The organism is Cedecea sp. (assembly GCF_036500665.1).
Taxonomy (GTDB): Bacteria; Pseudomonadota; Gammaproteobacteria; order Enterobacterales; family Enterobacteriaceae; genus Cedecea.
On sequence record NZ_DASYBS010000032.1, the window covers coordinates 1 to 43,141 of the forward strand.

General features: G+C 54.2%; 37 protein-coding genes and 1 pseudogene. 27 read left to right on the forward strand and 11 right to left on the reverse strand.

The features are described from left to right. Nucleotides 1–502, forward strand: a 502-nt coding sequence (locus VGM55_RS05400; RefSeq protein ID WP_331634828.1) for a tail fiber assembly protein, incomplete at its 5' end; no start/stop codon positions are given. A 219-nt stretch (nt 503–721) separates the two neighbouring features. On the opposite strand, the pseudogene VGM55_RS27475 reads toward VGM55_RS05400, so the two are convergent. Continuing rightward, nucleotides 722–1,877, reverse strand: a pseudogene (locus tag VGM55_RS27475) (ISAs1 family transposase). A gap of 426 nt (nt 1,878–2,303) precedes the next feature. Between VGM55_RS27475 and VGM55_RS05415 the strand changes: the two are divergent. Then, nucleotides 2,304–5,789 carry a hypothetical protein gene (locus tag VGM55_RS05415; RefSeq protein WP_331634831.1) on the forward strand — a complete coding sequence of 1,162 codons (3,486 nt, stop codon included), beginning with the start codon at nt 2,304–2,306 and terminating at the stop codon, nt 5,787–5,789. Between the two features lie 883 nt (nt 5,790–6,672). On the opposite strand, the gene VGM55_RS05420 is transcribed toward VGM55_RS05415, so the two are convergent. The 7 genes from VGM55_RS05420 to VGM55_RS05450 all read right to left on the reverse strand — a co-directional run bounded on the left by VGM55_RS05420 (nt 6,673) and on the right by VGM55_RS05450 (nt 12,514). Further along, complete coding sequence (locus VGM55_RS05420; protein WP_331634832.1) at nt 6,673–7,734, reverse strand: tyrosine-protein phosphatase; 1,062 nt, start codon at nt 7,732–7,734, stop codon at nt 6,673–6,675. A gap of 11 nt (nt 7,735–7,745) precedes the next feature. Further along, nucleotides 7,746–8,597 (reverse strand): PTS system mannose/fructose/sorbose family transporter subunit IID, encoded by an 852-nt coding sequence (locus VGM55_RS05425; protein WP_331634833.1) that lies wholly within the window; start codon nt 8,595–8,597, stop codon nt 7,746–7,748. Then, nucleotides 8,594–9,382: a PTS sugar transporter subunit IIC gene (locus VGM55_RS05430; RefSeq protein ID WP_331634834.1), complete on the reverse strand. Its 789-nt coding sequence runs from the start codon at nt 9,380–9,382 to the stop codon at nt 8,594–8,596. Before VGM55_RS05430 ends, VGM55_RS05425 begins: the two co-directional genes overlap by 4 nt. 97 nt (nt 9,383–9,479) lie before the next feature. After that, on the reverse strand, nt 9,480–9,953 hold the full coding sequence (locus VGM55_RS05435) for a PTS system mannose/fructose/N-acetylgalactosamine-transporter subunit IIB (protein WP_154188750.1): 474 nt from the start codon (nt 9,951–9,953) through the stop codon (nt 9,480–9,482). Nucleotides 9,954–9,964: 11 nt separating this feature from the next. Further along, nucleotides 9,965–10,396, reverse strand: coding sequence for a PTS sugar transporter subunit IIA (locus VGM55_RS05440; RefSeq protein WP_331634835.1), 432 nt, complete (start codon nt 10,394–10,396; stop codon nt 9,965–9,967). Between the two features lie 222 nt (nt 10,397–10,618). Then, a complete protein-coding gene (locus VGM55_RS05445; RefSeq protein ID WP_154188754.1) occupies nt 10,619–11,470 on the reverse strand; it encodes a MurR/RpiR family transcriptional regulator in 852 nt (283 codons plus the stop codon). Nucleotides 11,471–11,581: 111 nt separating this feature from the next. Beyond that, entirely contained in the window at nt 11,582–12,514 is a 933-nt protein-coding gene (locus tag VGM55_RS05450) for a formate/nitrite transporter family protein (protein ID WP_331634850.1), read from the reverse strand. 211 nt (nt 12,515–12,725) lie between these two features. On the opposite strand from VGM55_RS05450, the gene ccmA reads away from it, so the two are divergent. From ccmA to VGM55_RS05515, 13 genes are all read left to right on the forward strand, one after another. Next, the gene (gene ccmA / locus VGM55_RS05455; protein ID WP_154188757.1) at nt 12,726–13,331 is read left to right on the forward strand and encodes a cytochrome c biogenesis heme-transporting ATPase CcmA; all 606 of its coding nucleotides are present in this window, start codon (nt 12,726–12,728) and stop codon (nt 13,329–13,331) included. Then, nucleotides 13,328–13,987 carry a heme exporter protein CcmB gene (gene ccmB / locus VGM55_RS05460; RefSeq protein WP_154188758.1) on the forward strand — a complete coding sequence of 220 codons (660 nt, stop codon included), beginning with the start codon at nt 13,328–13,330 and terminating at the stop codon, nt 13,985–13,987. Before ccmA ends, ccmB begins: the two co-directional genes overlap by 4 nt. A 29-nt stretch (nt 13,988–14,016) precedes the next feature. After that, nucleotides 14,017–14,757, forward strand: a complete 741-nt coding sequence (locus VGM55_RS05465; protein WP_331634837.1) for a heme ABC transporter permease — start codon at nt 14,017–14,019, stop codon at nt 14,755–14,757. Next, entirely contained in the window at nt 14,754–14,966 is a 213-nt protein-coding gene (gene ccmD / locus VGM55_RS05470) for a heme exporter protein CcmD (protein ID WP_154188761.1), read from the forward strand. The genes VGM55_RS05465 and ccmD overlap by 4 nt, the downstream gene beginning before the upstream one ends. Next, nucleotides 14,967–15,446, forward strand: coding sequence for a cytochrome c maturation protein CcmE (gene ccmE, locus VGM55_RS05475; RefSeq protein ID WP_331634838.1), 480 nt, complete (start codon nt 14,967–14,969; stop codon nt 15,444–15,446). After that, a complete protein-coding gene (locus VGM55_RS05480; protein WP_331634839.1) occupies nt 15,443–17,398 on the forward strand; it encodes a heme lyase CcmF/NrfE family subunit in 1,956 nt (651 codons plus the stop codon). Before ccmE ends, VGM55_RS05480 begins: the two co-directional genes overlap by 4 nt. Next, nucleotides 17,395–17,952: a DsbE family thiol:disulfide interchange protein gene (locus VGM55_RS05485; protein ID WP_331634840.1), complete on the forward strand. Its 558-nt coding sequence runs from the start codon at nt 17,395–17,397 to the stop codon at nt 17,950–17,952. Before VGM55_RS05480 ends, VGM55_RS05485 begins: the two co-directional genes overlap by 4 nt. Next, the gene (locus VGM55_RS05490; protein WP_331634851.1) at nt 17,952–19,025 is read left to right on the forward strand and encodes a cytochrome c-type biogenesis protein CcmH; all 1,074 of its coding nucleotides are present in this window, start codon (nt 17,952–17,954) and stop codon (nt 19,023–19,025) included. Before VGM55_RS05485 ends, VGM55_RS05490 begins: the two co-directional genes overlap by 1 nt. 13 nt (nt 19,026–19,038) lie before the next feature. After that, nucleotides 19,039–19,797: a phospholipid-binding lipoprotein MlaA gene (gene mlaA, locus VGM55_RS05495; RefSeq protein WP_154188768.1), complete on the forward strand. Its 759-nt coding sequence runs from the start codon at nt 19,039–19,041 to the stop codon at nt 19,795–19,797. A 166-nt stretch (nt 19,798–19,963) separates the two neighbouring features. Continuing rightward, entirely contained in the window at nt 19,964–21,928 is a 1,965-nt protein-coding gene (locus tag VGM55_RS05500) for a protease modulator HflK (RefSeq protein ID WP_331634841.1), read from the forward strand. Then, nucleotides 21,925–22,938 (forward strand): protease modulator HflC, encoded by a 1,014-nt coding sequence (locus VGM55_RS05505; RefSeq protein WP_331634842.1) that lies wholly within the window; start codon nt 21,925–21,927, stop codon nt 22,936–22,938. Before VGM55_RS05500 ends, VGM55_RS05505 begins: the two co-directional genes overlap by 4 nt. Further along, entirely contained in the window at nt 22,935–23,987 is a 1,053-nt protein-coding gene (locus tag VGM55_RS05510) for a protease modulator HflK (RefSeq protein ID WP_331634843.1), read from the forward strand. Before VGM55_RS05505 ends, VGM55_RS05510 begins: the two co-directional genes overlap by 4 nt. After that, nucleotides 23,984–25,885: a cation-translocating P-type ATPase gene (locus VGM55_RS05515; RefSeq protein ID WP_331634844.1), complete on the forward strand. Its 1,902-nt coding sequence runs from the start codon at nt 23,984–23,986 to the stop codon at nt 25,883–25,885. The genes VGM55_RS05510 and VGM55_RS05515 overlap by 4 nt, the downstream gene beginning before the upstream one ends. Before the next feature lie 46 nt (nt 25,886–25,931). Here VGM55_RS05515 and fadL read toward each other — a convergent pair whose 3' ends face one another. Then, on the reverse strand, nt 25,932–27,260 hold the full coding sequence (fadL, locus tag VGM55_RS05520) for a long-chain fatty acid transporter FadL (protein WP_331634845.1): 1,329 nt from the start codon (nt 27,258–27,260) through the stop codon (nt 25,932–25,934). A 376-nt stretch (nt 27,261–27,636) separates the two neighbouring features. Here fadL and VGM55_RS05525 point away from each other — a divergent pair, with 376 nt between their 5' ends. The 4 genes from VGM55_RS05525 (at nt 27,637) to sixA (ending at nt 32,242) form a co-directional block, all read left to right on the forward strand. Continuing rightward, a complete protein-coding gene (locus tag VGM55_RS05525; RefSeq protein WP_154188773.1) occupies nt 27,637–27,921 on the forward strand; it encodes a YfcZ/YiiS family protein in 285 nt (94 codons plus the stop codon). Between the two features lie 177 nt (nt 27,922–28,098). Then, the gene (fadI, locus tag VGM55_RS05530) at nt 28,099–29,409 is read left to right on the forward strand and encodes an acetyl-CoA C-acyltransferase FadI (protein WP_154188774.1); all 1,311 of its coding nucleotides are present in this window, start codon (nt 28,099–28,101) and stop codon (nt 29,407–29,409) included. Next, nucleotides 29,409–31,574 carry a fatty acid oxidation complex subunit alpha FadJ gene (fadJ, locus tag VGM55_RS05535; protein WP_331634847.1) on the forward strand — a complete coding sequence of 722 codons (2,166 nt, stop codon included), beginning with the start codon at nt 29,409–29,411 and terminating at the stop codon, nt 31,572–31,574. The genes fadI and fadJ overlap by 1 nt, the downstream gene beginning before the upstream one ends. 179 nt (nt 31,575–31,753) lie before the next feature. After that, a complete protein-coding gene (gene sixA, locus VGM55_RS05540) occupies nt 31,754–32,242 on the forward strand; it encodes a phosphohistidine phosphatase SixA (RefSeq protein ID WP_154188776.1) in 489 nt (162 codons plus the stop codon). Nucleotides 32,243–32,403: 161 nt separating this feature from the next. On the opposite strand, the gene smrB is transcribed toward sixA, so the two are convergent. Then, nucleotides 32,404–32,955, reverse strand: a complete 552-nt coding sequence (smrB, locus tag VGM55_RS05545; RefSeq protein ID WP_038480719.1) for an endonuclease SmrB — start codon at nt 32,953–32,955, stop codon at nt 32,404–32,406. A gap of 173 nt (nt 32,956–33,128) precedes the next feature. On the opposite strand from smrB, the gene prmB reads away from it, so the two are divergent. The 6 genes from prmB (at nt 33,129) to VGM55_RS05575 (ending at nt 37,728) form a co-directional block, all read left to right on the forward strand. Next, the gene (prmB, locus tag VGM55_RS05550; protein ID WP_038480721.1) at nt 33,129–34,061 is read left to right on the forward strand and encodes a 50S ribosomal protein L3 N(5)-glutamine methyltransferase; all 933 of its coding nucleotides are present in this window, start codon (nt 33,129–33,131) and stop codon (nt 34,059–34,061) included. A gap of 86 nt (nt 34,062–34,147) precedes the next feature. After that, nucleotides 34,148–35,233: a chorismate synthase gene (aroC, locus tag VGM55_RS05555; RefSeq protein ID WP_331634848.1), complete on the forward strand. Its 1,086-nt coding sequence runs from the start codon at nt 34,148–34,150 to the stop codon at nt 35,231–35,233. A 4-nt stretch (nt 35,234–35,237) separates the two neighbouring features. Further along, entirely contained in the window at nt 35,238–36,062 is an 825-nt protein-coding gene (mepA, locus tag VGM55_RS05560; protein WP_154188779.1) for a penicillin-insensitive murein endopeptidase, read from the forward strand. Further along, on the forward strand, nt 36,063–36,860 hold the full coding sequence (locus VGM55_RS05565) for a sulfite exporter TauE/SafE family protein (RefSeq protein WP_154188780.1): 798 nt from the start codon (nt 36,063–36,065) through the stop codon (nt 36,858–36,860). It begins immediately after the preceding gene. 16 nt (nt 36,861–36,876) lie between these two features. Continuing rightward, nucleotides 36,877–37,425 carry an elongation factor P hydroxylase gene (locus tag VGM55_RS05570; RefSeq protein ID WP_154188819.1) on the forward strand — a complete coding sequence of 183 codons (549 nt, stop codon included), beginning with the start codon at nt 36,877–36,879 and terminating at the stop codon, nt 37,423–37,425. Between the two features lie 27 nt (nt 37,426–37,452). Further along, on the forward strand, nt 37,453–37,728 hold the full coding sequence (locus tag VGM55_RS05575) for a YfcL family protein (protein WP_038480733.1): 276 nt from the start codon (nt 37,453–37,455) through the stop codon (nt 37,726–37,728). 76 nt (nt 37,729–37,804) lie between these two features. On the opposite strand, the gene mnmC is transcribed toward VGM55_RS05575, so the two are convergent. Then, nucleotides 37,805–39,805, reverse strand: a complete 2,001-nt coding sequence (gene mnmC, locus VGM55_RS05580) for a bifunctional tRNA (5-methylaminomethyl-2-thiouridine)(34)-methyltransferase MnmD/FAD-dependent 5-carboxymethylaminomethyl-2-thiouridine(34) oxidoreductase MnmC (protein WP_331634849.1) — start codon at nt 39,803–39,805, stop codon at nt 37,805–37,807. Between the two features lie 158 nt (nt 39,806–39,963). On the opposite strand from mnmC, the gene fabB reads away from it, so the two are divergent. Beyond that, on the forward strand, nt 39,964–41,181 hold the full coding sequence (gene fabB, locus VGM55_RS05585; protein ID WP_154188783.1) for a beta-ketoacyl-ACP synthase I: 1,218 nt from the start codon (nt 39,964–39,966) through the stop codon (nt 41,179–41,181). A gap of 225 nt (nt 41,182–41,406) precedes the next feature. Continuing rightward, complete coding sequence (locus VGM55_RS05590; protein WP_154188784.1) at nt 41,407–42,588, forward strand: MFS transporter; 1,182 nt, start codon at nt 41,407–41,409, stop codon at nt 42,586–42,588. Nucleotides 42,589–43,141: the final 553 nt, after the last annotated feature.

Below are 43,141 nucleotides of genomic sequence, written 5' to 3' on the forward strand. Positions count from 1 at the left end.
CACTGCCGGTATACGTTTTTTCGAATCAGAAGACGGGCAGGACTGGTATGAATGCCAGTCTTTGTTTGCGGATAACACGATAAAAATCATGTACGACAGCGAGAATGTGATTCGCTCCGTCATCGATAAGCCGGTGCCGGAACGTGGCAACATTCATGCGGTTTCCATGTTTAGCCCCGAGGGGATGAGCGTCGCGGAAATCAGGGGTAAATTGCCGGAGGGATTCAGTATCAGACGGGGGGAATGGGTATTCGACGGTAAAAAAGTTGTCCCGCGCAGCTGGTCGAAAGAGGAGTTAATTGCGCAGGCGCAGAAAACAAAATCAGCACTGCTTGATGAAGCTGCAGACGCCATAGCGCCGCTGCAGGATGCGGTGGATATCGAGATGGCAACGGCGGAAGAGTTGCAGGCGCTCAGGGCCTGGAAAACGTACCGTGTCCTCCTGAGTCGTGTGGATGTCAGTACTGCGCCAAATATTAAGTGGCCGATGAAGCTTGAGTAAAAAGAGCGGACCGTAAAGCTATACGGCTTATTCTACCCTCGATGTAGTGAAGTCTTGTTCAACTTATTCGTAATTGATATGTGATAGATCAATAATTTAAGATAAAACAGAAATGCATGGCTATGAGCGACAATAAGTTCACTGGACGTGAAGAAATATATAGCATTCTGGGCCGGATGGGTTTAACGCCCCCAAATCTTCTTGCTGGTTCGTACCCCTTTAGATATGGTCTATCCCTTCCGTGTTCATTACCTGCGCAGGGCTGTTAACTTCTTCCTCCAGCATAGACACTGCACAGTCGAAGTTCAGTGCATTGCGGTACAGTGCCCTGGAGATACTTGATACTTTGTTCAGGCGCATGCAATTCAGCGCGATAGAACGCAACCGCGCCAGGATCCCGGGGTGTTCGCGGATACGGCAGGCATCTTCAAACAGGACAACATCCCGGACATGGTGGTTCTGGTTTTCTATGCACCAGTGACCGCGAATTGCTGCCTGAAACTGCTCAGCATCAAGGCATACCGTACCTACCCACCACGCGGTTTCGCTGCTGAGCTCGGTCGTACCCCGACGCTTGTGCGTCACTTCGCGAGTCACTTTTACAACCGCTTTCACCAGCGGTTCCCAGCCGGGTGGCAACCATCCTGCGGGCGGAACAAACGTCTGAACCGTGCGGAGCTCTACTCGCCCATGCCCTTTGTCACAATCAACATGCTGTTGTGCGGGAACCTGAAACTTCGGCAGCATCTGGCAGGTTGCAAATAACTCTGGTTGGTTGTCTTTCACCTGAACCAGGATATCGGCACCTCGCGTCACTGCCAGCGAAAGCGTTTTTTTGACAGTGCATGGCATCAAGCGTAAAGACGCGCCCCGATAAGGCCAACTCGTCGATAAGCGCTTGCGCAGCCGGAATTTCGTTAGTTTTATCAGCCACTTCAACATGCCCGAGCACAATCAAATCGAAATGTGCAAAAGCAGACACCAGTTGTCGGGCTCGTGTATCAGTCACCCGCGATGCGCTGCCGCGTAACGCTTTGCCATCAATAGCAACGAACTGTCGTTCCTCACCTGATGCCGAACATTTTTCGGCGTGCTGGCGAAGGGCATTTTCAAGCCCCTGAACATCCAGCTTGAGAAGAAAACGGCGAATACCTACCCAACTCGGGGCTTTCTTCCAGGTCATACCAAACAGTGCGTTTAGCGGTTCTATCCGCTCATTGATGAAAAGCTCCATTTTCCGCAATGAGGTTGCTCCGGACAGCACCGCCAGCAATAATCCGCACAGCAGTGGTTCCAGAGCATAGCGCCTGCCTTTCGCTGTGCGTTGATCAACCAGTCCTGAAAACAATCCTCCAAACAGCATGAGCTTCCTCATCGTATGAACATGAATGCTCGAGACATTAATGTAAATGAGATGAAGTTAACAGCCCTGATTACCTGCGGCTGGTGGCTTGCTATTGTGGATAATCTGTGCATACGTTGTACTCGGTGTTTTGCACGCTAAAATTATTCTCAACACACACTCGGGTAGGGAGCTACTGGTGAGACATCAGGTTTCTTCGCACTTCTTACTAATAAATACTTGCTGAAGTAATCACAGGAGCGACCTTGTGCCGTACCATAATCTCGTGCACAGGCCTATAAATAATTAACAATATGGAACCATTTTAACAGCAAAAGACACTAAATTATTACAACAATTTAATAAATGTGACTGACTGGCTTACTTTAATACTGCTTCATCGCTAAAGTATTTGTAAATACGAAATGACGATACTTCCTCAGAAAATAAGGTGTCCTAATGAAAATATCAACTGGTTTACCAATTTACACCTTGCAGTTTGTGGGCAATGAAAAGAAAACAACTCCACAAGAGAATGAAGGAATAGCACGAAGAGTTAAGCGAAGCCCTTCTTTACCAAATACTCCTAAAAACAAACCAGATTCGAAATTAGTATTCGCCAAAGATGAGGTACGTATTGAACCAATTGAAGATTCACGGAAAATAAAAACAAGTTACAGCGTCTTAGATATAGTAAGAATTCTAAAAAATGCATTCAAAACTCCCGTAGAATCTTTTGCAGATGCATCAATCCAACTTATTGAGTATGCATCTAATTCTAATCTAAAACCTGAAACAAAAGAAGTGATACGCTCTCTGGCTAAAAAACTTTCAGTACTTGACGCCTTTAGCTCTCTGCATCCAGTCGGGGCCGGGAGAAGCTCGCTTGGACACCTTCTGGGAATAATTGAGGCAGATATTGAGGGGAAACCTATCTCAGGGCAAGAGCTTAGTGATGCAGTAACTGATATGTTAAACATGAAATTTGAAGGGGAAACAAAAAATACTGTTAAGGAGCCTCAAGGCGGAACCGCTAATATCACTAAATTCACGTTGAAGATGAAGGAGTATCTTCCCGGTAAAAAGGATTTGCAACCTGATAATCACTTTGTTAAAGATCCCTTATGGTTAGATAAAAATAACAATCGATATCTAAAAACAAAAGATACTAATAATACTGAAAGATATGTTAAAGTCCTGTTAGAAGATGAAACTATAACAATTGAAAGTCAGGACTCGTCATATGGCTCTCAACAAAATACCTACTCATACAATCCTCAATTAGGCTGGAAAGAAGAAAAATATTTATTTGAGAGTATGAACAATATACCCGCGTCAGTTCATATTGAAGAGGTGCCACTTTCAAGCATATCTCAAATGCAAGGTTTTCCTGGATTATATTATCAACAAACAACAGGTAATTATTATATTCGTGTTGGCTTGGATAGTGTCAAGTCACAATTTGTTAAGGTGTTACGTGATGGAGATAGTTTCAGGTCGGAACCCTCCCCTTGGGTTGACAAAGCATCTTTAAAAAAAGGAGGGATTAGTCAAACAGTTTTCACCTACGACGTATATAGTAAAATTTGGCGACGTTCAGAAAGCACATCACATATATTTGACGATTTACCTTGGGGGATAAAATCATTCAAAGAACAAAATAAACTCAACATCCAGCCTTTAAACGGCCATCCCGAAATTTATACAACAAATAAAAATACTTTACTTTTAAGAACAGGTAATTTAGATGGTAAGGACATTTACGTCGAGGGCATTCTTCATCTGGACAATTCATTTGAGATAAAATTACCTTCATGGTATGAAATTCCCGAAGGAGCATCACCAGTAGCATATGTTTTTGATGACATGACGAACAGGTGGAGAATTGACGAGCGCATTAAAGGTGGGGCTGGAAATAAAAAAGAAGAGACCCCTGGAACATCCAATGAAAACAATGCTTCCTCCCGTGCAATAGAGCCATTGGGTAAAAAAGTTCGATTGATTGATCCTATTCAACAATGGTTTAATAATCATTTGATTCCTGTAGATTCACCTGTAAAACTTGAAGCTGCTGGTAACCTTTACCTCCAACATCAAAGAGAATTAGGGACCTTAAAGATTACTCTTGATGATATTGCCAAAAATTATTCCATCTCAAATGGAGAATTAAAAAAGTATATACAAAAAAATTTAAGGAAAGGCATTGATGCGCGAAGTATTAAAAATGATTCATATGTTTTGCCTGATGAAATAAAGACATTTCTTGAGCAAAATCGCCAGAATGTATCAGTCAGTGTTCCATCAACTTTATCGAAGCTTTATTTTAAAAATATTTCTTACTTCAATAATGCAGGTGTAATGCCAGAAGATTTGGCAAGGTATTTTAATACGGAAGTAAATAGTTTTATTGTTTCTGCAAGAAATTCAAAGCGTTCAATGTTTTTATCAATAAAAGCGGAAACTTGGTTGAACAATCATATAGTATCAGGTACTGATTCCAGAAAGTTACATGAAGTAGCAGAGTTATATATTGAAAAACAGTTCGAATTATCAGAACTGAATATTTCGGTCGAAGAGTTATCAGATTACTATGCCTTGCCTTCTCAACTTCTGATTAAAGAAATAAAGAGACTAATCCATATTAAGACCAATGCACAAAAATCAGTCCAGGGCTTTTCTTTCAGTAACAGCGAATCAGAAATAAAAATGCTTGTAACTAACTATAACAAGAACGAGACAATTGATAATTCCTTACCAATTTTACGAGATCCAGATAACCCTACTAAAAGCTTGACACTTCAAGCTGAGGGACTCAATAATTATAAAGATTTAGATAAACTAACAGTTACTAACTGGGGGGATCTTAGAAATGTTTTTCAGAATATGAAACAAAGTGATGTTAAAATAGTTAAAAATAACTTGATAAAAAAATTCAAAAATCAAATACGCAATGAAACTCGGTTAGCAGCAAGAATGACGAAGCGTATGGAAACCAAACCGTCTAAACATACTGATGCTAAAGGGGAAATAATTAATCTAGGCGATGGAGTCGTTAACCCTCAGGAGACAATTGTTGAACGTTTTACGATTTTAGGTCCCTATGCCGGAACCTTCAGAACGAGAGAATCATTTGATTCAACCCGTAGCTTGGATCGACAAATCGGCAGCAGACACTCTAATGATTCTTTCCATCAGGCAAACATGAAAAGTGGAACAGCAGGAAGTGCATCTCATAGTTGGTTTGGATCATCTGAAAAACGTGTAGTTGATGGATTAAACAGCGGGAATATACTACGAAATATAAATACAGGGAAATTAGGTGATTCATCGCGCATTGCTGATAATAATGTTGCTGCGGTTCGATTCGGTAAAAATATTATTTTCTATGTGACGACTAAAGATGTCAAACCAGGAGAGGAGTATTTTGTTGACTACGGTGATGGTTATAATCCATATTATGCTATTAATCAAGCCAGAGAAGAAGAATGGGTGGCACAGCTTTATCTTGCCAATAATCAGCATTTAGAAGAACTTAAAATAACACCAGAGAATGTGGCCAGCAACTATGGCATATCTAAGCGAAATTTGGGCAAAGTGATTAAAGGTTTAAGAGAAAACAAGTTAACCTCAGAAGAATTACAAAGAAAATCATTAAACTGGCTTAATGAACATGAACCGCCTAGCACCTCTTCAGATACTGTATCAAAAATAGACACAATTGCTATTTTATATTTGACGCATCAAACTGAAGCTGAAAGTTGGGGAGTTACGCCTGAAATAATGGCCAATCATTATGACATTCCCACAAAAGAATTAATGGAGAGAATAAAAACAATAAAATTGCCCCTTGGCTCTAATTTACTCTCTAACAGAGCTCGGTTGTGGTTTGAACAGAATCCTATCCCTGGAGAGGTCATAATTAAATCTGAACCTATAGATAGCTAACTTTTGGCGATCAATGTCTATTTATTGATTGTTAATATCTATTGCCACTGTGAATTGTTAAGACTTAAGTAAGAATTGTATAACTAGCTGTAATGATTGAAGATGCTTGGTATTTATAGACAATCCCATTCCCCCAACAAGTTCCACGCAAATCAGGCACAAGAAACCAGCCGTAACAGGCTGGTTTTAATGCTTATTTGGTCAGCTAACAAGGATATGAACTTCAGACCTCAGACACCCCATGACGGCTTAAGCCGTCATTCCGCGCCTGTTTTTAGAATTTTTTTCGCGACATATGGCAGCATGATTAAAGAAAATAGCGGCATTTGAAGTTTTACTACCAAACGAATGATGAAAAACACATCGACTGCAAAATTTATCACCTAAGGCATTAATGCCACTGAAAGTGGATTAAGTCTTTCTTAAGTCATGGGCAAGGTATGTAAAAATAAGAAATATAACTTTTAATTGTGGTACGATTTAAGTTTCAGCGCAATGATTTTGCCATTCAAATGCCGGAATTGAGGTTGTTGTCACATTTTAAATTACCAATAACAGGTGCGGAATGTCGACTTAAGGCCAATAAATCTGCATAAAAATATACAGGGTTATTAAACAGTGTATTTGTACAGAGTCAAGGCTATTGAAATTAGGTTTGTGTACCTTTGTGAGTACATAATTGAAAGGTATTTTATGTATTTGTTGTTATAAAACAATTTGTTAATTTTATTTCTCTACGTATCCATTTAACTAAGGGAACGCAGCGGGCGTAGTATACCCGCTTTTCGAGGCAGGTTAAGGGGTTGGCGGGCCGTTTGCCTGGAATCTAAGCGTTTTCAGCTGATTTTATGCTGTGAAAGCGCCTGCATCCGGCCCTGTGGGTTCAGGGGGCGTCGGTTAAAAAATTATTCTGCATCGCTATAAAGTCGGCGTCGGTGAAGCCCAGCACCTCTTTGATGTAGCCAGCCACGCTACCCGACTGTGCTTTCATGGCGTTGATGGCCTCAATAATAAATGCTTCTCGGGTATCAATCAGCGTATGCAGGTAATCCAGCACATTGCCGTCGTCGGTGATCCGGCGGTAGGCCGCCATTTTTATTTCGTTCCGCTCCAGCCGGTTGGCCTGAGTGAGCATATAGTCGGCGATGACATCCTCTTCTGAGACGCCGAGCATGAACAGGATAAGCGTCACGCCGTAACCCGTTCGGTCTTTACCTCCCCGGCAGTGCTGGACATGCGGGCTGTTTTCCGCGTCCAGTAGGGTGCGGATCATTGCTTTGAAGGCATGTCTGGACTTCTCGCTGGTGACGAAGTTTCGGTATTGTTCCAAAACCTGCTGGCCGTGGCCGTTGACCAGCTCGGCGGGGATATCCTGTACCACACTCTCAATCAGCATGTGATCTTCATTGCTGGAGTCCGCCGAAAACTGTGCCGCCAGCTCTGCGGTTTGTGCCGCAGCGTCCAGGTGAACGGTCTGTTTTTCACCGATAAAGGTGTTGGGGCTTTTAGCTATTTCGCTGGCGCTGCGGTAGTCAATAATCGTCTGAATGTTCAGTGACCGTATATAGGCCTGGGCCTGGGCATTAAGCTGATGCAAATGGTTGGAGCGGTACAGCATCCCCCATTTTATGCTTTTCCCCCCGGCACCCGTGTAGCCGCCGAAATCCCGGATGTTATTGAGCCCTGAAACGGGCAGCGTCCTTTCAGCGAACAGTCGGGATTGGCCGTTGCATTCAATAATAAAGTAGATGCGCTGGCTGGCATTTAGCGGGTCATCAAACTGGCAGGGACTAACGGCGTTCCTGGTCATTAACGTTTGGGCTGATGTATTAACATCGTGATCGCGAGTCCAGTACAGCGATACCGGCCCCTCGGTGGCAGAAAAACGAATTTCAATCTGCGTCTGGTTTTTTCTGCTTACGGAAAACTGCATCTTTGTGTTCATTCATCGTCCCTTTAACTTAATATGCCAAACGTTGAGCAAATAACGCCGAAGACCATCATGGCAATGATGAGAGACACCGTGTATTTCCCTTTAAGCTTTTTCACCAGGAAGAACACGCCCAGTGAAAAAAGCAGCGTGAGCAGGTTTGGGGCAACCTTATCGAACATCTCCTGTACAGGGATAGACTGCTCTCCCACCGCGATAACCAGCGGCGTAGAGATCTTCACCGTGGTGGCGATGAGCGAGCCGAGCACCATCACCCCGACGACGTTGGCAACATTCGAAATACGCTGAATAATATTCGAATTCTTTGACTGCTCGATTAAATCAACGCCTTTGTTATAGCCATAGTGGATAAAGAAGTATTTAGAACCGACATTCACGATATTAAAGAGAATAAACATCAGTATCGGCCCGATGATATTTCCCTGAAGTGCAAATGCCGCACCGATGCTGCCGCAAATAGGCAGCCAGGTAAATTTCAACAGGCTGTCGCCTAAACCTGCCAGCGGGCCCATCAGCCCGGCCTTGACGGAAATAACCGCATCCTTTTCTTCTTCCGTGGTTTTTTCTTCCAGCGCGGCCGTTACGCCCAGGATGAGTGCCCCGGTATTGATCTGGGAGTTATAGAACTTTAAATGCCGCTGCATGGCCCGTGCGCGGGTTTCCCGATCTGCATTTTCATAGAGCTTATCGAGCACCGGGATCATACAATGCGCGAAGCCGATGGTTTGCAGCTTTTCATAGTTATATGAAAAGGACATGCTCTGAATATTCCAGAAAATACGGTTAAGATCGGTTTTAGTCAGTTTTTTATCGGAGGTTGTACGCTCAACGTTATTATAAGATGTTATTTCACTCACAGGTCGTACTCCTCTTCGGATTCTATTTTAGCCGGTTTATTATTTTCAACCTGTTTATTGTTGATGCCGTTGGCCCAGGCCATGTCGTAAAGCACGGCGAAGGCCAGGGCGATAAAGGTGATCGGAATAATCGGCAGTTTTAAATAAGTGGTCAGCATGAAGCCGAGCAGGAAAAAGAACCACATTCTTCCTTTTAGCAGCATCAGCAATAAAATACAGACGCCGATAGCAGGGATCATTTTAGAGGCCACGCCCATACCGGTTAAAATACTGGCTGGAATGGCATCTAATACTTTACTGACCAGCTCGCTGCCAAAATAGATGGCGAGGAAGCAGGGAATAGCTCTTATCAAGAACCAAAGTGGGGTCGAGAAATAGTGGATTTTAACCAGCCCCCGGTAATCGCCGGAGAGGATAGACTTTTCGGCCCAGACGTTTAAGAAACTGGCAAAAGAACGCCAGATAATTAAGAGCTGCTGGCACAAAATCGACACCGGCACAGCAAGGGCTATTCCGGCGGCTATCCCGCCTTTGGAGGCAATGCCCAGTGCGACACCAATGATTGAACCGGCAATAATATCCGGCGCAGAGTAGGCTCCCACGTTGCCGATGCCCATCCAGACCAGCTCAAGGGTTGCGCTGATGGCAAGCCCCTGAACCATATCGCCCATAATCATACCGGCTACAGTTCCTGTAAGCAGGGGCCGCCGGAGCATTTGTGGCCCTACGTCGTCTATTGAGCAGATACCTGCCCAGATAGCGACCAGAATGGCTTCAATTAACATAATTATATTTCCCGGTGATGGCGCTATACCCGTCATATTTAAAATTGCACGGCTGTTCACTGCAATTTGAACGATTTCGGGGAGCGGCGTGATGCAATTAATCCAATAATGATTTCAATTCAACAATGGTGTCTTTGGGCACCATTTGTATTTCTACTGCAATATTTCTGGAAATCAGTGATTTAAAGGCCTGCTCTTCTTCTGGCGTAACGGCGACGGCGCGGGACAGGCTTTTGCGCCCCTCATGCATTCTCATGCCGCCGACGTTTAATTTATTAATATCCAGTCCATTTTCGACCAGGGCATTAACGTCGACACTGTTGGTGAACAGCAGCATTGTTCTTCTTTTAATTTCTGTTTTTTTCAGGATATCAATAAATTTTTGTACGCCGAAAACCTGGACTTTTAATTCTGGAGGTGCCGACATGGAGATGACAGACTGCTGCACGGTGTCGTTCGCCACTTTATCGTTGACGATCAGTATTTGTTCAATATCGTGATTTTTAACCCAGGTGGTAATCACCTGGCCATGAATAAGGCGGTCATCGATTCTTGCAAGATTAATAGGCATGGTGTGTCCTTTCAAAGTTCGGTTGATGATTCCCGTTCGGTTTTTAATAAATTACCGACGTTGAAACCGCTATCAGGAAACATGTCTTCAATGAGGGTTGCGATTTCATTTAGCGGTAAATCACGGTTGTTAAACACTTCCAGCAAGGTGGGAATATTGAAACCACAGAATAAAAAAATATCATTCTGGGTTAACAGGAGTTCGCTCGCTAAATTACAAGGCGACCCGCCCATCATATCTACCAGAATAAGTACGCCATTACCCTGATTAAGCGCCTGGTAGGTTTCTCGTAGTGAAGTGCGAGCGTTATCAATCGAGGTATCTTCCTGAATTAATACCACCGCAACGTGGTTTTGCTTACCCACAAGCATTTCGGCGCAGGTTAGCGCCCCCTCGGCAAAGGGGCCATGGCTGACTAAGATGACCGGGAGCTCGGTTGGCATTATCTCTCCCTGTATAGTTTTTGGTTACAATATTACTTTATTTTGTTGTGTTTAAAGTAATGTTATTACTTCTATCGAGAAAAGGGCGTGATGAGAAGAGCCTTGTCTTCGTTTTGGGAAATCGATCACTTTTTTAAACATCGACAGCGGTGGCGATACGCCAGAATACCGTGTTGAAGCGGAATAATGTGAGGGACGGGTGTGAAGCCTTGCGTTGGCGGGCTATGGCTTATTGTTTAGGTTGTAAAAACGTTCGGCTCGCGTTTGGCTCTGTTTTAGTAAGCGTTCGTCGTATTGCTGGATAAACAGGTTAGTCACCAGCATATTGATCACCGAAAGCTGTGACATTTTGGAGCGAATCGGAATGAGTCGAGAAATGCTCTCGGTAGAAATGGTATGCAAGATGAGCCCCGCGAGGGCGGATACGCGGCTTTGCCCCATACGTGTGATCGCGATAGAGGGAACGCCAAGCTGCTGTGCCAGCGTCAACAGCTTCACGGCTTCGTGGTTATCACCGGAGTGCGAAATAATAATCAGCAGATCGTCTTGATCTAAAGTGTTTACAATATTGAATTGAATACTGTAATCGAGGTGGCAGCTGACATCTTTCTTTATTTTTATCAGCTGATATTCTAGCTCTTTACCTACCAGACCACTGCTTCCTGCCCCGTAGATAGCAATTTTATGGCTTTCCCTGATTAACTTGCAGGCGCGTTTGAGCTGCTCCGGATTCATCATCGCATGGGTTTCATCGATGGATGATTTTTCTATCAAATGAATTTTTGCGTTTACGGCTTCCAGCGAATCATCAATATTTATATCTTCTTGTAAAACGGACTCGTGATGTTTTGCTCCGGACGAAGTCATTAAGTCAATTTTAAGATCGCTAAAGCCCTGGTAGCCTAATTTATGACACAGACGCAGAATAGTGGTAGTGCTGACCTCATTGGCTTTCGCCAGCGTCTGGATGCTCATATTTTTTAATGATTGCTTATTCGCAATAATGTAAGCCGCGACGCCGCGCTCTTTAGCGGATAATCCGTCATTTACTTCGCGCAATTTTAGGTCAAACATCTAACACCTTTCATCGGATAAGAATGTTATTTCGTCGCCCATAGTACAATCTCGTACAGGGGTTATCAAATACGTGCCCGTTCAGTTTTTTTTGCCTGGATCATGAACAATTCACCCGTCATGTTTTCCGCTCTTCGCTGAATTTTGGCTCTGTTTTTCCTGCTTCCGCTTGGCCTCGGCCTTCTTCTTGTTGCTCATATCGTTGCGGATCTGCGCGTGGCTGATAAGCGCAAAAATAAACGTTCCGCCGCAGATATTCCCGGCCAGGGTGGGCAGTGCGAACGGCCAGAAAAACTCGCTCCAGTGCAGCGTGCCGTTGAACACGAGATAGAGAATTTCAACCGAACCAACCACGATATGGGTTAAGTCACCCAGCGCGACCAGCCAGGTCATCAGCACGATAACGAAGATTTTTGCCGAGCCCGCGGCGGGGAACATCCACACCATGGTGGCGATGATCCAGCCGGAGATCATGGCGTTGGCAAACATCTCGCCGGGCGGGTTTTCCATCACCTTCATGCCGATGTCGTCGAAGGCGTTTCGGGTGGACTCGTCAAATATCGGCATATATTCGAAGGCCAGCGCCGCCAGCGCGGTGCCGACGATATTCCCGAGCAGCACAATGCCCCACAGCCGCATCAGCAGCCAGAAATTGCTCGTGGTCGGATGCTGCATCACCGGCAGCACGGCGGTAACGGTGTTTTCGGTAAACAGCTGCTGGCGAGCCATGATGACGATGATAAAGCCGAAGGTGTAGCCGAGATTTTCCAGCAGGAAATTGCCGGGCACGCCGACCAGGTTAACGTGAAAAATGCCTTTCGCCAGCAGCGAGGCGCCCATCGACAAACCTGCGGCGACGGCCGACCAGAACAGCGCCATGCCGTCGCGCTCCAGCTCTTTTTGCCCGTCCTGACGGATGTGCTCGTGGATTGCCATCGCGCCGGAGGGCAGGCGGTCTTCATCCACCTCGATTTGCTTGCCGCTCGACTTCTCGTCGCTGTCGACTTCCAGTTCGTCGGTTTTGGCTATTTTGTCGTTCTCGATCTTGTTCATTAGAGCAATTCCTGGTCAGAAAGCGTTCACTTAAGCGTAGCGGTTTTTAGCCCACCGCTTTGCCGAATGGGAATAATCGCTCCTGCTTTGATCTGAGTAAGCGTATTAACTCTAATGGAGTAGTTTAAGGTGCCGGGGCAACCTGAAGAAAACGGGGCGGTATGATATGCTTAGCGTCACCCGAGACAAGGAGCGCCTCCCGATGCTACAAGCCCGACAATTGACCTGCCAGCGTGATGAACGCACGCTGTTCAACGCGCTGTCGTTTAGCGTTGAGCCAGGCGAAATGGTGCAGGTAGCGGGCAAAAACGGCGCGGGTAAAACCACGCTGCTGCGTATCCTGGCCGGGTTGGCGCAGGCCGATGAGGGCGAGGTTTTCTGGCAAAACCAGCCTTTGCGCCGCCAGCGCGATAACTTCCACGGCGACTTGCTGTGGATTGGCCACCAGCCGGGCATCAAAGCCGTTCTCACGCCTTTTGAAAATCTCACCTTTTTTCATGCCGATGCTGTTGAAGAGCAGCTGTGGGCCGCGCTCGAGCAAACCGGGCTGCTCGGTTTTGAAGATTTACCCATCAACCAGCTTTCAGCCGGGCAGCAGCGCCGCGCCGCGCTCGCTCGCCTTTGGCTTTCCTCGGCAAAGCTCTGGCTCCTCGATGAGCCGTTTACCGCGCTGGACGCCGCCGGTATTGAACGCTTAACCCAGCGCCTGCAGCAGCATGCCGAAGCGGGCGGAATGGTTATCCTCACCAGCCATCAGCCGCTTAGCTGTTCTGTACGCCAGATTCATTTGCAGGAAACTCACCCATGATAAGGCGCATTTTTTGGCGTGAGCTGCAGGTGGTGTTTCGTCGTGGGGCTGAAATCGCTAATCCGCTGTGGTTCTTCCTGATTGTGATTACGCTGTTCCCGCTCGGCGTTGGCCCGGAGCCTCAGCTACTCGCGCGTATTGCGCCGGGGATAATCTGGGTTGCGGCCCTGCTGGCCTCGCTGATGGCGATGGACAGGCTATTCCGGGACGACTTTCAGGACGGCTCGCTGGAGCAACTGATGCTGATGCCGGTGCCTTTGCCGCTGGTGGTGCTGGCGAAAGTGACCGCTCACTGGGTGGTCACCGGGCTGCCGCTGCTGCTGCTTTCCCCGCTGGCAGCCTTGCTGCTCGGGCTGGATTTCTACGGCTGGCAGGTGATGGCAGCCACTTTACTGCTGGGGACGCCGACGCTGAGCTTCCTCGGCGCGCCCGGCGTCGGGCTGACGGTTGGGCTGAAGCGGAGCGGGGTATTGCTCAGTCTGCTGGTGCTGCCGTTAACCATCCCGCTATTAATTTTTGCCACCGCCGCGATGGATGCCGCCTCGATGCATCTGCCGGTGGAAGGCTATATAGCAATCCTTGGCGCGCTGCTGGCCGGCAGCGCCACGCTAAGCCCGTTTGCTACCGCTGCGGCGCTGCGGGTAAGCGTTGCATAACTTTATTCTTTGTTTTGTGAGCAAAAACTATGTGGAAAACATTACATCAGCTTGCTAAACCGGAGCGGCTTTATCACTTCTGCGGCCGTCTGCTGCCCTGGCTGGCTATCCTCAGCGCTGTGCTGCTGTTGGTTGGCTGCGTCTGGGGCTTTGGTATTGCACCGGCAGACTACCAGCAGGGGCAAAGCTACCGGATTATGTACCTGCACGTTCCGGCGGCCATGTGGTCGATAGGCATTTACGCCAGCATGGCGATTGCGGCCTTTATTGGTCTGGTGTGGCAGATAAAAACCGCCGATCTTGCGGTGATGGCGATGGCGCCCGTCGGCGCGGCGTTTACCTTTATTGCACTCGTCACCGGTTCAGCCTGGGGCAAGCCGATGTGGGGCACCTGGTGGATTTGGGACGCAAGGCTGACCTCCGAGCTGGTGCTGCTGTTCCTCTACGTGGGCGCGATTGCCCTGTATAGCGCGTTTGACGACCGCCGCCTTGCGGGGCGCGCCGCCGGGATTCTGGTGCTGGTCGGCGTGGTGAACCTGCCGATTATTCATTTCTCTGTCGAGTGGTGGAACACGCTGCACCAGGGATCCACCAATATGCAGCAAAGCATTGACCCGTCGATGCGTACGCCGCTGCGCTGGACTATTTTCGGCTTCCTGGCGCTGTTTATCACGCTCACCCTGATGCGCCTGCGCAACCTGCTGCTGCAGCAGGAAAGCCGCCGTCCTTGGGTGTTAGCGCTTGCTAACGGTAAAGGAGCAAAATCATGACATGGGCGTTCACTGACTGGCGCGAGTTCTTCGCCATGGGCGGCTACGCCTTTTACGTCTGGCTGGCGGTGGCCTTTACGCTGTTGCCGCTGCTTGGGCTGATTTTCCATACCCGCTACCAGCACCGCGCCATTCTGCGGGCGGTGGCTCGCCAGCAAGCCAGAGAGCAGCGTATCCGCGTCGCTCGCCAGCGCCAGGAGGAAGTTTAAGTGAATCCGCGTCGTAAAAACCGGCTTTATCTGGCCGTGGCGGTACTGGCGGGGCTTGGGCTGACCATCACGCTCGTGCTTTATGCCCTGCGCAGCAATATCGACCTGTTTTATACCCCCGGCGAAATTATCTATGGCAAAGGCGAAAGCCGGCTGATGCCGGAAACCGGGCAGCGTCTGAGGATCGGCGGCATGGTGATGCCGGGCAGCGTAAAGCGCGACAGCCAAAGCCTGAAGGTCAGCTTCAAGCTGTATGACGCTCGCGGCGTGGTGGACGTGACCTACGAGGGCATTCTGCCGGATCTGTTCCGCGAGGGGCAGGGCGTGGTGGCCCAGGGCGTGATGGAAGGTGCCACGCTTATCCACGCCAAAGAGGTGCTGGCGAAGCACGATGAGAACTACACTCCGCCGGAAGTAAAAGCGGCGATGGAGCAAAATCACCAGCAGGCCCCGGAAGTGTACAAGGATAACGCCCTATGATGCCGGAAATCGGTGGTTTCTTACTGTGTCTGGCGCTCGGCTGGTCCCTGCTGCTAAGCATTTACCCGCTCTGGGGCGTGGCGCGCGGCGACAAGCGGCTGATGGCCTCCGCGCGGCCGTTCAGCTGGGCGCTGTTTATTACCCTTTGCGCGTCATTCCTGATCCTGGTTAACGCCTTTGTGGTGAACGACTTCAGCGTGCTGTATGTCGCTAATAACGCCAATACCGAACTGCCGGTCTGGTATCGCGTGGCGGCAACCTGGGGCGCGCACGAAGGGTCTTTGATGCTGTGGGTGCTGATGATGAGCGGCTGGACGTTTGCCGTTTCGCTCACCGGGCGCAGCATGCCAAAAGAAGACCATGCCCGCGTGCTGGCGGTAATGGGGATGATTAACTTCGGCTTCCTGCTGTTTATTATTTTCACCTCTAACCCGTTTATCCGCACGCTGCCGGATTATCCGCTGGAAGGGCGCGACTTAAACCCGCTGCTGCAGGACATAGGCCTGATTGTGCATCCGCCGCTGCTGTATATGGGCTATGTTGGCTTTTCCGTGGCGTTTGCTTTCTCGATTGCGGCCCTGCTGGGCGGCAGGCTGGATAGCGCCTGGGCGCGCTGGACTCGTCCGTGGACGCTGGCGGCATGGGCTTTCTTAACCGTTGGGATCGTGCTTGGCTCGGCGTGGGCCTATTACGAACTGGGCTGGGGCGGCTGGTGGTTCTGGGACCCGGTGGAAAACGCCTCGTTTATGCCCTGGCTGGCTGGCACGGCGCTGATCCATTCGCTCTCGGTCACCGAAAAGCGCGGCAGCTTTAAGGCCTGGACCGTGCTGCTGGCGATTAGCGCCTTCTCGCTTTGCCTGCTGGGCACGTTCCTGGTGCGCTCCGGCGTGCTGGTGTCGGTGCACTCTTTTGCCTCCGACCCGGCGCGCGGTATGTTTATTCTCGCTTTCCTGGTTGTTGTTATCGGCGGCTCGCTGCTGCTGTATGCGGTAAAAGGCAGCAAGGTGCGTTCCCGCGTGAGCAACGATCTCTGGTCGCGCGAGTCTTTCCTGCTCGGCAATAACATCTTGCTGATTGCCGCCATGCTGGTGGTTTTGCTGGGCACGCTGCTGCCGCTGGTGCATAAGCAGCTTGGGCTGGGCAGCATTTCTATCGGCGAACCGTTCTTTAATACGATGTTTACCGCGCTGATGGCGCCGTTTGCGCTGATGCTCGGCATCGGGCCGCTGGTTCGCTGGCGGCGCGACGAACCGGGCAAGCTGCGCAAGCATCTGCTGGTGGCCGTGGCCGTGACGCTGGTTCTGTCGCTGCTGCTGCCGTGGCTGATGCAGGATCGCGTTGAAGCGATGACGGTGGTCGGCCTGCTGATGGCTATCTGGGTCTTTGTGCTGGCGCTGATGGAGGTTTATCAGCGCGCCACGCACCGCCACGGTTTCTGGGATGGGTTACGCAAAATTCCTGCCAGCCACTGGGGCATGGTTTCCGCGCATCTTGGCCTGGCGGTGACGATGGTCGGTATCGCCTTTAGCCAGAGCTACAGCGTGGAGCGAGACGTGCGCATGAAGTCCGGCGACAGCATTGATATTCATCAGTATCACTTCGTGTTCCGGGAAGTGCGGGACATCACCGGCCCTAACTATCGCGGCGGCGTGGGCGTTATCGACGTCACCCGTAACGGCAGGCCGGAAGCCACGCTGCACGCTGAAAAACGTTTTTATAACAGCAACCGGGCGATGATGACCGAGGCGGCCATCGACGGCGGTTTCACCCGTGACCTCTATGCCGCGCTGGGCGAAGAGCTGGCCGACGGCAGCTGGGCGGTGCGCCTTTATTACAAACCTTTCGTGCGCTGGATTTGGGCGGGCGGGCTGCTGATGGCGCTCGGCGGGCTCTTCTGCCTGTGCGACCCGCGTTATCGCAACCGTAAAGTTAAGCCGGAGGCCGCCGTATGAAGCGCCGCTATCTGTTTATTCCGCTGGCGCTGTTTATGCTGCTGGCCTCGTTGCTGCTCTGGCAGCTGGCGCGTAACGCGCAGGGCGAAGCGCCCACCGATCTGGAGTCGGCGCTGATTGGCAAACCGGTGCCGGTGTTTCGCCTGGAATCGCTCGACGAGCCCGGCAAAGAGTGGGGCCGCGAAGTCCTTGCGGACGGCAAGCCGCTGCTGCTGAACGTCTGGGCGACCTGGTGCCCAACCTGCCGCGCCGAGCATAAGTTTCTGAACGGGCTGGCCGCGCAGGGCGTGCGTGTGGTGGGTATGAACTATAAAGACGACCGCCACAAAGCGATTAACTGGCTGCGCGATCTCGGGAACCCGTACATGTTAAGCCTGTTTGACGGCAACGGCATGCTGGGGCTGGATCTCGGCGTGTACGGCGCGCCGGAAACCTTCCTGATCGACGGCAAAGGGATCGTTCGCTATCGCCATGCGGGCGATCTGAACGATCGCGTCTGGCAGCAGGAGTTAAAACCGCTGTGGGAGAAATACAGCCAGGAGGCGGGATCGTGATGCGCGCAGTTTCCTTGCTTATCGGCATGCTGTTCAGCCTTCACGCGGCGGCGGCCATCGATACCTTCACTTTTAAGGATGAAGCGCAGGAGCAACAGTTCCGCCAGCTGACCGAAGAGCTGCGCTGTCCTAAGTGCCAGAACAACAGCATTGCGGATTCAAACGCGATGATAGCCTCCGACATGAAGCTCAAGGTTTATGAGCTGATGCAGCAGGGCAAAAGCAAGCCGCAGATCGTCGATTACATGGTGGAGCGCTACGGGCATTTCGTCACCTACGAGCCGCCGTTGACGCCTGCGACGGTTATCCTCTGGGCGCTGCCCGCGCTGTTTGTGGTCGGCGGTATCGGCGTTATCGTGCTGCGCAGCCGCAGGCGGCAAAAGATTTCTCTGGCGGAGGATTATTCGGCGCAGTCTGGGGCGGTAGCCAGGGGAAAAATCTCGCTGTGGGTCTTTTTACCCGGGGCGCTGATCCTCGTGGCGGTCAGCGCTGGCAGTTATCTGAAAACCGCCGGGCTGGGCCAGCTACAGGCCTGGCGGCAGGCGACCGCCGAGACGCCAGCGTTGTTAAAACGTGTTCTCGACCCGCAGGCCGCGCCCCTGACTATGGAAGAGATGGCGCGTCTTGGGTTAGGATTACGCACGCGATTGCAGCAACAGCCTGATAATCTTGAAGGCTGGATGATGCTAGGACGCATTGGCATGGTGCTAAATAACGCCACGACGGCGACACAAGCTTTTGCTCATGCGTATAAACTTGCGCCCGCAAACGGCGAGGCAAAGCTGGGCTATGCTGAAGTATTGACCCGCTCCGCCGACGCGCAGGACAACCAGCTGGGTGGCCTCCTGCTCCGCGAAATGCTAAAAGATGACCACACGAATATTCGCGTGCTCAGCCTGCTGGCGTTCAATGCCTTTGAGCGGCAGAACTACCGTGAGGCGATTGGCGCGTGGGAAATCATGCTGAAAGTTTTACCGGCTAACGACCAGCGCCGCGCCGTCATTGAGCGCAGCATCGATCAGGCGAGGGCCCAAACTGAACCGGGCACCACTGAAAGCGCAGATAAACAATAAGAGGGAAACGCTAATGAATTTCCGCCTGACCGGACTTGCTCTGGCAACAACGGTATTAGTGGGATGTGCCAGTTCCGGCAGCCAGGAGCCTCAGGGACGTTCGGATCCGCTGGAAGGCTTCAACCGTTCAATGTTCAACTTCAACTACAACGTGCTGGACCCGTATGTGCTGCGTCCGGTCGCTGTAGCGTGGCGTGACTATGTGCCGGTACCGGCGCGTAACGGCCTGAGCAACTTCACCAGCAACCTCGAAGAGCCGGCCACCATGGTGAACTACTTCGTGCAGGGCGACCCGTATCAGGGGATGGTGCACTTTACGCGCTTCTTCCTGAACACCCTGCTGGGGATGGGCGGCTTCATCGACGTTGCCGGAATGGCGAACCCTAAACTGCAGCGCGTCGAGCCTCACCGCTTCGGCAGCACGCTGGGCCACTATGGCGCAGGCTATGGCCCTTACGTCATGCTGCCTGGCTACGGCAGCTTCACGCTGCGTGAAGACGGTGGTGACTTTGCCGATACGCTCTATCCGGTGCTTTCCTGGCTGACCTGGCCGATGTCCATCGGGAAATGGACGGTGGAAGGTATCGAAACCCGTGCCCAGCTGCTGGACTCCGACGGCCTGCTGCGCCAGTCTTCTGACCCGTATATCACAGTACGCGAGGCTTACTTCCAGCGGCATGACTTCCTGGCCAACGGCGGCCAGCTGAAGCCAGAAGCGAACCCGAACGCGGCGGCGATTCAGGATGACCTGAAAGATATCGACTCCCAGTAAGCGATACCCGGATGTGAAAAAGCGAACATTTATGTTCGCTTTTTTATTGTCATCATACTGACATAAAATGACACATCTTTACTCGCCAGCATTTTGTGTTGGTATGTTATAAAATAACAATCTAAAAATACTGCGCATTTCCTGCGCATCTCACGTTTAAAACATCATGCCACCTACCCGGTTACCCGAAGCTGAACTGCTGCCTCAGGCGCTGCCCGCTCGTTATTCGCTGGCCGCCGCGCAGGCCCGACTCGCTGCGCGAGCGGTGTTTGCCTTAACCTTCTTGCTGTTTATGATGCTCCTTCTGGCGCTGACGGTCAGTATTCTGGAGCCGACTTCACGCTGGGTTGCTTTGTTATGCAGCAATGCTGCAGCGCTGTTGTTATTGGTCATTTCGCTACATGCCGCCCAGCGTATTTGCCAGTGGCGCAGCGGTAAAGTTACGCCTCAGGCAGAATCTCAGGCTCAGCCGGAAGAAGCCCCAAAGGGCAGTATTGCCCGCTGGTTTGCTGGTCTTTTGCCGCTGAATTTTGCCCGCATTGAAGCCTTTTTTAAGGCTGAGGGAATTTGGTCCGGCGCACTTGCCGCGCTGGCGTTCTATATTGCTCTTTCCGGCTGGAACACCAGCTTTGTTCCGCTGGCGGAGAACAATAACCGCTGGATAGCCGTTGCCTGCCTGATAGTCTCGCTTTTTGTCCTGCTGGTGGCCGAGCGCCATCTTAGCGCTGTGCCTAAAGAGGCTTCGCCCGAGGCCGGGCCGGTAGCTCCGCTGTTACGCCTGGTGATGGCGGTGCAGCTGCTGACTCTGCCTGGGCTTATCTGGCCGCAGCTTAACAGCCCGCTGGTGATAAATCTGCCCGCCGTGCTGGTGCTGCTGGTTTCAGCAGAATTTATGCTGCGCGGCCTGTTCTCTCTGTTTGCCCCGCCCGGCGACGGCACGACAGAACCCGGCCTGATTCCCAAAAGCCAGCTGGCGGCGCAGCTAACCTGGCCGCCGCGCCCGCTCGGTTTTTTGCAGCAACAGCTGCATCAGCGTTTTGGCATAGACCTGCGTCAGGTCTGGGCGTTTACCGTCTTAAAACGCGCCTTTATTCCTATGCTAGCCATTATGCTGCTTTGCGGCTGGCTGCTGACCGGGCTGCAGCAAATTTCGGCCACCGAGCGCGGCGTCTATGAGCGCTTTGGGCGTTCGGTCGCGGTGCTTGAACCAGGCCTGCATCTGGGCATGCCGTGGCCGTTTGGTCGGGTTTGGCTGACGGAAAACGGTCAGGTACATGAGCTGGCCGCCGGGGAAGATCCTGCGAATCAGCCGCCGCTAAAACGTGCTGACGCCGAAGGGCCTGCGCCCGCCAGCGCTGACCGCCTGTGGGATGCCACCCATAACTTCGACAAAGCGCAAATCATCGCCAGCCAAAGCGGGGACCAACAAAGCCTGCAAATCGTGAACAGTGACGTGCGCTTTATGTGGCGCATCGGGCTGAGCGATAAAGCCGCGCTGGCGGCGACCTACCGCGCAGTGAACCTTCAGGAGCTGGTGCGCAGCACCGCGAACCAAGTGCTGGTGCATCAGTTTTCCTCTTTAACGCTGGACGATGTGCTCAGCGAGCGGCGTGACGACCTTGCCCTGCAGATTAATCGCGCCGTTCAGCAGCAGCTGGATAGCCTGAACAGCGGCGTGGAGATTCTTTCTACCGTCGTTGAGGCAATTCATCCCCCTGCCGGAGCAGCCGACGCGTTTCACGGCGTGCAGGCCGCGCAAATTGCGGCCCAGTCGCTGATCCTCCGCGAGCGAGGGAGCGCGGCAGAAAAAGCCGCGCTTGCCGCAACCAATGCGGCGGTGCGCCAGAACACGGCACAAATCAACGCCACCGAAGCGTTAAGCCTGGCTCAGGCTACGGCGACCCGCTTCGCTGCACAGAAAAATGCCTGGCAGCAGGCAGGGCAGGTCTTTATTGACGAGCTTTGGTTTAAGCAGCTTCAGCTGGCGCTCAGCGGCCGTCCTTTGCTGGTTATCGACCGGCGGATCGGGGCCGGTTCTCCGCCGACGCTTGACCTGCGTGATTTTCCCACTTCGACCGATGCAGCGCGCCGCGATGCGCCAGCTAAACCCGCACAGGAGCTTTCCCGGTGAGCCACTCGCACTCTCATGGACATCATCACCATCATCATGGTCACGGCTGTGGCCACGATCGTTATTCTGCCCCGGAAGGCGGTAAAAAAGGGATCTGGAAGCGTATTACCGCCGCCGCTGTGCTGGTGCTTATCCTGCTTGCTGCCGCGAGCCTGGTACAGGTGCGATCCGGCGAATCGCTGGTGATCACTCGCTTTGGTAAACCCGTTCGGGTGCTGCTTGAGCCGGGGCTTGCCTGGCGAATTCCGGCGCCTTTTGAAACCGCAACGGTGGTGGATCTGCGCCTGCGGACGACATCAAGCGGGCTGCAGGATGTAGGCACACGCGATGGCCTGCGGATCATCGTTCAGTCCTATGCGGTGTGGGAAGTCGATAACACGCCTGAGCACGTGCAGCGCTTTATGCGGGCGGTGCAGAATCAGCCGGATGAAGCGGCGCGGCAGATCCGTACTTATTTAGGCTCTGCGCTGGAAACCACCGCCAGCGGCTTCACGCTTTCTCAACTGGTGAATACCGACGGTAAGCAGGTGCAGTTGGCACAGTTTGAGTCCCATCTTCAGCAGCAAATCAGCCAGCCGCTGCTGCAAAGCTACGGCATCCGGCTGGTACAAATGGGCACCGAGCGCCTGACGCTGCCTGCCGTCACGCTTAATGCCACCGTTGACCGTATGCGCGCCGAGCGTGAAACCATCGCCATTGAACGTACGGCGGAAGGTAAACGCGCGGCGGCAGAAATTCGCTCCGCAGCGGATCGCGATGCCCGTATTACCGAGGCGCAGGCTTCGGTGAAAGCGGCGGATATTGAGGCTCAGGCTCAGGTGCAAACGGCCTCTATTTACGGCAAAGCCTATGCCAGCGCGCCACAGCTTTACAGCCTGCTGCGTCAGATTGATGCCCTCAGCGGCATGGTCAATGCGCAAACCCGGCTGGTGCTGCGTACCGATGCCAAACCGTTCAGCCTGCTGGTTGACGGGCCACAGATGGATAAAGCTGCGGATAAAAAACCATGACCGAACGGCAAAAACTTGAGCCCGGCGGGCCGTGGACGCAATCGATCCGGCTGGCGTTTATCGCCATATTTGTGCTGACGCTGTTTGCCGCCGGAGCCTGGCTGCTTTCGAACGTCCGGCAGATCCCGGCGGGAAGCAGGGCGGTAGTGCTGCGTTTTGGCGCAGAGCAACGTGTCGCCGAGCCGGGGCTGTTGCTTGCCTGGCCCGCGCCGGTGAATGAAGTGGTGATGGTGCCGGGGGCGGATCGGGTGATTGAGCACCGGGTGACCGCCCTGCTGCGTTCGCCCGAGGCGCAAAGTCTGGATATTAACGGGGGCCCTGGGAACGACGCTGTTTCAGGTTCCGGCTTCCTGCTGACCGGTGATGCAGGCGTGGTACAGCTGGATATTAGCGTGTTCTATCGGGTCAGAACCCCGACTACCTATGTGTTTCAGGGCAAGCACATTTTGCCGCTGCTCGACAGGCTGGTTGAGCGCGCGGCGGTGGCGGTCTGCGCGTCACGCGATCTGGATACTATTCTGGTTGCCCGCCCCGAAATGCCTGGTAACGACATGAACGTTGCCCAGCAGCGCGAACAGCTGCGCAGTGACGTACAGCGTAACATCGAGCAAAACCTGCTGCGGCTTCAGCAGGCGGGAAGCGACGCGGGTATTACGCTTGAGAGGGTGACCGTTCAGTCCGCCTTGCCGTTAGCAACCGTTACGGCGTTCAACGCGGTATTAACCGCCAGCCAGCAGGCGTCGAAAGCGGTGGCGACCGCGCAAAGTGATGCGTCGTTAACGCGCCAGAAGGCGGTGCAGCAGGCTGACCAGATGCTGCAAACCGCTCAGGCAAACGCGCAGGAAAGCGTGGCTAAAGCGCAGTCGGATACCGCGACTATCGCTCATCTTGCCAGCAACCATGACGATCCAGATTTACTGGGGCGAATTTACCGTCAGCGGATAGCCGAGATTTTGTCCCGGGCCGGATCGGTGATTACCGTGTCGCCGCAGGATGACGATCATCTGATTTTGCAGGGCGTGGCGCAAAAAGAGGCGGCTAAACCATGACTTCTTCAGTCCAGGCCGGCGGGGCGTTGACCCGTCAGGAACAGAAACATATTACTCGCCAGCTGCTGCTGGCGCTGGTTGCCAGCGGGGCGCTGATTCTCGGCCTGCTCTGGCGCTGGCTAGCTCCTCAGCAGGTTGCCGTCGGTGATTTACTGCTGGGCGCGGCATCCCTCGTTGTGGCGGTGCCGGTGCTGCGGCATGCGCTGCACAGCCTGCGTTACCCCAGCCTGCACGGGCTGACAGACCAGCTCATTGCGCTGGCTTTACTGGGCGCGTGGGCGACGGGCGATCTCCTGACCGCCGCGCTGCTGCCGCTGATCATGATTGTCGGGCATATTCTTGAAGAACGCAGCGTGATCGGTTCTCAGGAAGCCATCGAAGCGCTGAGCAAGCTTACGCGCAGCCGCGCCAGACGCGTTGATGCTGAGGGTCAACTAAAGGATATCGACAACCACGATCTCGAACCCGGCGATGTTGTTGAGGTGCGTGCCGGAGACCATATCCCCGCCGACGGCCTGGTGCTGGAGGGCAAAGCAAGTCTGGATACGGCACCGATCACCGGCGAGTCGGTACCGCAGGAAGTTGAGCCCGGCGCCGAAGTTTTTGGTGGGGCGATAAACCTTGATGGCCTGCTGCGCATCCGGGTCACGCGCACCGGAGAAACGTCGACGCTGGGGCGCGTGATCGCCCTGATGCAAAGCGCCGAACAGGCAAGCCCGCCGATAACCCGACTGCTTGAGCGCCACGCCGCCCGCTATTTGCTGCTGGTGCTGATGATTGCCGCCAGTACCTGGTTCCTGACGCAGGATGCTCAGGCAATGCTGGCGGTATTGGTGGCCGCCTGCCCGTGTGCGCTGGTGCTCTCAGCGCCTGCTTCATCTATTGCCGGGCTGACGGTGGCCGCCCGTCACGGCATTTTAATTCGCGGCGCGGCTTTTCTTGAGGAGCTGGCGGAGATCAACGCCGTGGTGGTCGACAAGACCGGTACCCTGACGCACGGTAAGCTGCACCTGCAGGCTCTGGTACCCTTTGGCGATACCGATCCTGCCTCGTTGAAAACACTGGCGGCCAGCCTGGGCGCAACCAGCAATCACCCGGTCAGCCGTGCGCTGAGCGAGATCGTGTCACGCGAGGCCTGGTTCCCGCTTGATAACGTGCGGGAACATCAGGGGTTAGGCGTTTCTGCTTCTACCCCACAGGGCGAAGCCGTACTCGGCAGGCGCGAGCTGTTGGCCACAACGCTTGCTGACTTACCGGAGGCTCCGGAGCATGACGGCCCGATTGTCGGGCTGGCGCTGGAGGGGCATTTTCTTGGCTGGCTGCTGCTGGCCGATAGCCTGCGCGGTGAGGCCGCAACGGCAATGGCCGAGCTGCGTGAGCTTGGGTTGAGTCGTCAGCTTTTACTGACCGGCGATCGCCAGTCAGTTGCCGACCGGATTGCGCATCAGGTGGGTATTGTCGACGTGGTGGCTGGCGCGCTCCCGGCGGATAAGCTTGAGCAGGTGAAGCGGCAAATCGACGGCGGCTACCGGCCTATGGTTATCGGCGACGGCATTAATGATTCTCTGGCCTTGAAGGCTGGCGTGGTCGGCGTGGCGATGGGGGCGGGAGGCTCTGATATTGCGATGTCGTCGGCGGATATTGTATTGATTGGCAGCGATCTTCGTCGACTGGGCACCTGCGTGCGCTTAAGCCGCCGCTGCCGCCGTACTTTGCAGGTCAACGTCTTTATCGGACTGGGCTGGACGCTGGCGATTGTCGCGATGGCGGCTTTCGGCTGGCTGGGCGCGTCTGGCGCCGTCGTCGCCGCGCTGCTGCATAATCTCAGCACGCTGCTGGTGCTCGGCAACGCGGGAAGGTTATTGCGGTTTGAAGAGAAGCTGAGCGAGCAGGCATAAAAAAACCGCCTTCATGATGAAGGCGGTTTGCTTTTGGGGCGGTAACTTAGAACGCGTAGTTGAAGTTCGCGCCGTACAGCCAGGCTTTACCTTCAGATTTGAAGGTATATGGACCTTCTTCGATGGTCACTTTCTGGCCGTGCATGTAGGAAACACCTACGTCCACAGAAGCGTCTTTGTTAAACGCATAAGTGGTCCCGGCGCTCAGCCACAGGCGGTCCTGATCCGGAATGGAGATAGAACGCTTGTCGGCCGGAACCGGGCTGTCATCAAAGGCGATACCGGTACGGAACGTCCAGTTGTCGTCCATGTAGTAGGTGGTACCCAGCGCGATGCGGTAAGCATCTTTGAAGCCTTCATCTTTATAGAACAGCGTCTGGCCGTTGCTGCCGGTCGCTTTCAGCTCCTGGAACTGGCTCCAGCTGGTGTAGGTCAGGCTATAGTGAACGGCCCATTTCGGCGCAACTTTGTTATAACCGGACAGTTCCCACATTTCTGGCAGATGCAGGCTCAGAGAGCCCGGGACAGTCTGACCATTGGTGCCCGAAGGCAGACCAAAGTTAGACAACAGTGGATTATAGGCCGCCGGCAGGCTGCTCTTATAGTCGCCGTCGAAGTCGACTTTCACTTCTGAACGGTAGGTAAAGCCATAGCGGTTGTCTTTATCAATTTCGTAAAGAATACCGGCGTTCCAGCCGAAGCCCCATTTATCACCCTTCAGGTGAGCAATCTGGGTATTAGCAGGAATGCTGCCGATAGCCTGGCGTTGAGCCGGAGTCAGCGGAGCTGCTGGATTACCAGCAATCAGCTGCGGCAGGTCACCCGCATAGCGTTCAATTTTCGCCTTAGCGTAAACAGCATCAAAGCCCAGACCGAAGCTCCAGTTGCTGTTCAGGCGGTAGGCGCCGCTCAGGTTCAGGTTCAGAGTCGTCAGGTCGGTCGTGCCGCCCATTGAGCCTGCGGTATAGCTGTCATTATATTCGGTGGCCAGGCCGTAGTTAGAGGTGACAGAGGCACCCCAGCCAAACTGATCGTTAATCGGCGCAACAAAGTGCAGGTTTGGAACCCATGCGGTTGGCGCGATGTTTTTCGCATCGGTGCTTTTACCGGTTTTTGACGTACCAGAGATATCAACATCCGGGTCAACGAAGATAGCACCCGCGGAGAAAGAGGGGCGGTCAAACATCATGATGGTGGCGGGGTTGCGGCTTGCTGAACCCGCGTTATCCGCTACTGCACCTTCCCCCGAATACGCTCGGCCAAGGCCAGAGGAAGAGAACTCGTTTAATTGAAAGCCGGCGGCATACGCCTGGGAAGAGACTATTGCCACTGCAACCGCGAGGGCTGACTTTGCAAACAGGTTTTTCTGGCTCATGACCAAAACCTCATTGATTTATTTTTATGCAAACAATGTTACATACCGTAACAGGAGCGCGAATAGTAGGGACTGATCGGGTACAGAGAAATCAGACCAGTGGCGAGAGTATAGGTCTGACCAGCAAGGATGTTGCAAGTTTGTTTCTAAAGTTTTTCTTGTTTGATCTTAAAAACGGGATCTGGCTGGCAAAATCCGGGGGAACTTCCTGCCAATTGGGGGATGTTATTTGTTTTAGATCATTTTTAAGTGTGATTTCCGTCACTTGTCGGTTTTGTGAGGATTATCAACTGGAGCAGAAACAACCGTGGGCGTAAAATATCCACAATTATTTGAATCTTTCTCCCTTTTAAGCCGCATTACAGAGGAAAGCGTGATGAATAAAAATACCGCCGATGAAACCCCGGTTTGCTGCTGCATTGATGTCGGTTCCATTATCGACAACACGGACTGCATTGCCTCCTACAGCCGCGTATTTGCTGATAAAGCCCAGGCTGATGACGTTCTGGCAGCCTTAACGGCCAAAGCCCGTGAAGTGGAATCTGAACCTTGCCAGATAACGCCGCGCTACACCGAAGTGGCCGGCGGCGTGCAGCTGGATATCGACTTTGTGTTCAGCTGCCAGGCTGAAACCATGATCTTCCAGCTCGGCCTGCGTTAACGCTCCTGCCTCAACACCCTGCTTTGCGCGGGGTGTTTCATTTCGTTATGTAATAATTCGTGTCGCTTCTCCCATTTTTCTCGCCCGCCGGTTGGCTGGATGTGAATTTTTAGTTAAGACTGTGATCAGGTCAGACCACTTTTTGTCTGTATTCACTTTTTTTAGCAGGGGAGCGTTATGAGTCAGGCACTGCCGTTGATTACCCGCCAGGGCGATCGTATTGCCATTGTCAGTGGTTTACGTACGCCGTTTGCCCGCCAGGCCACGGCTTTCCATGGTATTCCCGCCGTCGATCTCGGCAATATGGTGGTGAGCGAGCTGATGGCGCGCAGCGAAGTGCCGCCCGAAGCTATCGAACAGCTGGTTTTCGGCCAGGTTGTACAGATGCCAGAAGCCCCAAACATTGCCCGTGAAATCGTGCTTGGCACCGGCATGAGCGTGCATACCGACGCGTATAGCGTGAGCCGTGCCTGCGCCACCAGTTTCCAGGCCGTTGCGAACGTGGCCGAAAGCCTGATGGCCGGGACTATCCGAGCCGGTATTGCCGGGGGCGCAGATTCCTCTTCCGTGCTGCCTATTGGCGTAAGCAAAAAGCTGGGCCGCACGCTGGTGGATGTGAATAAAGCGCGCACGCTCGGGCAGCGCCTGAAACTGTTTTCCAAATTACGTCCTCGCGATTTATTACCGGTTCCCCCTGCGGTGGCGGAATACTCAACCGGCCTGCGCATGGGCGATACCGCCGAACAAATGGCAAAAACTCACGGTATTACCCGCGAGCAGCAGGATGCGCTGGCCCACCGTTCCCACGAACGTGCCGCGCAGGCCTGGCAGGAAGGTAAGCTTGCAGATGAGGTAATGACGGCATTTATCCCGCCTTATCGTCAGCCGTTTGCCGAAGATAACAACGTGCGTAAAGGTTCCAGCCTTGCAGATTATGCAAAGCTGCGCCCGGCTTTTGACCGCAAGCACGGCACCGTTACCGCCGCGAACAGTACGCCGCTGACGGACGGCGCGGCGGCCGTTATCCTGATGACGGAATCCCGCGCGAAAGAGCTTGGCCTCAAGCCGCTCGGCTACCTGCGCAGCTACGCGTTTACCGCCATTGATGTCTGGCAGGATATGCTGCTTGGCCCGGCATGGGCTACGCCGCTGGCGCTTGAGCGCGCCGGGATCACCCTGAATGATTTGACGCTGTTTGATATGCACGAAGCTTTTGCCGCGCAGACGTTAGCCAATTTGAAAATGCTTTCCAGCGAAAACTTCGCCCGCAACGTGCTGGGCCGGGCTCACGCCACCGGTGAAGTGGATGACGCTAAATTTAACGTGCTGGGCGGGTCGATTGCCTACGGACACCCGTTTGCGGCCACTGGCGCAAGGATGATTACCCAAACGCTGCACGAGCTGCGTCGCCGTGGCGGCGGTTTTGGCCTTGTTACGGCGTGTGCCGCCGGCGGCCTTGGTGCGGCAATGGTTCTGGAGGTGGAGTAATGGAGCAGAAAGGCGCATTCGATTTACACATTCGGCTGGATAACGTTGCGGTTGTCACCATCGACGTGCCTGGCGAGAAGATGAATACCCTGAAGGCCGAGTTTGGCGCTCAGGTACACGGCATTATTAAAAAGCTGCGCGACAACCCGAGCGTGCAGGGGCTGGTGTTTATCTCCGGCAAACCTGACAACTTTATTGCCGGGGCCGATATCAACATGATTGCTGGCTGTAAAACGGCCGGGGAAGCGCAGGAGCTGGCGCGGCAGGGGCAGCAGATCATGGCGGAAATCGCCGCGCTGCCGATGCCGGTTGTGGCCGCTATCCACGGTGCGTGTCTGGGCGGCGGGCTGGAAATGGCGCTTGCCTGCCATGCCCGAGTTTGTACCGATTCACCTAAAACCCAGCTTGGGCTGCCGGAGGTGCAGCTTGGCCTGCTGCCGGGGTCGGGCGGTACGCAGCGTCTCCCTCGCCTGATTGGCGTCAGCAACGCGCTGGACATGATTTTGACCGGCAAGCAGCTGCGCCCGCGCCAGGCGTTGAAGTTAGGGTTGGTGGATGACGTAGTGCCGGAATCCATTCTGCTGGATGCCGCCGTTGCGCTGGCGCTTAAAGGGCGCAAACCTTCACGTGAACTGCCGGTAAAAGAACGCGTGCTTGCCGGACCGCTGGGACGCTCCCTGTTGTTCCGCCTGGTCAGCAAGAAGACTGAGGCAAAAACCCAGGGTAACTACCCGGCAACTCGCCGCATCATCGACGTTATTCGTACCGGGCTTGAGCAGGGGAGCAAAAGCGGCTATGAGGCGGAAGCTAAAGCGTTTGGCGAACTGGCGATGTCCGCAGAATCTGCCGCGCTGCGCGGCCTGTTCTTTGCCAGCACTGAGTTAAAGAAAGAGTACGGCGGGGATGCAAAGCCCGGCAAACTCAACGCGGTGGGTATCCTCGGCGGCGGGCTGATGGGCGGCGGGATTGCCTATGTGACGGCCACCAAAGGCAAGCTGCCGGTGCGCATTAAAGACATTAATAACGAAGGGATTAACCACGCGCTGAACTACAGCTGGGATCTGCTGGACAAAAAAGTTCGCCGCCGCCATATGAAGCCGGCCGAACGGCAGCGCGAGCTGGCCCGCATCTCAGGGGGAACCGATTATCACGGGTTCAGCCAGCGCGATATCGTGGTGGAAGCCGTGTTTGAAGATTTGGCCCTGAAGCAGAAAATGGTGGCCGAAGTGGAGCAGCACGCCGCGCCGCATACTGTTTTTGCCTCAAACACCTCGTCGCTGCCGATTGCTGACATAGCCGCTCAAGCTGCGCGCCCGCAGCAGGTTATCGGCCTGCACTTTTTCAGTCCGGTCGACAAGATGCCGCTGGTTGAGGTGATCCCTCACGCAGGCACCAGTGCGGAAACCATTTCCACCACCGTACAGCTGGCGAAAAAACAGGGCAAAACGCCGATCGTTGTCGGCGACAGCGCTGGTTTTTACGTCAACCGTATTCTTGCACCTTACATTAACGAAGCGCTGCGCTGCCTGACGGAAGGTGAGCCTATCGAACGTATCGACGAAGCGCTGGTTAAGTTTGGTTTCCCGGTAGGGCCCGTGCAGCTGTTGGACGAAGTTGGGATAGACGTCGGCACTAAAATTATTCCGATTTTGCAGCAGGCCTTCGGCGATCGCTTCGCCGCGCCGGAAAGCGTCGATGCAATCTTGAAGGACGATCGCAAAGGAAGAAAAAATGGTCGCGGTTTCTATCTTTATCCGGCGAAAGGGCGTAAAAGCAAGAAACAGCCGGATACAGCGATTTACAAGCTGTTAGGCGTGACGCCAAACGGGCGTCAGACCCCGGAGCAAATCGCCGAACGCTGCGTGATGATGATGCTCAACGAAGCCGCGCGTTGCCTCGATGAGGGTGTGGTGAGAAGCGCACGGGATGGTGATATTGGCGGCGTGTTCGGCATCGGTTTTCCGCCGTTCCTGGGCGGGCCGTTCAGGTATATGGACAGCCTGAGTGCCGCGGACGTTGTGGCAAAATTACAGCGTTTAGCGGGTCAGTACGGGGAACGTTTCAAGCCCTGCGAAAGGCTGATTATTATGGCTGAACAACAGCTTAGTTTCTGGCCGGCGTTGAAGCCGCGGCCGGTTACTGAGCATGACGAAGCGCTGAGCTAAAACCGGGAAATGTACGCTGCAAGGTCATTTTGTAAACAGATATTGACTATACTTGCAGCATTGAGGTAAAAGACAGCGTTTCATTCGATGTACGGATAAGGCACAATGCCCGGCTGCCGTGAACCCCACTTTTTCAGCGTGCGGGTTCAGGCGTTCCTGGTTAACAAAAGCGGTGCAATATGCAAGTTTTTATCATGCGTCACGGCGACGCAGCACTCGATGCTGCCAGCGACTCGGTTCGTCCCCTGACCCAATGTGGGTGTGATGAGTCCCGTCTGATGGCGACCTGGTTAACAGGTCAGGTGACAAGTATCGAACGTGTTCTGGTGAGCCCTTACCTGCGAGCTGAACAGACCCTGGACGTGGTGCGGGAAGCGCTGAACCTCCCGGAAAAAGAAGACATCCTGCCTGAGCTACGGCCCTGCGGTGATGTGGGCCTGGTGGGAGATTACCTGCTGGCGCTGGCAAACGAAGGCGTTGAATCCGCGCTGGTGGTTTCCCACCTGCCGCTGGTCGGTTACCTGGTTTCCGAGCTTTGCCCGGAAGAGGCCCCGCCGATGTTTACCACGTCGGCAATTGCCAACGTCACGCTGGATCCGGAATCGGGTAAAGGCGTATTTAACTGGCAGATGAGCCCCTGCAATTTCAAGGTGGCTAAGGCTATCTGATTGCTGTGAGCATGAAAAAAAGAGTCGCGAAAGCGGCTCTTTTTGCTTTTAAAGTGTTAAGGATTTCCCCTCTCCCCAAAGGGGCGAGGAGACTGTTCCCGATCGCTTTCCCCCTCTCCTCCGGGAGAGGGCCGGGGTGAGGGGAATCTTTCACGCCGAGTTTACGGCAGCTCCGGCGGCTGCCACTCTTCAATTTCTATTAGCACCAGCAGCGCGGCATCGCCGCCGTACTCTTTCGGTGCCTGGTGAAACGCGACAATATGCGGATGCTGCGCCAGCCACAGCGGCGTTTGCTGCTTAAGAACGTGTTTACCGTGGCCGTGCATGACGCAGGCGCAGAAAACATGCTCGCGACGGCAGGCGGCAATCAGCGCGCCCAGCTCCTGTTTAGCCTGTAGCTGGGTCAGGCCGTGTAAATCAAGAAACAGCTCCGGGGAGTAGTCACCGCGACGCAGTTTCTTCAGCTCAAAATGGCTCACGCCTTCACGCACGTAGCGCATTGGCCCTTCGGTCGCCAGGCGCGGCTGAAACTCATCCGAAAAATAGTGGCTGGCGTCAGCCTGTTCCTGCAGCAGGCGTTTTACCGGGACTTCCGTTATTTTTTTACGTACCGGGCGGTGAACAATCGTATCCTGAGCCAGTTTTTTGGTGCCGCTCATCAGGCCGCGAAAAAGCGCCTCGTCTTCGGAACTGAGCGGTGATTTCTTTTTCATGTATATCTCGTCTCGCATTCGCTTTGTCGCCAGTTTACCCGCTTTCCCCGTCGGCAATAAAGAAAACGCAAATTTCACCGCCTCCCGGCGTCGATGGGTGCTGATTTGTCGCCTCCTTCATGGCAAACTAGCCGATTATTATTGAACTAGCGTGAGTCGCCTGCGGAGGGCACGTGGATAAAATTTTCGTCGATGAGGCAGTAAACGAGCTGCATACCATTCAGGATATGCTGCGCTGGTCGGTCAGCCGCTTTAGCGCCGCCAACATCTGGTATGGGCACGGCACCGACAATCCATGGGATGAAGCCGTTCAGCTGGTTCTGCCAAGCCTTTACCTGCCGCTTGATATTCCTGAAGATATGCGTACCGCGCGCCTGACGCCAAGCGAGCGTCACCGCATCGTTGAGCGTGTGATTCGCCGCGTAAACGAGCGTATTCCGGTTGCTTATCTGACGAACAAAGCCTGGTTCTGCGGCCACGAGTTCTACGTTGACGAACGCGTTCTGGTCCCGCGTTCCCCAATTGGTGAGCTGATCAATAACCGCTTTGCCGGGATGATCGATCACGAGCCGCAGCATATTCTTGATATGTGCACCGGCAGCGGCTGTATCGGCATCGCCTGCGCCTATGAATTCCCGAATGCGGAAGTGGATATCGTTGATATTTCCCCTGACGCTATCGCCGTGGCCGAGCAGAACATTTCCGAGCACGGCATGGACCACAACGTCACGCCGATTCGCTCTGATCTGTTCCGTGACCTGCCTAAAGTGCAGTACGACGTGATTGTGACGAACCCGCCGTACGTTGATGAAGAAGATATGGCCGACCTGCCGGGTGAATATCACTTTGAGCCAGAGCTGGGGCTGGCGGCCGGAAGCGATGGCCTGAAGCTGGCTCGCCGCATCCTGGCCTGTGCGCCAGACTACCTGGCCGACGGCGGGATCCTGATTTGTGAAGTAGGGAACAGCATGGTGCACCTGATGGATCAATATCCGGAGGTGCCGTTCACCTGGCTTGAGTTCGATAACGGCGGCGACGGCGTGTTTATGCTGACCAAAGCGCAGTTGATCGAGGCTCGCGAGCACTTCAGCATCTACAAAGATTAATTGCCGCACGTAAACGAGTCTTCGGGCTCGTTTTACTTCCCGCGCACAACACAACAACGACAACGGTGATTCAGTAAGGAGCCGTGATGGCTGGTAACAGTATTGGACAGGTTTTTCGCGTAACGACATTTGGTGAATCCCACGGCATCGCGCTGGGCTGCATTGTTGACGGCGTTCCGCCGGGCATCCCGCTGACCGAAGCCGACCTGCAGCACGATCTCGATCGCCGCCGCCCGGGCACCTCGCGTTACACCACCCAGCGCCGTGAGCCTGACCAGGTAAAAATTCTTTCCGGCGTGTTTGAAGGTGTGACGACAGGCACGAGCATCGGCCTGCTAATTGAAAACACCGATCAGCGCTCCCAGGATTACAGCGCCATCAAAGACGTGTTCCGTCCGGGGCACGCGGATTACACCTACGAACAAAAATATGGCCTGCGCGACTATCGCGGCGGTGGCCGTTCTTCCGCGCGTGAAACCGCCATGCGTGTGGCGGCGGGCGCGATTGCCAAGAAATATCTTGAGCAGAAATTCGGCATTAAAATTCGCGGCTGCATGACGCAGATGGGCGATATTCCGTTGGAAATCAAAGACTGGGATCAGGTAGAGCAGAATCCGTTCTTCTGCCCTGATCCGGATAAAATTGAAGCGCTGGACGAGCTGATGCGTGGCCTGAAAAAAGAGGGCGACTCTATCGGCGCGAAGATAACGGTTGTTGCCGACAACGTGCCGCCGGGCCTCGGCGAGCCGGTCTTTGACCGCCTGGATGCGGACATTGCCCACGCGCTGATGAGCATCAACGCGGTGAAAGGCGTGGAGATTGGCGAAGGCTTCGGCGTGGTGAACCTGCGTGGCAGCCAGAACCGGGACGAAATTACTCAACAGGGCTTCCAGAGCAACCATGTGGGCGGCATTCTGGGTGGCATCAGTAGCGGTCAGCAGATTGTGGCGAATATGGCCCTGAAGCCAACCTCCAGCATTACCGTGCCGGGAAAAACCATTAATCGTGATGGCGAAGAAGTGGAGATGATCACCCGTGGTCGTCACGATCCGTGCGTGGGGATCCGCGCCGTGCCGATCGCCGAAGCGATGCTGGCTATCGTGCTGATGGATCACCTGCTGCGCCAGCGTGCTCAGAACGCTGACGTTTCTTCCCCGCTTCCTCGCTGGTAAGTCAATGAAAAAATGCCTGATCGGGATGCTGGCGCTGGCCGCCAGCGCTCAGACTTTAGCGGCTACGCCGTGGCAAAAAATCGACCATCCTATTGCCGGTAGCGCGCAGTCCATCGGCGCGTTTTCCAACGGCTGCATCGTCGGCGCTAACGCGCTGCCGCTTGAAGACGCCCGCTATCAGGTGATGCGTCCGGATCAGCGTCGCTATTTCGGCCATCCCGATCTGGTGATGTTTATTCAGCGCCTGAGTAATCAGGTGAATCAGCTCGGCCTGGGCACGGTGCTGATTGGCGATATGGGCATGGCGGCGGGCGGGCGTTTTAGCTCCGGCCACGCCAGTCATCAGACCGGGCTGGATGTTGATATCTTCCTGCAGCTGCCAAAAGCGCGCTGGACGTCGGCGCAGCTGCTGCGCCCGCAAGCGTTGGACTTAGTCGCCGCTGACGGCAAGCGCGTGGTGCCGTCGCTGTGGAAGCCGGAAATCGACAGCCTGATTAAGCTTGCGGCTAAAGATAATGACGTCACGCGCATCTTCGTAAACCCGGCTATCAAGCAGCGGCTTTGCGAAGATGCCGGGGCTGACCGGGACTGGCTGCGTAAGGTACGTCCGTGGTTTGCCCACCGCGCCCATATGCACGTGCGTTTGCGCTGCCCGGCTAACAGCCTTGAGTGCGAAGATCAGCCTCTGCCTCCGCCAGGAGACGGCTGCGGTGCCGAGCTGCAAAGCTGGTTCGCGCCGCCTGCACCGGGCAGCACGCCACCGAAAAAGACAACCCCACCGCCTTTACCCGCCTCCTGTCAGGCATTACTGGATGAGCACGTTCTCTAAATGGAATGGTTTATGGTTTCCCCGCTGCTGCTGGTAGCGCTGTTTTTTGTCGCCATGCTCGCCGGGTTTATTGATGCGCTTGCAGGCGGCGGTGGGTTACTGACGGTTCCGGCCTTGCTGGCTGCGGGTATGTCCCCGGCGCAGGCGCTGGCGACCAACAAACTTCAGGCCTGCGGCGGGTCGGTCTCTGCCTCGCTCTATTTTATTCGCCGTAAGGTGGTCAGCCTTGCCGATCAGAAACTCAATATTCTGATGACTTTTATCGGCTCCACCTGCGGTGCGCTGCTGGTGCAGCACGTGCAGTCCGATATTCTGCGTCAGATCCTGCCGCTGCTGATCATCGGCATCGGGCTTTATTTTCTGCTGATGCCAAAGCTTGGCGAAGAAGATCGCCAGCGTCGCCTGTATGGCCTGCCGTTTGCGCTGATAGCTGGCGGCTGCGTAGGTTTTTATGACGGCTTCTTTGGCCCCGGTGCCGGGTCGTTTTATGCGCTGGCTTTTGTGACGCTTTGTGGTTTCAACCTCGCCAAATCTACCGCCCACGCTAAAGTGCTTAACGCCACGTCAAACCTTGGCGGGCTGCTGCTGTTCATTATCGGCGGCAAGGTGATTTGGGGTACCGGCTTCGTGATGATGGCCGGGCAATTTTTAGGCGCGAGAGTGGGTTCGCGTCTCGTATTGAGTAAAGGGCAGCAGCTGATTCGCCCGATGATCGTCGTGGTTTCGGCGGTGATGAGCGCCAAGCTGCTGTATGACAGCCACGGACCGGAAATCCTCCACTGGTTAGGGATAGCCTGAAATGAATAACGTAACAATGAGCAAACAGCACCATTATCAGGAGCTGATCGACGTGTTCGATAGTTGCTTCCTGGAAGAGTTTAATACCCGCCTGATCAAAGGCGATGACGAGCCTATCTATCTGCCCGCGGATGACGAGTTGCCGTATAACCGCATCGTCTTTGCGCACGGCTACTACGCCAGCGGAATGCATGAAATCTCCCACTGGTGCGTGGCCGGTAAAGAGCGCCGCAAGCTGGTGGACTTCGGTTACTGGTATTGCCCGGACGGGCGCGATGCCGAAACTCAGGGAAAATTTGAAGACGTGGAAGTGAAACCGCAGGCGCTGGAGTGGATGCTCAGTACGGCGGCAGGCTTTCCGTTTAACGTCAGCTGCGACAACCTGAGCGGCGATTTTGAGCCTGACCGCATTGCCTTTCAGCGTCGGGTACATGCTCAGGTTATGACTTATCTGAAAGAGGGGCTCCCTGAGCGTCCGGCACGTCTGATTGGCGCGCTAAGGGCGTATTATGGCACCCCTGCGCTGGACGCCGGGCAGTTTGCCTGGCCAGAAGACCTAAACTAAAAATCACCTGTATGAAGAGGATGTATGATGATCGCGGAATTTGAGTCACGTATTTTGGCGTTGATTGACGAGATGGTGGAGCACGCCAGTGACGACGACCTGTTTGCCAGCGGTTATCTGCGTGGGCACCTTACTCTGGCCGTGGCCGAACTGGAAAACGGTGACGAGCATAAGCCAGAAGCGCTGCACGTCGTCGTGACCGACAGCCTGCAAAAGGCGATTCAGGCGGGTGAGCTGTCGCCGCGCGATCAGGCGCTGGTGCTGGGCATGTGGGATACGCTTTTCGAGAAGGCGAAGTTTTAAGACTGACCCTCACCCTAACCCTCTCCCTAAAAGGGAGAGGGGATAAAATATCACGGAAGGTCTGATGAGGAGAAAATCATTTCACCGCTTTGCCTTTCAACAATTTCCTCACCCAAAGCCGGTTAGGGTTCAAGGCCGCGAGCGTGACGGCATCCATCGGAATCGGCTCTTCGCTCATTTGTGCCGCCAGAATCTCTGAGGCCAGCGGCGCGCTGCACAGCCCGCGGGATCCAAGCGCGCCCAGCATATAAAGATTGCCGTAAACCGGTGCCGGCTTCGCATTTTCACGATCTTCAGCAAGCCCTGCGTATTGCTCCAGTGTGGCTTCATAATCCGGAACGCTGCCTACCATTGGTAGATGATCGCGTGAGGCGCAGCGCACGCCACAGCGGGCTTCATTGGCTGAAACGTCCACTTCTTTTGCCCATTCGGCATGCGGTAAACAGTTGAGCAGCCGCTGGCGATTATGCTGCTGATCTTCTTCGTTCCAGGTCATCTCTTCCTGGCCACGGTGATAGCTGGCGCCGATGCAGTGATGCTGGTTTTGCGGGTTAACCGGCGTCAGGTAGCCGTCATAGCACAGCACCTGGCAGAGCTGGCTTAACCCTGGCGTGGTTGGAATATGGCTGACCTGGCCGCCCACGGAATACACCGGCAGGTTTTGCGTTTGCATAAACCGGCTGATTTGATGGCCGTTGGCCAGCACTACCGAGCTGTGTTGAACCGCTTCCTGCTCCGCAAAATCTATCTTCCAGCCGCCGTTATCGGGCGTTAAGCCGGTAGCCTGATGCCCATAGCGGATTTTCAATCCCTGCTGCTCGGCCAGTTCCAGCGCTCCGGCGGTAAGCTGCGCCGGGTAGAGCCAGCCGCCCAGCGGATAGCTAATCCCGCCGCACTGCGTGTCCACGCCACAGGTTTTCTCCACGGTTTCGGCGTCTACCGCCGTGGCCAGTAACCCGGGCAGGCCAAGGTTGAGCATCTGTTCGATTTTATGGGCGCTTTTTTCATCCCAGGCAAGCTGGGTGACGCCGCACCAGTCGTGGTCAAACGCTACCGGAAGGGCGTCATACAGGCGCCGCGCAAAGGTGAATGCCGCCGGGAAAAAGGTCGTCAGCGCGGCATCATGTGCGGTAAGCAGAGGGTAAAGTGCGCCCTGGCGGTTGCCGGAAGCTCCCTGAGCCGGTGCCTCATCCTCACAATACAGCGTCACCTGCCAGCCTCGACGCAGCAGCGCAAGAGAGAGAAGCGCGCTGGCTATTCCGCCGCCGATAATGGCGGTTTCTCGTTCGGGCGTGCCGGGGCGGGAGTACCACGGTGAGCGAGCTGGGGTTTCAATCGGCTTTTGCAACGACCCGACGAGCATCTCGCGTTTACGGCCAAACCCTTTGCTTCGTGTCACGGTAAAGCCTGCTTCAATCAGCCCACGGCGTACAAAGCCGGCGGAGGTAAAGGTCGCCAGCGTGCCGCCGGGGCGAGCCATGCGAACCATTGCCTGGAACAGCTGAGGCGTCCACATATCCGGGTTTTTGGCGGGCGCGAAGCCGTCAAGGAACCAGGCGTCGACCTGCTGATTCAGCGTGTCATCCAACTGAGATATCAGCTCGTTAATATCCCCGAACCACAGGTCCAGCGTAATGCGCCCGTTGTCCAGCAGCAGGCGGTGGCAGCCGGGCACAGGCAGCGGCCACTGTTGCTGAAGTTCGGCGGCGAAGCGGCTCAGTTCCGGCCAGTGCTTATGGGCCAGCGCCAGGTCAGGGGCGGTGAGGGGGAATTTTTCAAAACTGATAAAATGCAGCCGTTTTAAGCGGGCATCCTCACGTTTCACACAAAATTCATCGAACGCCTGCCATAAAGTCAAAAAGTTAAGGCCGGTACCAAAACCACTTTCCGCGACCACAAAAAGCGGTCTTTCGTGGGTTGCAAAGCGTTCGGGAAGATGGTTTCCGCCGAGGAAGACGTAACGCGTCTCTTCCAGCCCGTTATCGTTAGAGAAGTAAACGTCGTCAAAATCTCGGGATACAGGTGTACCTTCTTCGTTGAAACCGAGGTTGGCGGATTGTATAGGGGAATGTTTCACGTAAGTTGCTCGTGTGACAGGCAGTGGCTCGATCATAACGGGGCGAGCGGAGCGGCGCAAATTTCCGCATAATTTGGCTGATCGGACTTGTTCGGCGTACAACTGTACGCTATTGTGCCTCACGAAATCCTACATAGTGCAGTGAACGAGGTATTTGAATGAAACGTGCAGTGATTACTGGCCTGGGCATTGTATCCAGCATTGGTAATAACCAGCAGGAAGTCCTGGCATCTCTGCGAGAAGGACGCTCCGGGATCACTTTCTCGGAAGAGTTTAAAGAAGCGGGAATGCGCAGCCACATTTGGGGTAACGTCAAGCTGGATACCACCGGGTTGATTGACCGTAAAGTGGTTCGTTTCATGAACGATGCCTCTATCTATGCCTATCTTTCTATGCGTGAGGCTATTGCTGATGCTGGCCTGAGCGAAGAAGTGTATCAGAATAACCCACGCGTTGGCCTGATTGCAGGCTCCGGTGGTTCTTCTAAAGCGCAGGTCTTTGGGGCTGACGCGATGCGTAGCCCACGTGGCCTGAAAGCAGTGGGTCCTTACGTTGTCACCAAAGCGATGGGCTCCGCGGTTTCCGCCTGCCTCGCCACGCCGTTCAAAATCCACGGTGTGAACTACTCTATCAGCTCCGCCTGTGCGACTTCCGCGCACTGTATCGGTAACGCGGTAGAACAGATTCAACTGGGCAAACAGGACATCGTTTTTGCCGGCGGCGGCGAAGAGCTGGGCTGGGAAATGGCCTGTGAGTTCGATGCGATGGGCGCGCTGTCCACCAAATACAACGAAACGCCGGACAAAGCTTCCCGTACTTATGATACGCACCGCGACGGCTTCGTCATCGCTGGCGGCGGCGGTATGGTTGTGGTTGAAGAGCTGGAACACGCGTTGGCTCGTGGCGCACATATCTACGCTGAAATCGTTGGCTACGGCGCAACGTCCGATGGCGCAGACATGGTTGCTCCATCCGGTGAAGGCGCGGTGCGCTGCATGAAGATGGCCATGCACGGTGTTGATACGCCAATCGACTACCTGAACTCCCACGGGACTTCTACGCCGGTAGGCGACGTGAAAGAGCTGGGTGCGATCCGTGAAGTGTTCGCTGACCATAGCCCGGCTATTTCTGCGACCAAAGCAATGACCGGTCACTCTCTGGGTGCCGCAGGCGTGCAGGAAGCTATCTATAGCCTGCTGATGCTGGAGCATGGCTTTATCGCGCCAAGCATCAACGTGGAAGAGCTCGACGAGCAGGCTGCTGGCCTGAACATCGTCACTAAGCCTACCGATGCGACGCTGACCACCGTGATGTCCAACAGCTTCGGCTTCGGCGGTACTAACGCCACGCTGGTCATGCGTAAGCTGAACGCTTAATCTCAATGGCTGATTCAGAATGGGGTGCCCTCGGGTGCCCTATTTTTTTGTCTATTCCTCTGTATTGACAGCCGGTTAGCCGGCAGGCACTATGCATTCCCCTCCATTATCATTTTGATAATGCGTAAGCGTTTAACGTTAACCAACGCACCCTATAATCTGAACACTCAGAGGAAAGGGCGCGGGTTGAGTTGCGCCTTGCTCTGAATTTATGGAGTAAGCAGTATGTCTGCGGTACCTGAGACCACCCTTAAAACGTCGAAGTCGGCGAATACGTCGCTATTCAGAATTACCTTTGCGGTATTTCTTACCTATATGACGGTTGGCCTGCCGCTGCCCGTTATCCCGCTTTTTGTTCACCAGCAGCTTGGCTACGGCAACATGATGGTTGGCGTGGCGGTGGGCATTCAGTTTCTTGCCACAGTATTAACCCGAGGCTATGCCGGACGGCTGGCGGACCAGATGGGGGCCAAACGTTCTGTACTACAGGGCATGTTTGCCTGTGGACTGGCGGGCGTTGCCTATTTACTCGCCGCGCTGCTGCCGGTTGATCCGGCGGTAAAATTTGGCCTGCTGATCGTTGGGCGATTAATTCTTGGATTTGGCGAAAGCCAGCTGCTGACCGGGAACCTGACCTGGGGGCTGGGTCTGGTTGGGCCGGGACGTTCCGGTAAGGTGATGTCCTGGAACGGGATGGCGATTTACGGTGCGCTGGCCGCCGGGGCGCCGCTTGGCCTGATGTTCAACGCCCAGTGGGGTTTTGTTGCATTGGGCGTGACGACCATTGCTCTGCCGCTGATTGGCCTGCTGTTTAATAGTACCGTGCAGCCTGTTCCGGCCCATAAAGGCGAGCGGCCTTCGCTGTTTACCGTTGTTGGGCTTATCTGGCAGCCAGGGCTCGGGCTGGCGCTGCAGGGCGTTGGTTTCGCCGTTATTGGTACCTTTGTTTCGCTCTATTTTGCCGCAAACGGCTGGGCTCATGCAGGCTTCACCTTAACGGCTTTCGGCGGCGCGTTTGTTCTGGTGCGCGTGCTGTTTGGCTGGATGCCTGACCGCTACGGCGGCGTGCGCGTGGCGCTGTTCTCACTGGCCGTTGAAACGGTGGGCCTGCTGCTTCTTTGGCATGCGCCTGGTGCCTGGACCGCGTTGCTTGGTGCAGCGCTGACGGGCTGCGGCTGCTCGTTAATTTTCCCGGCGCTGGGCGTGGAAGTGGTTAAGCGCGTTCCGCCTCAGGTTCGCGGCACTGCCCTGGGCGGCTATGCGGCATTCCAGGATATTTCATACGGCATCACCGGGCCGCTTACCGGGATTCTGGCCACTTCCATGGGCTATTCGTCGGTGTTTATGGCGGGGGCGATTTCTGCGGTTCTGGGGATTGCCGTGACGATGGTGGCGTTCAGGAAGTAGGTTTTTAGCCTTATTATCGGAGTGATGCTTTGTTATCACAAATACCGGTGATAATGCAGGGGCGGTGAATATTCCGTTCACTTCCAGTCCTGTTTTATATGCAGCCACCGCAACGGTGAACGACTCGGGGAAGTCACCGTCACTTCCCCGAGACCCCGGACTCCCGGCCAAATAAATCGCCGCAAGCGGTAAACCTCAGTTTTATCTCCCAGTCCTGGGTCGGCTGAGACGCGTTCCCGACGCTCTCAGCCTCCGGCCGTTCCCGACGCCCGGACCCTGGCCAGTCGGAGAGAAAACCGAGGCGATTTAAGCCGGAACCGAGCCTCGCTTTAAACCCGCAGTAATTCTGAAAGTCACCGTCGCTTCAAGACTTACAGCCACGCCTTTGTTCCCGGCTCTCATCGCCCCCGGTGATGACCCAACTCAGGCGGGGTTGAGCTGCCGGGAGCAGCGAAAGAGAGCGATCGTCGGGAACGAATCGCGAACGACCCCGAATGTTTGGGTGATAACCGGTGGGTTTACCGCTTTAGCGGCGATGAGCTCGCCGGGCGCC

What these genes read in the sequence shown, in the direction of transcription:
- VGM55_RS05435 (WP_154188750.1), bottom strand. Translation starts at nt 9,953, where the DNA reads ATGCCTATTAATCTTGCAAGAATCGATGACCGCCTTATTCATGGCCAG.
- VGM55_RS05415 (WP_331634831.1), top strand. Translation starts at nt 2,304, where the DNA reads ATGAAAATATCAACTGGTTTACCAATTTACACCTTGCAGTTTGTGGGC.
- ccmB (WP_154188758.1), top strand. Translation starts at nt 13,328, where the DNA reads ATGATAAGGCGCATTTTTTGGCGTGAGCTGCAGGTGGTGTTTCGTCGT.
- VGM55_RS05420 (WP_331634832.1), bottom strand. Translation starts at nt 7,734, where the DNA reads ATGAACACAAAGATGCAGTTTTCCGTAAGCAGAAAAAACCAGACGCAG.
- VGM55_RS05510 (WP_331634843.1), top strand. Translation starts at nt 22,935, where the DNA reads ATGACCGAACGGCAAAAACTTGAGCCCGGCGGGCCGTGGACGCAATCG.
- VGM55_RS05500 (WP_331634841.1), top strand. Translation starts at nt 19,964, where the DNA reads ATGCCACCTACCCGGTTACCCGAAGCTGAACTGCTGCCTCAGGCGCTG.
- VGM55_RS05465 (WP_331634837.1), top strand. Translation starts at nt 14,017, where the DNA reads ATGTGGAAAACATTACATCAGCTTGCTAAACCGGAGCGGCTTTATCAC.
- fadJ (WP_331634847.1), top strand. Translation starts at nt 29,409, where the DNA reads ATGGAGCAGAAAGGCGCATTCGATTTACACATTCGGCTGGATAACGTT.
- fabB (WP_154188783.1), top strand. Translation starts at nt 39,964, where the DNA reads ATGAAACGTGCAGTGATTACTGGCCTGGGCATTGTATCCAGCATTGGT.
- fadL (WP_331634845.1), bottom strand. Translation starts at nt 27,260, where the DNA reads ATGAGCCAGAAAAACCTGTTTGCAAAGTCAGCCCTCGCGGTTGCAGTG.
- mepA (WP_154188779.1), top strand. Translation starts at nt 35,238, where the DNA reads ATGAAAAAATGCCTGATCGGGATGCTGGCGCTGGCCGCCAGCGCTCAG.
- VGM55_RS05430 (WP_331634834.1), bottom strand. Translation starts at nt 9,382, where the DNA reads ATGTTAATTGAAGCCATTCTGGTCGCTATCTGGGCAGGTATCTGCTCA.
- VGM55_RS05480 (WP_331634839.1), top strand. Translation starts at nt 15,443, where the DNA reads ATGATGCCGGAAATCGGTGGTTTCTTACTGTGTCTGGCGCTCGGCTGG.
- sixA (WP_154188776.1), top strand. Translation starts at nt 31,754, where the DNA reads ATGCAAGTTTTTATCATGCGTCACGGCGACGCAGCACTCGATGCTGCC.
- VGM55_RS05575 (WP_038480733.1), top strand. Translation starts at nt 37,453, where the DNA reads ATGATCGCGGAATTTGAGTCACGTATTTTGGCGTTGATTGACGAGATG.
- VGM55_RS05445 (WP_154188754.1), bottom strand. Translation starts at nt 11,470, where the DNA reads ATGTTTGACCTAAAATTGCGCGAAGTAAATGACGGATTATCCGCTAAA.
- VGM55_RS05565 (WP_154188780.1), top strand. Translation starts at nt 36,063, where the DNA reads ATGGAATGGTTTATGGTTTCCCCGCTGCTGCTGGTAGCGCTGTTTTTT.
- smrB (WP_038480719.1), bottom strand. Translation starts at nt 32,955, where the DNA reads ATGAAAAAGAAATCACCGCTCAGTTCCGAAGACGAGGCGCTTTTTCGC.
- mlaA (WP_154188768.1), top strand. Translation starts at nt 19,039, where the DNA reads ATGAATTTCCGCCTGACCGGACTTGCTCTGGCAACAACGGTATTAGTG.
- VGM55_RS05590 (WP_154188784.1), top strand. Translation starts at nt 41,407, where the DNA reads ATGTCTGCGGTACCTGAGACCACCCTTAAAACGTCGAAGTCGGCGAAT.
- ccmA (WP_154188757.1), top strand. Translation starts at nt 12,726, where the DNA reads ATGCTACAAGCCCGACAATTGACCTGCCAGCGTGATGAACGCACGCTG.
- fadI (WP_154188774.1), top strand. Translation starts at nt 28,099, where the DNA reads ATGAGTCAGGCACTGCCGTTGATTACCCGCCAGGGCGATCGTATTGCC.
- VGM55_RS05570 (WP_154188819.1), top strand. Translation starts at nt 36,877, where the DNA reads ATGAGCAAACAGCACCATTATCAGGAGCTGATCGACGTGTTCGATAGT.
- aroC (WP_331634848.1), top strand. Translation starts at nt 34,148, where the DNA reads ATGGCTGGTAACAGTATTGGACAGGTTTTTCGCGTAACGACATTTGGT.
- ccmD (WP_154188761.1), top strand. Translation starts at nt 14,754, where the DNA reads ATGACATGGGCGTTCACTGACTGGCGCGAGTTCTTCGCCATGGGCGGC.
- VGM55_RS05440 (WP_331634835.1), bottom strand. Translation starts at nt 10,396, where the DNA reads ATGCCAACCGAGCTCCCGGTCATCTTAGTCAGCCATGGCCCCTTTGCC.
- VGM55_RS05485 (WP_331634840.1), top strand. Translation starts at nt 17,395, where the DNA reads ATGAAGCGCCGCTATCTGTTTATTCCGCTGGCGCTGTTTATGCTGCTG.
- VGM55_RS05515 (WP_331634844.1), top strand. Translation starts at nt 23,984, where the DNA reads ATGACTTCTTCAGTCCAGGCCGGCGGGGCGTTGACCCGTCAGGAACAG.
- VGM55_RS05525 (WP_154188773.1), top strand. Translation starts at nt 27,637, where the DNA reads ATGAATAAAAATACCGCCGATGAAACCCCGGTTTGCTGCTGCATTGAT.
- VGM55_RS05490 (WP_331634851.1), top strand. Translation starts at nt 17,952, where the DNA reads ATGCGCGCAGTTTCCTTGCTTATCGGCATGCTGTTCAGCCTTCACGCG.